The organism is Roseibium sp., from assembly GCF_048261595.1.
GTDB lineage: Bacteria > Pseudomonadota > Alphaproteobacteria > Rhizobiales > Stappiaceae > Roseibium.
Genome location: NZ_JBLXFW010000003.1, coordinates 227,594 through 284,549 on the forward strand (window position 1 = coordinate 227,594; position 56,956 = coordinate 284,549).

Consider the following 56,956-nt stretch of genomic DNA (forward strand, 5'->3'; position numbering starts at 1 on the left):
GGCTTCCCGTGGCGCAAGGAGCGCGCCGGTCCAGCTTCGTCGCGAAATTCGCGCTGCATCTACGCAGCCGGAGATAATGCAATTTACTTCCGTGTTCAAAGTCGGCGCGAAGATAGTTTTTGTCTAGGCGCTCTCGCGAACGACCAAATTGCCGACGAACATCTTGTCGAGATCGGAGGTTTCGGAGCTCTCGAGCACGTCGACCAGATAGTTCGCCATGACGGTGAGCGGTTGGCGATAGGTCGTCAGGCGATAGTTCGGGCTTTCTGCCTGCGGCACGTCATCAAACCCCATCACCGCGATATCATCTGGGACGCGCAGGCCAAGACGGTGCCGGATGCTGTCGATGGTGCCCAGCGCCAGGGCGTCGTTCTCACAGACGACAATGTCCGGCATCTGGCTGCCTTCGCGGCCGGATAGCGTGTTGGTCACAACTTCCGCGGCGAGTACCGGATCGTAGGCATCGACGCTGATCGACGCCGGTATTTTTCCGGTATTTTCCTTCCAGAAAGCCTGGAACGTCTCTTTTCTCAGCAAATGCGCCGAAACGGTTCTTGGCCCCGCAAGATAAAGCGGATTTCTGTATCCCCGATCCATTACATATTGCGCGATCTCCCGCGTCGCGGCGACATCATCAACCGCGATGGATATGGTCTGCGGGTTTTGCGAGGTGCGCGCGAAGATGATCAGCTTCTTGAAGCGCCGCGCCTTGTGGGCGGCCTCCAGCACGTCATCGTCAAACTGGATTCCGATCAGGATAGTCGCGTCAACCCGCCGCTGGCTTGCGTTGAGCATGGCCGAGCCCGCGTCGTCCCGATTGAGCGTGTTGACGAGGAGGGTGTCCCAGCCACGGCTGCGCAAGGCCCGGGTCAGTCGCTCCATCATCACCAGCTTGTGGGGATTGGCGAAGTCGTCCACCAGCAGCGCGACCAGGTTGGACCGGTCGGACGCCAACGACGCAGCTCTGAGGTCGGGAACGTAGCCAAGAGACTGCGCGGCGCTCAGGACCTTTTCGCGAGAGGCTTGAGATATCGACGCGTCTTTTTTGAAGGCACGGTTGACCGTCCAACGGGAAACGCCGGCCGCCGCCGCAACGTCGTCGGCAGTTACATTCTCAGGCAACTCGTTTTTTTTCAAAGCGTCCGCCCCCTGGATCCGATCGCCCGTTTTACGTTGAAGTTGATGAGATTCCCAGTTGTTTCCTCTGAATGCGGCCGAGCGTCTCAGGAGAAGGTTGACACAAAATTGCACGCGCGTGCAAATTTTGCTTGCACGCGCGTGCAGACTTGATAACCCTATGGCCAAGACGACGGCCACACGTCGCAGTTTTGGGAGAAATTGATGCTTAGGGTGGGTTTGCTCGGCGCTGGCCGCATCGGACAGGTGCATGCTGTCAATATAACGGGTAATGCCCGTTCGACGTTGGTGGCCGTATCGGACGTGATCGAAGAGGCTGCGGAAAGTCTTGCGGCGGCGTATGGAGCACAAGCCCGCAGTTCCGCATCGATCCTCGGAGACCCGTCGATCGATGCGGTGCTGATCGCCACCTCAACCGATACTCACTCGGACCTGATCGAAGCTGCGGTCATATCCGGAAAGGCAGTGCTGTGTGAGAAGCCGGTCGACCTGTCTCTTGAGCGGGCGAAGGCCTGTCTCGATAAGGTTGCGAACACGGTGACGCCGGTCATGATTGGCTTCAATCGTCGTTTCGACCCCAGCTTCTCCTCGTTGAAGGCGGCCAGCCAGCGCGGCGAGATCGGGAAGTCCGAACTGCTCTCGATTACCTCCTTCGACCCTGCGCCGCCACCGGTGTCCTATGTGAAGGTGTCGGGTGGCCTGTTCCGCGACATGATGATCCACGATTTCGACATGGCGAACTTCCTAATGGGGACCCGCCCGGTAACGGTTCGGGCCGTAGGGACTTCCATTGTCGATCCGGAAATTGGCCAGGCTGGCGATGTGGACACCGCTGTCGTGACCATGACCTATGATGATGGCCGGATCGCGGTGATCAAGAACAGCAGACGGGCCGTCTATGGCTATGATCAGCGTGTTGAATTGCTTGGCTCCGAAGGCCTCCTGCAGGCGCAGAACATGCTGGAGAACACGGTGGTCAAGTCGACGGCCTCCGGCGTCGTTTCGGCCAAGCCGACCTACTTTTTCCTTGAGCGATATATGCCAGCCTATGCGGCGGAGTGGGAGGCATTCGTCGATGCGGCCCTGAGCGGAGCGCCGATGCCCGTGTCGCTCGAGGATGGTGTCGCCGCGCTTGCAATGGCCGAAGCGGCCACGCAATCGGCAAGGACGGGTCAAGCGGTCGAAGTCGCATATCGAATTCAGGAATTCCCGTCCGCCTGAGGAGGATTTGCCGGATAGGGAAGTGTCCCGGGCGGTTTGCGCCGGGAAATGAGGAGGGCAGCGGGTGCTGCCGTGTTCCAAAATCAGGGAGGATATCCATGAAGAAACTACTTGCGAGCATTGCAACGGCGGCAATGATGACAACTGCTGTTCCGGCGTTTGCAGCGGACATCATTGTCGTGGCGCACGGCCAGGCCAACGACCCCTTCTGGTCAGTGGTCAAGAACGGCGTTGAGAAGGCTGCCGAACACACCGGCGCCAACGTTGAGTACCGTTCGCCGGAAACCTTCGACATGGTTGCCATGTCGCAACTTATCGATGCAGCGGTGAACCAGGAGCCGGATGGTCTGGTTGTCTCCATTCCGGACGCCGATGCTCTCGGGCCGTCGATCGAACGCGCCGTCGAAGCCGGAATTCCGGTCATTTCGATCAATTCCGGTTCTGATGTCTCCAAAGGTCTTGGTGCGCTTTTGCATGTCGGTCAGGACGAATACGACGCCGGCAAGGCTGCGGGTGAGAAACTGGCATCCATGGGCGGAAAGAAGGGCATTTGCGTGAACCAGGAAGTCGGCAATGTCGCGCTGGATCTGCGCTGCGAAGGCTTCACCGCCGGTTTCGGTGGTTCCGTGACCGTCTTGCCGACGTCCAACGACCCGGCCGAAGTTGAAGCGAAGGTGCGGGCTGCGCTCGCTTCTGATGAAGACGTCGATACGGTGATGGCGCTCGGAGCGTCCACCGCGGGCGAACCTTCGGTTGCCGCAGTCAAATCAACGGGCCGTGACATCAACGTCGCAACCTTCGATATGTCCGCTGGCTTCCTGCAGTCAATTGTTGACGGCGACGCTGCTTTTGCGATCGACCAGCAGCAGTTCCTTCAAGGGTATCTTTCGGTCAACTTTCTTGCTCTGCATGCCGACTATGGTCTGATGCCCGGCGGGAATGTTCCCTCGGGCCCGAACCTGATCACGGCCGACAAGGCAGCTCAGGTCGTTGATCTGTCCGCCAAGGGTATCCGCTGATTTACTGTCAGCTTTGATGGACATCCAGGGCGGCACGAAAAGCTGCCCTGGGGACTCATGGGAGGAAAAAGTGACCGACACCCCGACCCTCGTCGTCGACGAGAGGCTCAAGTCAGAGCCTTTAGTTGCCCGCCTGATGAAGAGGCCCGAACTGGGTGCAATTGCAGGCGTGATCCTTGTGTTTCTGTTTTTCCTCCTGACGGCTGACGAAGCCATGTTCACCCTTTCCGGTGTCATGAACTTCATGACGCCAGCAGCTCAGCTCGGCATTCTTGCGATCGGCGCCGCCATGCTGATGATCGGGGGCGAATTCGATCTTTCCATCGGTTCGATGGTTGCGTTTGCAGGGCTTTTCTTCGGGGTTTGCACGGTCACCTGGGGATTGCCCCTGCTCATTTCCATCCCGCTGACTTTCGTCTTTGCCGGAATGGTCGGTGCCATCAATGGAACGATCGTCATGCGGTCCGGACTGCCGTCCTTTATCGTGACGCTCGCCTTTCTGTTCATTCTACGGGGCCTTTCGCTTGTAGGGCTCAAGATGGCGACCGGGGGCTCAACCCAACTCAGGGGAGTCCGTGATGCGATCGAGGGCGATTGGCTCGCCCCGTTCTTCTCCGGGGAAGCCTTTGAGGGGCTGTTCGCGACTTTGGCCGAAATGGGCATGATCGACAGTTTCAAGAGCGGTGCGCCGAAAGTGCCGGGTATTCCTGTCGAGATCCTGTGGTTCCTCGCAATCGCGCTGCTGGCGACCTACGTCCTGCTGCGGACGCCTGTCGGTAACTGGATCTTTGCAGCAGGCGGCGATGCGAACGCCGCTTCCAACTCCGGTGTGCCTGTTTCCCGCGTCAAGATTTCGCTGTTCATGGTCACTGCTTGCTGCGCGGCTCTGGTTGCGATCATTACCGTGATGGATGCCGGTTCGACGGATGCGCGTCGCGGCTTCCAAAAGGAATTCGAGGCCATCATTGCCGCTGTGATTGGCGGATGTCTCCTGACTGGCGGCTATGGCTCCGCCATTGGAGCGTTTTTCGGGGCGATCATCTTCGGCATGGTGGTGATTGGCTTGACCTACACCGGCTTCGACCAGGACTGGTTCCAGGTTTTCCTCGGGGGCATGCTTCTTATCGCCGTTCTCTTCAACAACGCCATTCGCAAGCGTGTGACCGGGGAGCGCTGACATGACTGCCGACAGCAAATTCCATCATGGTGATGCCCCCGAGGCGACACCGATTGTCCAGATGCACAATATCGAGAAGCATTTCGGGAACATCATCGCATTGGCAGGCGTTAGTTTTGACGTCCGGCCAGGGGAATGCCACTGCCTCCTGGGTGACAATGGCGCGGGCAAGTCGACTTTCATCAAGACCATGTCGGGCGTGCACAAACCGACGAAGGGAACGATTTCCTTTGAGGGCGCTCCGCTTTCCTTCCAAACGCCGCGCGATGCGATGGAAGCCGGAATTGCGACGGTTTTCCAAGATCTCGCGATGATCCCGCTGATGAGCGTGACCCGGAACTTCTTCATGGGACGAGAGCCGACCAAGGGCCGGGGGCCGCTCAAGCGGTTCGATGCCAAGACAGCAAACGAGGTCACGATGACCGAGATGCGCAAGATGGGCATCAATCTGCGAGGTCCGGATCAGGCGGTCGGCACGTTGTCCGGCGGCGAACGCCAGACGGTTGCAATCGCGCGGGCCGTCTACTTTGGCGCCAAGGTCCTCATTCTTGATGAGCCGACATCTGCGCTTGGCGTGCGGCAGACGTCAAACGTGCTGGCAACCATAGACCGGGTCCGCAAACAGGGCGTCGGGGTCGTTTTCATATCGCACAACGTCCGTCATGCCCTGGCCGTTGGTGACCGCTTCACGGTGCTCAACCGCGGCAAGACACTGGGGACGGCCAGGCGGGGCGAAATCACGCCGAACGAACTCCAGGACCTGATGGCCGGAGGCCAGGAACTGGCCCAACTTGAAGGTTCTCTCGACGGGACGGTTTGATCAAAATCGGAAAGGTGACTGTTTAAGCTGCCTTTCCAGTCCTGCAGTCTTCTTTTCTGGTTCTCAACATGCGGAAGATGCCTGAAAAATCTCTCGGCGTAGCCTTAATCGGCACCGGCTTCATGGGCAGGTGTCATGCGATGGCCTGGAACAATGTGGCGACGGTCTTTGGCGGTGCGAGGCCACGGCTGGAGATCCTCTGCGATGCGGATGAGGAGGGCGCACGTCAGTTCGCTCGGCAATCGGGTTTTGCGAGAGCGACGACGGACTGGCGGACAGCCTTGGGGGATCCGCAGGTTGACATCGTCTCGATCACCACGCCCAACGGCCTGCACCGGGAAATGGCTGAGGCGGCGCTCGAGGCCGGAAAACATGTCTGGCTGGAAAAGCCGATGGCCCTGACGCTTGCGGACGCACGGTCAATGGCGGCTATCGCTGCCGCCCGCCCGGGCCTGCAGACGATGCTTGGGTACAACTATCTTCGAAGCCCCGCGTTTCAGGCGGCCAGAAACCTGGTTGCCGGAGGAAATATCGGGACGCCGCTCGCGTTCCGGGGTGTTTATGACGAAGACTACTCCGCCGATCCTGACCTCCCGTGGAGTTGGCGGATGACTCACGAGGCAGGCGGCCTTGGCGCGCTTGGCGATCTCGGCTGCCACCTCGTGAGCCAGATGCTGGCACTGATGGGGCCGGTCGCCGAAGTCACCGCGATGACCCAGATTGCCGTAACAGAGCGGCCATCCCCGGAGGGCATGAGGCCCGTCGAGAATGAGGACAGCGCTCTGGCCTTGCTTCGGTTTGCCTCTGGGGCGCAAGGGTCGTTCGCAACCTCGCGGGTTGCGCGAGGGCGCAAGTGCCGCCTGCAGTGGGAGGTGCATGGGACCGAGGGGACGATCGTCTTCGATCAGGAAAACATGAACGAGCTTTGGGTTCACAGGAAAGGCGATGCGGGATTCTCACGGCACTTGACCGGGCCTGAACAGCCGGACTTCGCAGCCTTTTGTCCGGCGCCGGGACATAACTTCGGCTTCAACGAACAAAAAGTGGTGGAAGCGAGGGATCTTTTGATGGCGATCGCGGGCGAGCAGAACACCGGTCCCGACTTTGCCCAGGGGTACGAAATCGAGCGCATCATCCATGCAATGGCCGCCTCAAATGGAAAACCAATGAAGATCGAACCGAGAAATGACGAATAAGACACTCGACGTCATCACCATCGGCCGGGCCGGGGTGGACCTCTACGGAACACAGGTCGGCGGCCGTCTGGAGGATATGGGTTCCTTCGACAAGTATATCGGCGGTTCCCCCACGAACATGGCCTGTGGAACGGCGCGGCTGGGTCTGAAATCCGGTCTGATCAGCCGGGTGGGCGACGAGCATATGGGACGCTTCATCGTCGAAGAACTGGAACGCCACGGTGTCAGCACACGTGGGGTGAAAACCGATCCTGAGCGTCTGACCGCGCTTGTGATCCTGGGCATCCGCGACGAGGAGCAGTTCCCGCTGATCTTCTATCGGGAAAATTGCGCGGACATGGCGCTCTGCGAAGACGATATAGATCCGGATTTCGTCCGGTCCTCGCGCTCGGTCGTGGCAACCGGAACGCATCTGAGCCATCCGCAGACTGAAGCAGCTGTTCTGAAAGCGCTGACGATTGCCCGTGAGGCAGGTCTCAAGACAGCACTCGACATCGACTACCGGCCCAATCTCTGGGGCGTCGCCGGTCACAATGAAGGCGAAAGCAGGTTCGTTGCGTCGGAGAAGGTGACGGCCAAGCTGCAGGAAAGCCTTCATCTTTTCGACCTGATCGTCGGGACTGAAGAGGAATTCCACATCGCGGGAGGTACGATCGACACCGTCGAGGCGCTTAGGTCCGTACGCAAGGTGTCGAATGCGACCCTGGTGTGCAAACGCGGGCCCATGGGCGCCGTCGCCTTTGAGACGGAAATTCCGGACGATCTTGATGCAGGCGTCAGTGGACCAGGCTTTCCGATCGAGGTCTTCAACGTGCTTGGCGCCGGCGATGGCTTCATGTCGGGCCTCTTGAAGGGATGGCTGGATGGCGAGAACTGGCCGACGACGTTGAAATATGCAAACGCCTGTGGGGCCTTCGCTGTTTCGCGTCACGGCTGCACGCCTGCCTACCCGAGCTGGAAGGAGCTGCAGTTCTTTTTCAATCGCGGGATCGTCCGGAGAGACTTGCGCAACGACGCCGAACTCGAACAGGTTCACTGGGCGACCAATCGGCATGGGGATTGGTCGACGCTGCGAACCTTCGCCTTTGATCATCGATTGCAGCTCGAGGAGATGGATGGCTACACCCTGGATAAGGGAGCTGCCTTCAAGGAACTCTGTCTCAAGGCTGCACTTAAGGTTCAAGCGGGCCGGCCGGGGTATGGAATTCTCTGTGACAACCGGATCGGGCGGTCCGCCTTGCACAAGGCTTCGGGAACCGGTCTCTGGATCGGTCGGCCGACGGAGCTTCCCGGATCGCGCCCCATCGAGCTCGAGCCGGAAATTGGCCCGGATTGCGGCCAGCTGGGCGAATGGGCGCGGGAAAACGTCGTCAAGTTGCTGGTTTTCTGCCACCCCGACGACGATGCGGAAATGCGCGTTCGGCATGAAGCGTCGGTCAAGCGGCTCTATGCGGCCGCACGGCGCAATCGCCTGGAATTCCTCCTGGAGATCATCCCTTCAAAGGTCGGGGAGGTTGCCGACGAGACAACAGCGGTTCTGATCCGCCAGTTCTATGCGGCCGGGATTTATCCGGATTGGTGGAAACTGGAACCCATGGCAAATGCCAGGGCATGGGAAAATGCCGTGGCAGCCATTGAAGAGAATGATCCAAATACCCGCGGCATCGTCGTCCTCGGACTCGACGCGCCCGAGCAAGAACTGGCCGCTTCGTTCGAGGTTGCGGCCCAGTTTGACCTGGTGAAAGGGTTTGCCGTGGGCCGTACGATTTTCGGGGATGCGGCACGGGCCTGGCTGAAGGGAGACATGGATGACTGCGAAGCAGTTGATCTGATGGCCGCCCGGTTCGCAAAACTGAGTGAGATCTGGGATACGGCCCGGGCCAAGGCGCATTGGCCGGGGAACGAGGGATAAAGGCAATGATACAGACTGTCCGACTGACGGCCGCACAAGCCATGGTCAAATGGCTTTCTGCCCAGATGACAGAAGATGGCGACCGGTTCATCGATGGCATCTGGGCCATCTTCGGACACGGCAATGTGGCCGGGCTCGGCGAAGCGCTGGAAAAGGCGAAACAGGAATTTCCGACCTGGCGCGGGCAGAATGAACAGACCATGGCGCATACCGCCATTGCCTATGCCAAGGCGAAGAAACGGACCCGCGCCATGGCGGTGACCTCGTCCATCGGCCCGGGAGCGACCAATATGGTGACAGCGGCGGCGCTTGCGTACGTCAACCGGTTGCCGGTTCTGTTCATTCCCGGAGACGTTTTCGCAAACCGGCGTCCGGATCCGGTGCTGCAGCAGGTTGAGGCCTTCGAAGATGGCACTGTCTCGGCCAATGACTGCTTCCGGCCTGTAAGCCGTTATTTCGACCGCATTGCCCGGCCTGAGCACCTTCTGACCTGTCTGCCGCGGGCGCTCGCGACAATGACCGACCCGGCAACCTGCGGCCCTGTGACCCTGTCTTTTTGCCAGGATGTTCAAACCGAGGCATATGACTATCCTGCCGAATTTTTCGAACCAAAGGTCTGGCGCATCCGCCGGCCCCAGGCAGACGAACACGAACTCGGTGAGCTGGTCTCCCTGATCAAGGCGGCGAAGGCGCCGGTGATCGTTGCAGGTGGCGGTGTGATTTACAGCCGGGCTGAAGATGTTCTCGGTGACTTTGCCAAGCGGTACGGCATACCGGTCGTCGAGACGCAGGCCGGCAAGTCGGCTCTGGCCCAAAGCCATCCAATGAATTTCGGCGCTTCCGGGGTTGACGGATCTGCTGCCGCGAACGCCGTTGCCGAGGCTGCCGATCTGGTTATCGGCATTGGAACGCGGTTCCAGGATTTCACCACCGGCTCCTGGGCTCTCTTCAAGAACCCGGATCTGAAACTCGTCTCCATCAACATTGCTGCCTATGACGCGGTCAAACATGGCGCTGTCCCGGTGATGGGCGACGCCAAGGTGGTTCTGGAGGCGGCTACAGAGGCCCTGGAGGGGCACAAGCCGGGGCTTCCTGACGTGTCCGCACGTGCGTCCTGGCTTGAAGCCGTCGATCAGCATTGCCGGGATCGCAAGCGCCCAGAAGGCGAGCGGCTGATGGATTGTGAAGTGATCGGCGCGGTGCAGCGTGCAACCGGAGAGGATGCGATCGCCATGTGTGCCGCCGGTACCATGCCGGGCGCCCTCAAGCTGCTCTGGCAGCCCTCCCAGGGCGGCTATCACATGGAATATGGCTATAGCTGCATGGGTTACGAAATCGCCGGCGCAATGGGTGTCAAACTTGCTTCGCCCGAGCGGGAGGTGATCTGTTTTGTGGGCGACGGGTCCTACATGATGGCCAATTCGGAACTTGCGACCGCGGTCATGCGCAAAGTGGCGTTCACAGTCGTGCTGACGGACAATCGGGGTTACGGCTGCATCAACCGTCTGCAGCAAGGGTGCGGCGGTGAAGAGTTCAACAATCTCTACGCAAGCTCGAATGTCGAGCAGCAGCCGGACATCGACTATGTGGCCCATGCAAGATCCATGGGCGCTCATGCGGTAAAGGCGAAGAGCACCGCTGATCTTGAGGCCCAAATTGCCGAGGCGCGGGGAAGGGATATTCCGACGGTGATCGTGATCGACACCGATCCGGCGGAAGGGCCGGGTTTCGGAGACGCTGGACACTGGTGGGATGTCGCCGTCCCTGAGACCGGGGCAACCGGCAAGCTGAAGGCGGCCTATGCCGACTATCTGAAAAATAAACAACAACAACGCCTTGTGAACTGACGCGTTCACATCTGGAGGCAGCAAGCATGATTCAATTCGGCACCAACCCCATCGCCTGGGCCAATGACGACGACCAAACGCTCGGCGCCGACATCCCGACCCAGCGGATCCTTGAGGAGGCCGGCCGTCTGATCGGATTCGACGGTATCGAAAACGGGCACCGCTGGCCTCAGGACGATCCGGAAGCGCTCCGCCAGTTGCTTGCCGGATATGGGATGAGGTTCATCTCCGGTTGGCACTCGCTCAATCTCCTCACTCATTCGATCGAGGATGAGAAAAAGGCGATCCAGCCGCATCTGGACAAGCTCAAGCACAATGGCTGCAAGGTTTGTATCGTGTGCGAGACCTCCAACTCGGTGCAGGGGCTCGATACGCCGTTGACCAGCCGCCCGGTTCTCGATAGCCAGGAGATGAAGGACTTCGGTGCCCGGGTCGAAGCCATCGCGCAATTCTGCGCAGATCAGGGCATCGACCTTGTCTACCATCATCACATGGGCACCGTGGTCCAGAGCCCGGAGGATATCGACGCCTTCATGGCTGCGAGCGGGCCGGCAACCAAGCTTCTGTTCGATGCAGGACATTGCTACTTCGGTGGCGGCGAACCGGCTTCGGTCCTGGCCAAGCACATTGGCCGCGTGCGGCACTTCCATGCGAAAAATGTCCGGCCAGTGGTGCGTGCCAAGGTGGAGGCAGAGGGCTTGTCGTTCATGGATGGCGTTCGGGCCGGTGTCTTCACCGTACCGGGTGACCAGGACGGGGCAATTGATTTCACACCGCTTCTGAAGCTCCTGGCGGATAATGGCTATGACGGCTGGATCGTCATCGAAGCCGAGCAGGACCCGGCTGACCGCAATCCCTTGCTGTACCAGACGCTCGGTCTGCACACATTGAAGCGGATCGCCCGCGAAACTGGCCTGATTTGAGGAGACGCGCGATGCCGGATCTTTTGAAACGCCCCTTCGGAACCCACGGCAAGGTGCACCAGATTACCCCTGAAAGTGCCGGTTGGCGCTACGTTGGCTTTGAGCTCTACCGCTTGCGGGAAGGGGAAAACGCCTCTGATGTTACCGGAACCACAGAAGTCATTCTTGTGATGGTTGAAGGCAAAGCGCGGTTCACCGCGGCAGGCAAGGACTGGGGCGAGCTCGGTGAGCGCATGAGCGTCTTCGAAAGGACGCCTCCGCATTGCCTTTACGTTCCCAATGGCGAGGACTGGACGGCAAAGGCTGCGACGGATTGCACGATTGCGGTGTGCAAGGCCCCGGGAAAATCCGGCCATGAGGCGCGCCGCATCGGCCCCGAAGGGATTACGCTGACCCAGCGCGGAGAGGGCAGCAATTCCCGCTTCATCAACAACATTGCGATGGAGAACGAGGACTATTGCGACAGCCTTCTTGTCACCGAGGTGTTTACGCCCGCGGGCAACTGGTCATCCTATCCGAGTCACCGGCACGATGAGGATGATTTTCCGAGGATTACCTATCTTGAAGAGACCTATTACCATCGGCTCAACCCTGCTGATGGCTTCGGGATCCAGCGTGTTTATACGGACGACCTGCAGCTCAATGAGACCATGACGGTGCATGATCACGATGTGGTCTGCGTGCCCCGTGGTCACCATCCCTGCGGAGCGCCCCATGGCTTCGATATGTATTACCTCAACGTGATGGCTGGTCCCTTGCGGAAGTGGCGCTTTGTTCCGGCGCCTAACGTCGCTCATCTGATGTAAGACCCGTCACACATTTGCGAGACGAACAATGTCCCAACCCTTTCCGTTGGCGGTATGTGCTGAAATGGTCTGGCTCGACAAGCCGATTGATTGGCGCGTGGCGCGGCTGACCGAACGTGGTCTCGGCGTCGGCCTTTGGAACTATCCCGATCACGACGTCGCCAAGCTCGAGAAGCTGGGCGCCAACTACACGATCATGAACGGGTATCTGGAAGGACGCCTCGCGGATGATGAAGGTGCTGACATGCTTGTGACGTCGGCACGCGAGACAGCGCAGGTTGGCAAACGGCTTGGCGTTGACCGGTTGAACCTTCATGGGACCGGGCTTGGCGAGGGTGGCATTCCCATCTGGCAGCAGGATATCGTCGATGGGTCAATGTGGCTCAAGGCGCGCGACACGCTCAACCGGATCTGCGATATGGCGGAAGAGGAGGATGTGGTCTTCACGCTGGAGAACCTCAACCTGATGGATCACCCCGGCTGTCCCTTCGGCTCGACTGCCGACGTTTTGACACTGGTGTCGTCCGTCAACCGTCCCCAGCTCAGGATCAACCTGGATCTCTATCACACCCAAATAGGCGAGGGAGATCTCGTCCGCTGGTGCGAAAAATGCCTTCCCTGGATCGGTGAGATCCAGGTTGCGGACAATCCGGGGAGGTGTGAGCCTGGGACCGGCGAGATTCACTATGGCGGGATCGCCAGAGCGTTGAAAGACATGGGTTACCGTGGGGCAATCGGGATGGAAGCCTGGGCAAAAGGCGACAGCGATGCGGCTATCGATGCCTTTGTGCGTGCCTTCACGCTTTGACTTCCCCGCCTTGGCTCTGGAAGGGCGATGGCATCTTGGTTGGCCCTATTATAGTTCGGCGACGCGGATATTGTTGGTGCTGCCGGGCTGTCCGAAGGGCGAGCCGGAAACGACGATGATCCGGGAATTCTGACATTCCTGTTCGCGGTGCAGGCGGAGATGACGTGCATAGTCGACGACGTTCTCATGGTCGAGGGCTTCCTCGTTCACCAGGGCCTGGATACCCCATGCAAGGCAAAGACGTCTGGCGACTTCAACAGACGGAGTGATTGCGACCAAGGGGCGGCAGGGACGTTGAGCAGCCAGACAAAGCGCTGTCGCGCCGGATGTTGTGAAGGCAACGATCGCGTCGGCCCCGATTTCCTCTGACAGGAGTGTGCTGGCTCCGGCAACCGCCTTGTTCGCTTCGCCCCTGGGCGGGGCAGAAGCTCGCGAGCCGCGGTCCTGTCGGCCGTGCTGTTCGGTGCGGACAATAATCCGGTTCATCATCGCGACAGCTTCTGCCGGATAGGACCCAGCGGCACTTTCGGCCGAAAGCATTACGGCGTCAGCGCCATCGTAGATTGCCGTTGCAACGTCAGAGGCTTCGGCTCTCGTCGGCGTCGGCGAGGAGATCATCGACTCAAGCATTTGCGTTGCAACGATGACCGGTTTGCCATGTGCGCGGCAAAGACTGATGATTTCCTTCTGGTTCGCAGGGACTTCTTCTGGCGGAATTTCAACGCCGAGATCGCCTCGTGCCACCATCAGCGCGTCTGATTTTTGGATGATGTTTTCCAGGTCCAGCAGAGCGGAAGGTTTCTCGATCTTGGCAACCAGACCGGCTTTGCCCTCTATAAGCGCGCGCAGTTGATCAAGGTCGCTCGCATTTTGAACAAAAGACAGGGCTACCCAGTCGACGCCGTGCTTGAGCCCAAACTCCAGGTCATGCCGGTCCTTTTCCGTCAGCACCGGCAGGTCGAGCACGGTGTCGGGCAGATTGACACCCTTCCGGTCGGTCACGGTTCCGCCGACGATAACTTTGCAGTCAATTATCTCATCGGAGGAACTTGTCACCGTCAGGCGCACTTGACCGTCGTTGATCAGGATCTGGTGACCCGGCTTGATGGCGGCAAAGATCTCAGGGTGCGGAAGGGGAAGACAGCCGACGTCGTCGGAGGTTTCTGCCGGAATAAATTGAACGATCTGGCCATTTGAAAGCTGCGCTTTCCCTTCATGAACCCTGCCGAGACGGATCTTCGGGCCCTGAAGGTCTTGCAGGATGCCGACAGGCCTATCCAGCGCACCTTCCAGCTCGCGTATGGCGCCGATAACGCCTTTGTGGGTTTCATGATCGCCATGACTGAAGTTCAAACGGAAGGTATCGACGCCGGCCTCCGCCAGTCTTCTAAGCATGGATGGGGTATTACTGGCCGGGCCAACAGTCGCAATGACCTTCGCCTTCTTGTTGGGTACCATCGAACTCTCCAAAAAAAGGGGGCGTTCCTAGAGGACCAGAATGCCTCTTAGGTCGTTGACGTTGGTCAGGGTTGGACCGGTGACGATCAGATCTTCCAGCTGACTGAACAGGGAATAGCTGTCATGACTGGCGAGCATCTGGCGCGGATCCAGACCTGCTTCCTCCGCGCGTGCCAGAGTGTCGGGGGTGATGATCGCCCCTGCAGCATCTTCCGTTCCATCGATGCCGTCGGTGTCGCCTGCAAAAGCGAAGATGTTGTCGCGACCTCGCAGGGCGAGTGCAAGTGCGAGGAGAAACTCCGTATTGCGGCCGCCGCGCCCTGGTTGCCGGGATCCAATCGTCACGGTGGTTTCGCCGCCCGAAAGCAGGAGAACCGGAGCCTTGACAGGGTAGCCGTGTAGGGACGCAGATGTCGCGATGCCAGCCATAAGTGTTCCTGCTTCCCGGGCTTCGCCTTCAAGGGCGTCGCCAAGGATGAGCGGTGTGATGCCAGCTTCGCGGGCAGCTGAAGCCGCTGCCTCGAGAGCCATGCGCGGCGTTGCGATCATGCGGTAATCGACGTCAAAGTCCGGCATTGGCACAGGATGCTTGCGTAGCAGATCGCGTGCGGATTCAGGCAGCTTGGGCTCCAATTGGCCGATAACGTGGGATATGTCCTTGTCTGTGTCCGGTGCCGGGACCGTGGGCCCGGAGGCGATGTCGTGGGGCGTGTCCCCGGGAATATCCGAAATCAGAAGAGTGACGACGCGAGCGCCTCTTGCAGCCAAAGCCAGGCGGCCACCTTTCACAGCCGAGAGCCGGCGGCGAATCTGGTTCATTTGCGAAATGTTGAGACCTGACTTCAGCAGCAGCTTGTTGACCGCAATTTTGTCGGCGAGGCTCAGGCGAGGATCGGGCAGGGTGAGGAGTGAGGAGCCTCCGCCGGAAACCAGAGCTAGGACGAGATCGTCCGGCCCCGCACTTTCTGCAAGTGAGATCATCTGCAGAGCCGCATCGACACTGTTCTCATCGGGAACTGGGTGAGACGCTTCAAGAACCCTTATACGCTTCGTTGGGGCGCCGTGCTCATATGGGACAACCACGGCACCCTCTATGGGAACATCGGGCCAGGCACTCTCGACGGCTTGGGCCATCGCGGCCGATGCCTTCCCGGCGCCAATGACGATACAGCGGCCACGCGGCTGTTCAGGGAGGTATGATGCCAGTATCTGGCGTGGATCTGCGCGAGCAACACCGGCCGCGAAGATGTCCCGCAGCAACTGTTTCGTTTGATTGGTGGCCATGGGACTCTAGGCGTTGGAGCCGCGGATGGCCTCTACAACGGCGTCGGTAACCTCGCGGGTGGTGGCCTTCCCTCCCACGTCCGGGGTCAGGATGCCCGCCTCGCAAACCTTCTGGACCGCGGTCATCAGCCGCGAGCTGCATTCCAGTTCACCGAGATGATCCAGCATTTGCGCAGCCGTCCAGAAGGTTGCCACCGGATTGGCAATCCCCTTGCCCGTTATATCGAAGGCCGAGCCGTGGATGGGCTCGAACATTGATGGGAAGCGTTTTTCCGGATCGATGTTCGCGGTCGGGGCAACCCCAAGGCTGCCTGCAAGCGCACCGGCGAGATCTGATAAGATATCCGCATGGAGGTTGGTCGCCACGATCGTGTCCAGACTCTGCGGATGGAGCGTCATACGAACCGTCATCGCATCTACGAGCATCTTGTCCCAAGTCACATCGGGAAATTCCTGCGCGACTTCAGCGGCAATTTCGTCCCACATGACCATGCCGTGGCGCTGAGCGTTGGATTTAGTCACCACGGTGAGCTGCTTGCGCGGCCGGGACTGCGCCAACTTGAAAGCATAGCGCATGATGCGAGTGACGCCGACGCGTGTGAAGATCGCGACTTCGGTGCCGACTTCCTCCGGAAGGCCGCGGTGCGCTCTTCCGCCATGGCCTGAGTATTCGCCTTCGGAGTTTTCGCGCACGATGACCCAGTCGAGATCGCCAACGCCGACGTCGCGCAGGGGCGATGTGATCCCCGGGATGATCTTGGTGGGGCGAACATTGGCATACTGGTCGAAGCCTTGGCAGATCGGCAGGCGAAGGCCCCAGAGTGTAATGTGGTCGGGCACATCGGGCGCACCGACAGCGCCAAAGTAGATGGCATCGAAAGACTTGAGCTGATCGAGCCCATCCTCAGGCATCATGACGCCATGCTTCTTGTAGTAGTCGGAACCCCAATCGAAGAATTTCAATTGGAAGTCGACATCACCGCTGCGTTGTCCAAGGGCTGCCAGTACTTCGGCGCCAGCTTCGATGACCTCCGGCCCAATTCCGTCCGCCGGAATTGCAGCTATCTGATAGTTCCGCATGTCTCGTCCCTAAAAGCATGTTCTGCCAGCGTACTGCAATTTTTTCGCGATGCGCTGGTTTGTCGAGGCAACAATCGCAACTTGACATCGAGACAACAATGCTCAATCGATCATATAAAAAATTGATATAATTGAAGGCTGATATGGAACTACGTCAACTCCGGTGCTTCATTGCCGTGGCCGATACCCTTCATTTCGGTCGCGCCGCGCAGAAAATGGACATGCTGCCCGCGTCCCTTGGCCGGCAAATCAAGCTTCTGGAAGAAAGCCTCGGCTGTAAGCTGTTGTCTCGTACAACAAGGAACGTCTCATTGACCGAGGATGGCAATACGCTCGTTGTTGCTGCGCGAGATATCCTCGAGCGTGTCGACAACGTCGAAGCGGTCTTCAGGGACAATCTTAGGGAAAGGACGTCGATTGTAAGGATCGGCGCAATTGACAGCGCGGCTGCCGGCCTCATTCCGCAGTTATTGCCGCATTTCCGTGAAGCGCATCCGGAGGTGGATATCCAGCTTCTCGAACAGAAGACGATCCGTCTGCTCCCACGTCTCTTGTCAGGCCGCCTGGACGTCGCCTTTGTCCGTCCTCCGGAGCTAAAAGATCCGCGTCTCATCTTTCGGCCGCTGTTTCATGAAACTGCTGTGGTGGCGTTGCCGGAAAGCCATCATTTGGCAGGGCGGTCGGTTATATCCGTGGAAGATATGGCAGATGAGCCGCTCATTGTGCCGGACCGGCGATCCAGACCCCATAGCCATGACCTGACGATGAAGCTCTTTATCGAGGCAGGATTAACGGCGCGTGTGGCTCAGATTGCAGAGGAAAAGCAGACCATAGTTAATCTGGTGAGCACGGGGGTCGGTCTCGCGATCGTACCCAAATGGGCATCAAGATTGGCCGTCGGTGGTGTCGCGTTCGTTCCCTTGAATGTTCCTGCCGGTACGGCCAGGAACAGGCTTGCGCTTTCGGCAGTTTGGCTCCGCGACACCAGGGATCCGGCACGTGATTGGTTCCTCGATGTGCTTGACCAGCACCTTGAAAAACTCGCGGAAACGGCATGATTTTACTATTTCAAATTTTTATATAATTGAATGCTGTTGAGCCGATGATTTTTATCACGGTAGCGTTCCTCGCAACGGGCACGCCGTTCGTGCTTTCTTTGGGAGGAAATCTACATGCTGAATCTATTGAAAATAGCGACATCCGTCGCGGTCGCGGGCCTGATCGCAACTTCCGCATTTGCGGAAGACCGCGAGGGCTGGCCTTCAAACCTTACAATCGGCACCGGTAGTCAGGGCGGAACCTACTTCGGTTATGGCAGCGGATTTGCGACGATGATCGGCGAGGCGCTCGGCATTACCGCCAGCGTCGAAATCACTGGTGGCCCAGTGCAGAACGTGACGCTGGTCGAAACCGGCGAGCACAACATGGGCTTTGTGACCATGGGCCCGGCATATGAGGCGTGGATCGGCAAGAGCAAACTGATGCCTGGCGCAGAGCACAAGAAAATCCGCGCACTGTTCCCGATGTATCAGACCCCTCTTCAAGCTGCCGTGCTTGCAAGTTCCGGCATCAAGTCATTCGCGGATCTTGAAGGAAAACGCGTTGGCGTCGGCCCTGCAGGCGGGACCTCCGGAACCTATTGGCCGCGATACTTCAAGGCCGCGAACATGGACGTCACGATCAGCAACGCCGGTGGAGGCGATACGGCAGGTCAGCTCAAGGACGGTCTGATCGATGCTTTCGTTTATGCCGCGGGTATCCCGACCGGCGCCTATAGCCAGCTGGCAGTGGAGAATGATGTGGTCTTCCTGAGCATGAGCCAGGAGGAAATGGCCCAGTTCATCAAGGCGGAGCCGGCCATGTCTCCGTTCATCATTCCGGCGAATACATACGAAGACCAGCCGCAAGATGTCAGTACCGTTTCGCTGTGGAACTTTGCGATTGCGAGCGACGACATGCCGGAAAGCCTGGCTTATGAGCTGACCAAATTGGCGATGGAAAACAACGAGCGTATGGTTCAAAACCATAAGGCGGCCAAGGAAACTCTCGCAGAGAACGCATCAAACAACTCGTTCATGCCCTTCCATCCGGGCGCTGTGCGGTGGTTTGAAGAAAACGGATTCAAGATCCCGCCGGCGCTTCGCTAGGCGTCACTCAGACCAGCAGTTCAGAACAGTCACAGGCGGGAGAAAATATCCCGCCTGTTTCTTCCGCAATAGCTAAGCTGCCGGGCGCGAACCAAGGTGCAGCTTCCCAAGGCGATTACCGAACATGACGACCAACAACGAACCCGCCTCGGCGATTGAAGCTCAGACCGCCAACGCACACGTTGATGACGAACCTGCCCCAAGCAATCAGCGAGAGTTCAACAAGAACTGGCAATGGTTCATCGCAACTGCCTGCGTCGCTTATACGGTCTTTCATCTCTTGGTCATGAATGTCTGGCCTCTGGAAACCTGGACCTACCGGCTGATCCACGTCGGAGGGGGACTGTTTCTCGGCTTCATGATCTACAGCGCCAAGACAAGCCGTTCAGATGCTGACGCACGCTGGCGCCCGCTTGACCTGCTCCTTCTTCTGATTGCTGCTGGCGGCGTGCTGTTTGGCCTCGCCATGGTCATCGCAATCTGGATCAATGGCTTGATGGGTCAGGATTTTCCGCCGATCTGGGCCCTGAAGTATTTCGGCATTCCGCTCTTCGTCGGGACATGCGCCGCGGTCGTGCATGGGTGGGTGTTCAAGGACCGCCGGAAGGGGCGTACCGCTCCTGGAGATATTCTTCTCGCGCTCTCTTCGGTCGCAGCTATCGCCTATATCGTCTTTTTTGCGCAACAGCTGCAGTTGCGCGCCGGCATGCCCATGGCACTTCCATCCGACATGTGGGCAGCCGTGACTGGCGTGGTCCTGATTGTCGAGCTCACCCGTCGCCTTGCCGGGCTTGCATTGGTGATCATTGCCGGGATCTTTGTCGCTTATGCTTTCCTGGGCCCATGGTTGCCCGGGATCCTTGCCCACAAGGGCTATGATGCAAAGCGGTTCTTCACTTACATCTTCACGGACAACGGCATTCTCGGTGCGCCGATCGCAATTTCCTCCACTTACATCATTCTGTTTGTCGTCTTTGCAGCCTTTCTGCAAACGACGCGTGTTGGTGAGTATTTCGTGAATGTGTCCTTCGCCGCCGCAGGTCATAAGCGCGGTGGACCGGCCAAGGTTGCCGTCTTCGCCTCCGGGCTCATGGGCATGATCAATGGAACGTCGGCCGGCAACGTGGTTGCTACCGGTAGCCTTACGATCCCGATGATGAAAAAAGTCGGATATCGGCCGCAGACTGCAGCTGCGGTGGAGGCTGCAGCGTCCACCGGCGGCCAGATCATGCCGCCAATCATGGGGGCCGGTGCCTTCATCATGGCGGAGATCACCGGTATTCCCTACCTGGATATCGTGTGGGCCGCGATCATTCCCGCGATCATCTACTTCCTGTCCATCTTCTTCATGGTCGATATCGCGGCCCTGAAAAACGGCATGACCGGCTTGCCGCGCTCTGAGTTGCCGCGTCTCGACAAGCTTCTCAAGCAGGTTTACCTGTTCACGCCGATCATTGTGCTGATCTACGCGTTGTTCGCCGGGTATTCGGTTATCCGCTGCGGAACGCTGGCAATGGTCACGGCGGCCGTTGTGTCCTGGCTGACGCCGCACCGGATGGGGCCTCAGCGCCTGTTCCACGCACTGGAAGTGGGCGCGCGCATGGCTCTTCAGCTGGTGGCCGTCTGTGCGGCTGCGGGCATCATCGTCGGCGTGATCGCCCTGACTGGTATCGGTTCGCGGTTCTCCGCTCTGCTGCTCGGCCTTGCCGATCAGAGCCAGCTTCTAGCTCTGATCTTCGCCATGTTCGTTTCCATCGTACTCGGTATGGGTATGCCGACCACGGCAGCCTATGCGGTTGCGGCGAGCGTGATTGCGCCGGGGATCATCAATCTCGGTGTTGATCCTTTGACGGCGCACTTCTTCATCTTCTATTTCGCTGTCATGTCGGCGATCACGCCGCCGGTGGCGCTTGCCGCCTACGCGGGGTCGGCTCTTTCCGGCTCGGATCCGATGAAGACGAGCTTCGAGGCTTTCACCATCGGTCTGGCAGCCTTCATCGTGCCCTACATGTTCTTCTACTCGGACGCCATGCTCATGCAGGGCGAGGTAACCGATGCGATCCATGTCACGATCACCGCGATTGCGGGCGTCTATCTGCTGTCGAGTGCGATCCAGGGCTGGTTCTTTGGAAAAGCCAACCCGGCGGTGCGTATTGCGCTCCTTGTGGCTGCCTTGACGATGATCGAGGGGGGATGGGTCACCGATGCGGTCGGTGTCGGTATCGCGGCTCTCGTCTTCTTCTTGCAAAAACGACTTGTCACACCGGAGGCGATTGCGCACGGCGCGGATTGATCAGCCAAATCTGATGGCGGGGCGTCGCGGGAGGCCCCGCTATTTTTGTGGTGTCAGGGCGAGGGCGATGCCGACGTCACCAGTCTTTCCAATCACTTGGAACTTCGTCCAGCCACTTTCTTTCATCCCGGAGCGTTTGGACGAGTGCGAAGTGGGCGTGCTGCCTGTCTTCAAGGCTTGAAACGTTGATCTGGCGGAGAACGCCGCTCAAAAGCCGGTCCCTGAGTCCTTTGCAGCCAACCGGCAATGTGGATAGGCCGCGAAGCGGCGGGCGGCGAAGACAGCGTAGAGCTTTCCGGCCAGTGCCTTGATCGGCTGGCGGGCGAGCAGGAACGCGAGGACGCGCCAGCCCGTGAACTGTGCCCACAGGACAATAAAGGCATCGACGCCACTTTTCATTTCGCCGCTCTGGTCCTTTACGCGCATGAACATGAGGGCGTCGGCCTGGCTGATGCCGGTGCCATCGAGGCTTTCGGGATGACGTGCAATGTCGTGCCACATGATCGGCTCTCGAGGGTGACGCTTGCGGAAATAGTTGATCTCACGGGAACACATCCCGCATTTGCCATCGTAAAAGACCGAAATCACGCTGCGCTCGCTTCCCTGACACGTATTTGCCTCGCGCCTTTTCTTACGCAGAAAGACAGAAAGAGGATTTCTTCGGCTTCTCTCCCTGATCGCCTGCGCTAGACTTGGCAGCAAGACTAGCCGGACAGGCCGCTGAAACAGGGAGCGAACATGACATTCAAGGCTTTGATCGTTGAGAAGAATGAGGCCGGAGAAACCTCCGCCGCGGTTCAGGAGATCGATGATTCCCGCCTGCCTGACGGCGATGTGACCGTTCGCGTGGACTATTCCACGGTCAACTACAAGGACGGTCTTTGCATCGGGCCCGGCGGCGGCCTCGTCAGAACCTACCCGCATGTGCCGGGTATCGACTTCGCGGGAACCGTCGAGCAATCCGAGGATCCACGCTACAAGGCGGGCGACAAGGTCGTTCTGACAGGATGGCGCGTTGGCGAAGTCTGGTGGGGCGGCTATGCGCAGAAGGCGCGGGTGAAGGCCGACTGGCTGGTTCCGCTGCCGACCGGACTGACGACCCGCGATGCCATGGCCATCGGCACGGCAGGCTTTACCGCGATGCTCGCAATCATGGCGCTGGAAGATCACGGGCTTGCGCCGGACAAGGGGCCGGTCCTGGTGACCGGTGCTGCGGGCGGCGTTGGCTCTGTCGCAACGGCCATACTCGCCCACCTCGGCTATGAGGTTGCCGGTGTGACTGGCCGGCCGGAAACGGAAGACTACCTCAAGTCGCTTGGGGCAAGCCGCATCGTCCCGCGTGAGGAGATCGGCGAAACGGTCAAGCGGCCGCTTGAAAGCGAGACCTGGGCTGGCTGCGTCGATGCGGTCGGAGGAGCCATGCTCGCAAGGGTGCTCGGGCAGATGAAATATGGCGGATCCGTCGCCGCAGTGGGACTTGCCGGCGGCGCCGCCTTGCCGGCAACGGTCGTGCCGTTTCTGCTGCGCGGGGTGAACCTGCTCGGCATCGATAGCGTCATGCGACCTTACGAGGATCGCGTGCGTGCCTGGGAGCGACTGGCAAAAGACCTTCCGCTCGACAAGCTCCATGCCATGATCCAGCCAGCCGCGCTGGCCGATCTGCCGGAGTTGGGAAGGGCCATCCTGAAGGGTCAGGTGAAGGGCCGAGCGGTTGTCGACGTGAACGCCTGATGCTGTCAGGCCATTTAGAGATCGAGGCAAATGGCGTCGAACAGGCGCTCATATATCGCCTCGACTCGTCCTGCCTCGGTTGGTCCCTGCCGGTGGAGTTCGGCAAAGCCGGGGGCTGCATTGACCTCGAGGATCGTGGCATCTGTGGCCGTATCGTCTGCTGATGCCGGGACGATCATGTCGACCGCGTAGTAGCGCAGGCCCAGGGCGGGGCCGCACATAATGGCGATGTCCGCCAGGTGTGGAGCGAGGGAACCCGCCACAAAGTGGCCGGTGCCGCCTGAAGACAGATTTGCAGTTGGCAGCAGCATGACAGCGGCGCCCTTTGGCGGAACGTCGTCCGGGGCAAGGTTCTGATAAGCCAATGTCGCAAGGACGCGTGGGTCGTCGGGAGTGAACCTCTCAGTGGCCCGGATCAGTGCCCCGATGGTCTGATGACCGTCGGCGACAATTTGTGGCGGCACGCGCTCGATCGCACAAAGGACTTCGCCATCCAGGACAACGATCCGCAGATCCTTGCCGGTGAGCGCCTCTTGCACGAGAACCCGATCGTGACGGGTGAAGAGATCGTCCAACAGGCCGATCAGTTCGATCTCTGAACCAACCTTGGAGACGTCCTTGCCCTCTTGCCCGTCGTTGGGTTTGACGAAAACCGGATAACCGGTGTCAGCCGCAAACCGGATCGCTTCCCGCGAACCGGGCAAGGCACTGGCGTAGGTCGGGCGTTTTGCCCGAATGCCTTCAACGAGCGCCGGAGAGGAGATGAGCAATGTCTCAGGCGTGGGAAGGCCTGACCGGCGCAAAAACTCCAGGCAATAGCCCTTGTCACGCGCCATCTCGGCAGATCCCTGCGGATTAAGCGAAAACCGGGTGCCGACGAAAAATGACCGTCGTCCGGCAGCGCTCTCAATGTAGCCGGCATGGCCGAGACCGTGGTCGAGCACGAGCGTTAGGTCATGGCGCTTGCAATAGCGTGACAGTAGCCGTCGGACCAACGGCCCATTCGCGCTGGCCAGGTTTGGCCTGACGGCTGACGTGTCCGACATTTCGGCCGGTTACTGGTTCTGACGCGTGTTGGCCAAGTAGTCGATCTGAAACAGCTTCGGATTTGTCGGGCCGTTGGAGGTAACGTTGTAAATCGCGACCGAGGTGTCGTACCCCTGCGCATCCGTCACGGTCCATTGCTTCAGCTCGTAATCCTTGGCGTCGAAGATGAGCGTCAAGGTGCCCGAATTGAAAGTTGTCTCGTCGCTCAGGACGATGGTGATGAGGTCCGGCTCGGCCAGAACTTCGGTGACCTCGGCGTCCGCCTGCAGGTTGATGTTTTCAGCCAGAAGGAAGCGCAGGGGGGTCTGGCTCAGGGGCCAGATATCCTGGGTCGCAAGCTTGCGGTCCTTGACCGACACCGACTTGCCGTCGGCAATGATGTCGAGCTTTGCGGGCGGATTGTAGTAGAAACGCACCTTCCCCGGGCGGGCGAGGTAGAACTTGCCTTCGGTCTGTTCACCGGTCGGTCCGAACTGGATGAAGTCGCCGTGCATGGTCTTCACCGAGTTGAAATAGGCGTTCACATCGGAAAGGGTTTTCTGCTGGTCGGGCGTCAGGGCGAATGCGACGGTACCGGTCACGAGCAGGACGCCGCAAGCGGCGAGGGACTTCAGGAAAAAGGATGCGGACTTGAGCAGCATGTTCGGTCCCTTTGATTCGAAAATGGGCGCTCCTGATTGCTAGAGCGCCCATGTGGCAAAGCTTTGACGAGGTTCATTCCGACCTAAATATCGTCTTCGACCCCGTTCTGTACAAGGATCTCGCGTTTTCCGGCGTGATTGGCCGAACTGATCAGGCCTTCCTGCTCCATCCGCTCGATGAGAGAGGCAGCGCGGTTGTATCCGATCGAAAGACGACGCTGGACGTAGGAGGTGGAGGCCTTCTTGTCGCGCAGGACAATAGCAACGGCACGGTCGTAAAGATCGTTGCCTTCATCGCCTGAGCCACCGCCACCTGGATCATATGGGCTGTCGGCAGCCTCGTCCTCTTCCGTGACCGCTTCGAGATACTGCGGCGTGCCCTGGACTTTGAGATGGGAGACGATGTCTTCCACTTCGCTGTCCGAGACAAACGGACCGTGGACACGCTGAATGCGGCCGCCACCGGCCATGAACAGCATGTCGCCCATGCCGAGCAGCTGCTCCGCGCCCATCTCGCCAAGGATCGTGCGGCTGTCGATCTTCGACGTCACCTGGAAGGAGATACGGGTCGGGAAGTTCGCCTTGATCGTACCGGTGATGACGTCGACGGACGGACGCTGGGTTGCCATGATCAGGTGGATGCCGGCGGCACGGGCCATCTGTGCCAGACGCTGGATGGCGCCTTCGATGTCCTTGCCTGCAACCATCATCAGGTCGGCCATTTCGTCGACCACGACGACGATATACGGCATCTTTTCCAGCGGCAGCTGTTCTTCCTCGTAGATCGGCTGACCTGTCTCGCGGTCGAAGCCGGTCTGGACCGTTCGAGTGAAGCTTTCGCCCTTTTCGAGAGCCTGCTTGATGCGGGTGTTGTAGCCATCGATGTTGCGGACGCCCATCTTGGACATCTTCTTGTAGCGGTCCTCCATCTCGCGGACGGTCCACTTCAAGGCAACGACGGCCTTTTTCGGGTCGGTCACCACCGGCGTCAGCAGATGCGGAATGCCGTCGTAGATCGACAGTTCCAGCATCTTCGGATCGATCATGATCATCTTGCAGTCATCCGGGGTGAGCCGGTAGAGCAGCGACAGGATCATGGTATTGATCGCGACGGACTTGCCCGAACCGGTGGTACCGGCAACGAGCAGGTGCGGCATGCGCGCCAGATCGGCGACCACGCTTTCGCCATTGATCGTCTTGCCGAGGCCGAGTGCGAGCTTGGACTTGGACTTCTCGAAGTCCTGGGACGCCAGCAGTTCGCGCAGGTACACGGTTTCACGGCGCGCGTTTGGCAGTTCGATACCGATGGCATTCTTGCCGGGGATCACGGCCACGCGCGCGGAGATTGCGCTCATGGAGCGGGCGATATCATCGGCCAGACCGATCACGCGGGACGACTTGATGCCCGGAGCGGGTTCCAGTTCGTAGAGCGTGACGACAGGGCCGGGACGAACCTCGATTATTTCCCCGCGCACGCCGAAGTCTTCGAGAACGCCTTCCAGAATGCGGGCATTCTGCTCCAGGGCGTCGGCGGAGAGGCCCGGAATCTTTCCGGTTGCCTTGGGCTCCTCGAGCAAGCGAAGAGGCGGCAGTTCGTAGTCCTCCGGAAGGCCCAGAAGGGACGGCTGCTGCTCGGCGACGGCGCGCTTGCCCTGTTTCGGGCGCGGTGCCGGCGGAATGACGCGGCCCTGCGCGGTTTCCGGTGCGGCGGGAGACGCAATTCCGACGGGCGTTCCCAGCGGCGCCTTGGAAATCAGGAGGTCGTCAGGCTCAAACGTTTCGCCATCGTCGCCGTAGTAGTCTTCCTCGTCCTCATCGTCATGGTCGGGTTCGTACCCGCTGCCCGACGCCTTCTTTCCGTAAAATTCCGACAAACCGTCGTCGTCGTTCGGCATGAGCTTGTCGGCAAGGGCTCGGCGGAACGCCCGAAGGGCGCCGCCATGGCGCTCGTCCTCCGGTTCGTAGACTTCGTCGTCTTCGTCCCATTCCTCTTCGACCTGACGACCGCGACCGAGGCCGGTGACCTTGCGCGTAAGAGCAAGTCCGAGAAGGGACCAGTGGCCAATCATGCCGATCGCGGCGCTGACCATGAGGGAGAGACGCGATTCCGCTTCGTCGTCGTCAAGGTCGAGCTCATCATCGCTGTAGTGGCCATGACCGCTGGCGACCATGTCGTCATCCGAGCGGTTTGTGGCGCCGAACCAACCCGCTGAAGAGATCAGTAGAAAAACCGCGGGGATGCCGAGACCGAGCGTGCCAATGATCATGGCGGCGCCTTCGGTGAAATTGTCCGTCAGCATGGCGGGAAGGGAATGGATCCTGTCGCCAAGGAACCCGCCGAGACCGGTGGGAAGTGGCCAGCTGTCGGGTACCGGCAATGCGGCAAGTGCACCGGCAGAAAGCGTTGAGCCGAAGACCCAGAAGGCGAGGCGCTTGCGGCCAATGCGCATCTCATGGCCGGCAAGCAACCTCCAGCCCCACAGTACCACAGGCACAAGGAAGACGGCGGTGGCCAGGCCGATGGTCTGCATCAGAATGTCGGCGACAATGGCGCCGGGTGCCCCGAGGGCGTTCCGTGCCGGCTCGGAGGTGGCGTGATTGAGGCTTGGATCTTGAACCGACCAGGTCGCCAGGCTGGCAGCCAGTGCTGCGGCGAACGCTATGACGCACAGTCCGCCCAGGCCGACGAGGTTGCGCTTCACGAAGCGCTTGATCGGACTTTGCGTGTCCATCAGGTCGATCGAGGCGCGGCGCCCATTTCCGCGAACGGCGGTTGCCCGTCTCATGCCTTGTCTCCCAGCCAGGTTGCGAGGCGCTGAAGCGCGGTTTCAGTGGTCTCGAGCGGGGCGCAAAGGCCGACGCGAATGTAATTTCGTCCCGGGTTGCTTCCGTCGGGCTGGTCCGATGCCAGATAGGCTCCCGGCAGGACCTTTACGCCTGTTTGCGCCCAAAGATCGCGTGTGACGGAGATGGAATCTCCCCAACGGCTTATATCGAGCCAGAGGAAGAAACCTGCCTCGGGCGTAACATTGCCCAGCAAGGGAGACAGTAGCCTTTCGGCGACAGCGAATTTCTCGTTGTAGAGCCTGCGGTTCTCGATCACATGCTCCTCGTCGCCATAGGCAGCGACGGCAACGGCCTGGTTCGGCAGCGGCACCTGGGGCGCAGCGAGCCCGCGGAACTTCACCCAGCGGGACAGGAACTGCGGATCGCCGGCTGCGAAGCCGCAGCGTAGCCCCGCAAGGTTGGAACGCTTGGACAGAGAGTTCAGGACGATGATCTTGTCGAAGACACTTGATGCGTCCCCACCCAGGGCTTTCGCGGCCTCAAGGATGCCGGGGGGCGGCGTCTCGCGATAGATTTCCGAATAGCACTCGTCGGCGAATATGTAGAACCGGTGCTTGCGGGAAAGCTCGATCAGCTTCGTCCAATAGGGGAGATCGGCAACATAGCCTTCCGGGTTCGTCGGCGACGCGACGTAAAACGCAACGGTACGGTCGAGCGTCTCGGCATCCAGGCTGTCCAGATCGGGAAGGAAGTGGTGGTCCGCGGTGGCATCCAGCAGAAGTGCCTCTGCATCCGCAATATGAGCGGCGGCAGCGTAGGTCTGGTAGAACGGATTGGGCAGGACGACGACTGGATGCTCGTCATTCTTGGCCAGCTGGTCGCGAGCGGCGATGGCGCCGAAAGACAGCCCTTCGCGGGAACCGTTCAAGGGCAGGACGCCGTTCTCGCGGTCGATCAGGCGGTCCAGGTTGTAGCGGCGGTCCAGCCAGTCGGCGACCGCAGAACGGAACTCGGGCGTACCGTTGATCGGCGGATAGCGGCGGAAATCCGCCATGTTCTCGATCAGGACCGATGCAGTGAATTCCGGCTTGGCGTGCTGCGGCTCTCCAATCGTCATGACGATTGGATCCATGCCGGGAGCAATGCCGTCAATAAGGGCGGCAAGTCGCTGAAAGGGATTTGAACTCGGCAGGGCCGCGCCGCGCCGATACTGAGAACTACGAGGGGTCATGAATTCCCGGACATCCGATACACATGAGTACGGCGGCAAGGGTACAGGGGTCTTGGTAAAGCGGTGATTAACCAACCACCATCGCGCAAAGGCGAGACGATGTTTTTTCGCCCTTGCGCCCATTGGCGGTCAGGTTAGTCTGTCCCCGGTTACATCAGCGAAGACATTGAAATCATGACCACAAACGGCGAACCCTTATCCGTTGTCTGCTTTGGAGATTCCCTGACCTGGGGATTTCGACCCGGTGTGCGTACCCGGTATGGTTTTTCAACGCGCTGGACGAGGGTTCTGCAACAGGAGTTGGGAGATGGCTTCCATGTCATCGAGGAAGGGCTGAACGGACGGACGACCGTGTTCGAGGATCCCGTTCGCGGCGACAAGAACGGCCTTGCCCATCTTGCCACCGTGCGCAAGGCTCACATGCCGATCGATATTCTGGTCATCATGCTCGGCACCAATGACCTCCAATCGCGCTTCAACATGACTGCCGGAACTATCGGCTCGGCCATGAGCAGACTGATCGAGGCCGCCCGAACCGAGAACTTGGCGGATCCGGACAGCCGGGCGCCGAAGGTCCTGCTCATGTCACCGCCGTCGCTGGGCGATTTTACCAACTCACCGCTTGAAGCCATGTATGGCGAGCAAAGCATCGCGGAGTCGAAGAAGCTGAAGGATGTCTATGCGGTCTTGGCCGAACAATATGGCGCCGCCTTTTTCGATGCCGGCTCGGTCGTTCGCGTCAGCAAGATCGATGCCGTCCACTGGGACGAGGACATGCAGGCCCCCTTCGGCAAGGCCGTGGCGGGCGAGGTCCGGAAGCTGATTGGTCAATCCTGACAGATAGGTCCGGCGCAGAATTCAGGTGGCTGCGCCGGATAGATTTTGGCAGGACCGCCCTAGGCTGCCCGGACCTGTGTGAGGAAGGCGTCGATGCCCTCTGCCAGCTCGCGGGCGGAGCGAGCCATCTCCGAAGAGGCCTCGGAGGCCGTGTTGGCCGACGTCTTGGTCTCGTCGGCCGCCGCCTGCACATGGGTCATGTTCTCGACCACCATGCGTGAGCCGCGTGCGATTTCGTTGATGCTCTCGTTGATGTCGCGCGCCTTGCTATTCTGTGTTTCGAGCGACGTGATAACCTGTTCGGTACACGTTTTCACCCGCGACGTCGTCTCCAGAATTTCATTGACCGTCTTGAGCGAATCTGCAGAAGCCGTCTGGATCGTGGAGATCTGAGCGGTCACCTCGATTGCGGCTTTACTGGTCTGGTTGGCCAGCTCCTTGACCTCCGCTGCAACGACTGAAAACCCTTTCCCGTGCTCGCCAGCCCGGGCTGCCTCGATTGTGGCGTTAAGCGCAAGAAGGTTGGTCTGGTCCGCGATGTCCTGGATCAGATTCAGAATGTCACCGATCTTTTGGGTCGCCTCAGTCAGGCCGGAGAACTGGCTGATTGCCGTGGACGCCTTCTTGTCAGCCTCATCGACGAGCGTACCTGCTTCGGAAATGCGGCTCTCGATCTCGACGACTGCACCGGTCAGTTGTTCGGACGCGGACGATGCGACGTTTATGCTGGAAAGGGACTGTTCCATTGCCGCAGAAGTCGAACTCGACTAACGGGTGGTGTTTTCCGCCATGCCGATCAGGCGCTCGGAAATCTCCGATACGTTGGCGGTCGATGCCTCCAGCGGACTGATCAGGTTCGATACCTGCTGGCGGAAGGTGGCGATCAGCTCGCGCAGGTGCCTCTGATGAACCTTTTCCTCTTCGACCTGACGAGCCCGCTCGCTCTCCATTGTCAGCTTGCGTTGGTCGTTCTCCCGGAAAACGGCGACGGCCTTGGCCATGCCGCCGATTTCGTCTGATCGGCCGAGCCCTGGAATTTCTGTTTCCGTGTTGCCATCCGCAAGATGAAGCATGGCATTGGACAGGGAGGTCAGCGGCCCGAGCATTCGCGTCAGCACCAGGGTCAAGACCAGCCCAAGCACCAGGAAGGTACCCACAACGGTCGCATAGGAAATGTTGCGTACCAGGGTTTTCGTCTGCTCGATGCGGTCGGTGTCATAGGCGATCAGGATACGCCCCTTGAGAAAGCGCTTGCCATATTCCTGGTACATCAGAGGGTATTCACCGATCAGCAACCCGTCGCGCTCAATCAGGTTCAGCTTTTCCTCAGAATCGAGCGTGTAGCTGTACTCGGGAGCCATCGCCACGAGATCTTCTGCGGGCTGTTCGGCCTGGCTCATGTGCTCAAAGACGGAGCGGTTTGATTTCTCGATGACCACCCAGGCAAGGTCTGGATTCTGTTTCAGGGCAGAAAATACTGCCTGCGCCAGCAGCTCGTCGGCCTGGTAGACCGCTTCCCCGAGCGGGAGGCTGATGATCTGGACGCTCCGGGCAATTTCCTGACGGAAGTTCTCCTCCAGAGTACCAACCTTGTCCTTTGAGACGACATAGGCTCCGGCGATGAAAAAAGCACACGTGATGATGGTCACGATGCCGGTTATCTTGAATCGTATGCTCTTCCAAATCTGCACTGTAAAATCCCCGCTCATGGTGCCCTTGCGCGAGGAATATTGTCAGTATTACTGAAGGAATTATTACTGAGATTGGCCTGGATGACCAAATTTACGGAATGAGATAAAATATTTCAGAAGTATCGTCTTGGGTATTGCTGATACTTATATGGGATATACATTATAATTATATCCGTATTGGGATGAATTGGTCAGAAGTCGACCGTCAAGCCCTTGATTTCCCAGTCGTCGTAGCGCGTGGGTTCCAGGCCGCCGCGGCCGTTGATTTCTGCCGGCATGGCGTTTTGTTTGTCATCGATCTCGGCGCGTCTGGCCTCGGCTTCCTTCAATGCGCGCTGGGCGGCAGGCGGCAAGTCCTCGAAGCGGCGCTTGGGAGCCTCCTCGATTTCGACCGCAAGCGACGGCGCATCTGCCGCGATCTTGTAGCCGGGCTGGTCGTTGGTCTGTGTCGGAGCCGGGGTGTTGTCCTGATCCGCCATGGCGAGGCATCCTCAAATTCACGCTGGGTCATCGGGTCCTGCTTGCGAAGAGCGCTAGAGGACACCATTTCTATGTCGACATGAGGCTATATAGAGCCTCGCAGTGATTTGCAAAAAGGCCGGAGATCCGGCCGGGATGACGACTTGCGATGAACTATCTTCGTACTGCGATGCTGCTGGCGGCCATGACGGCTCTCTTCATGGGTATCGGCTACATGATTGGCGGACAGAGCGGCATGATGATCGCGCTGATGATTGCGGCCGCCATGAACGTCTTCAGCTATTGGAACTCCGACAAGATGGTCCTGCGCATGCATCACGCGCAGGAGGTGGACGAGCGAAGCGCTCCGGAGCTGTTCCGCATGATCCGGCAGCTTTCGGCCAACGCGGATCTGCCGATGCCGAAAGTCTACATCATCAACAATCCGCAGCCGAACGCCTTTGCGACAGGCCGGAATCCGGAAAATGCTGCCGTTGCCGCAACGACCGGGCTGCTCGACATGCTGACGATGGAAGAAGTCGCGGGCGTGATGGCCCATGAGCTGGCACACATCAAGAACCACGACACGTTGATCATGACGATCACGGCGACGCTGGCTGGTGCGATCTCGATGCTTGGCAACTTTGCCTTCTTCTTTGGCGGGAACCGGGACAACAACAATCCGTTTGGTTTCGTCGGCGTCCTCGTTGCCATGATCGTCGCCCCGATGGCGGCAATGCTGGTTCAGATGGCGATTTCGCGGACTCGCGAATACGCGGCGGACCGGATGGGCGCCGAAATCTGCGGTCAGCCGATGTGGCTTGCCTCTGCCCTCAACAAGATCGCGGGCGGAGTGGAACGCATTCACAACCCGGACGCCGAGCATAATCCGGCGACTGCGCACATGTTCATCATCAACCCGTTGTCGGGCGAGCGCATGGACAACCTGTTCTCGACACACCCGAATACGGCGAACCGGATTGCGGAACTGCAGAAAATGTCGGCCAGCGGAATGGGTAGTGGTACGGGCGGAGGAATGGCAGGCGTAGGGCGGTCTCAGCCGCAGGCAACTGGTCCCTGGGGCCAGACCCGCCAGCCGCAACGTCCCAAGGGTCCCTGGGGGTAAGGACGGGCATGACGCCACGGCAAAAGCAGAAAGCGCTTTGCCGGTGTTCCTCCACGCCTTAGACTGCAATGCATGCGCCGCAGCGTGATCGCTGGCGGCGCTTGCTTTTTTGAAAGACAGACGGATCTCACCCTTGGCCAAGCCGACCCGCCCGCAGCGCGCTCGCAAGAGCGACGACAAGAAGCCTTCGACACATGACAAGCCGGGCTTTGCCGCGCGAAAGGTTGCCGCCGATATTCTTGGCAATGTCACCTACAAGAGGCGCCCGCTCGATCAGGAGCTGGATCTTGTCTCTGGACATGCCGGGTTCAAGGCGCTGGCCGCGAATGACCGCGCGCTGGTGCGAGCTATCCTAGGTGCCTGTCTGCGCCACCGCGGCGAAATTACCGAAATCCTGAACCGTTTGCTGGACCGGAAGATCCCGGAAAAGACCGGACGTGTCCTCGATATCCTGCATGTTGCGATTGGCCAGATGCTCTATCTCGATATTCCGGACCGTGCCGCGGTATCTCTCGCGGTCGATCACGCTGGCGTCGATCGCCGGGCCAAGCCCTACAAGGGGCTGGTCAACGGGGTGCTGCGGCGACTCGGCCGCGAGCGCGACGAAGTCACCGCTGATCTTGACGGCGAACGGCTGAATACGCCCGAGTGGCTTTTCGATAGCTGGAGCGCGGCCTACGGGGAAAATGCTGCGCGCGAGATCGCTAAGGCCCACGCTCAGGAAGCGGCTCTCGACCTCACTGTCAAATCCGACCCGGCGGCCTGGGCCGGAAAGCTTGAAGGTGAAGTCGTTGGCGCCGGCACCGTGCGGCTTTCCCGCAAGGGCGCCATCGAAACCCTTGACGGCTTTCAGGACGGGGAGTGGTGGGTCCAGGACGCCGCCGCTTCCTTGCCTGCGCGCCTTTTGGGTGACCTTTCCGGCAAACGTGTTGCCGATCTTTGTGCCGCGCCCGGTGGCAAGACAGCGCAGCTCGCTGCGGCGGGAGGTGAGGTCACCGCGGTTGACATCTCCAAAGGGCGCCTGAAGCGCGTTGATGAGAACCTGAAGCGCCTTGGCCTGACAGCCGACGTTGTTGCCGCCGATATTCGCGAATGGGAGCCGAAAGATACTTTCGACGCGATCCTCCTGGATGCACCATGTTCGGCAACGGGCACGATCCGGCGTCATCCCGATGTTCCCTGGCTGAAACAGCTCTACGATGTCGAGACGCTGTCGAAGATCCAGGCTGAACTTCTGCGCCGCACCTTTGACTGGCTGAAGCCCGGCGGCATTCTGGTCTACTGCACCTGTTCGCTCGAGCGTGCCGAGGGCGAAGCCCAGATCGAGGCTTTCCTGAAGGAGACCCAGCGGGCGGAGCTGGTTCCGGTCACGGCCGAGGAAATCGGAGGGCTGTCAAGGTCCGTCACGGGTGAGGGATACCTGCGCACGCTGCCATGCCATCCAGCCAATGCCGAGGGAACTGCCTCTGGCCTCGACGGCTTTTTCGCTGCGCGGTTGCGACGAATTTAACGACGCATAAACCGTTATTCGACGATTGTAGCAAGGAAATACTAACCTTAACGGTATCTTGCCGTTCGACCGAAAGGACATCGTCATCCCTGTCGCTGCCGACATAACAGGCGGATTGGAACCGTGAGCATGGGTCTTGCGTCCGAAAGAGGGCGTATCTGGCGTCTTGTCGCATCCCATGTCTGGTACAAGACCCTGAAGTGGTTACACGGTGGACCGCTGTTCCGGCTGCGTCCGCAGCCGGGTGCGCCTGCGCGCCTGCTGATCGCGCCGCAGGACCTGCGCACGGCAGACGAAACGAATGCGGCAGACATCTACGGCGGACGGTTCCTTTTCTCCGGTCATCTTGTCGAGACACGCGGCGAGTCGCCTTTCGAGCTTGAGGGTCAAAACCCGGACTGGCTGAGAGAACTGCATGGTTTCGGCTGGCTGAGAGACCTGCGGGCATCGGACAGCCACCTGTCGCGGCAGAATGCTCGTGCGCTTGTCGACGACTGGATCAAGCATTGCGGCCGTTGGCATCCGGTTGGCTGGGAAGCATCCGTGATCACGCGCCGGGTCATGTCCTGGCTGGCACACTCTCCGTTCATTCTCGAAGACGGGGATCACGATTTCTACAATCGGGTACTGAGGTCCCTCTCCCGGCAGGTGAGGTACCTCCGGCGCACGATCAACGAGACCCACGACGGTGTCGAACGCTTGCAAGCGGCGCTGGCGATTGCAGCGGCATGCGTTTCCATGTCGGGGCAGGGGCGTTTTGCGCGGCAGAGCATCCGGCGACTGGACCAGGAACTGACTCGCCAGATCCTGACCGATGGCGGCCATGTATCGCGCAATCCGCGTGCCATCATCGAAATCCTGTCCGATCTCTTGCCCGTTCGTCAGGCGTTCATTTCCCAGGGACTGGAACTGCCTCAGGCGATGCAGCAGTCGGTGGACCGCATGATGCCTATGATGCGCTTCTTCCGTCATGGCGACGGGGCGTTCGCGCACTTCAACGGCATGGGGTCGACACCCAACGACCTGGTAGCGACCATTCTTGCCTACGACGATGCGCGCGGAGCACCGCCGACCAATGTGCCCCACACCGGCTACCAACGCCTTGTCGGTGGAAGTTCCGTCCTGATCATGGATACCGGAGCGCCTCCGCCGCTCGCACTCAGCGAAGATGCCCATGCCGGCTGCCTCTCCTTCGAGTTTTCCTCGGCGCTTAATCGTATCGTCGTCAATTGTGGCGTGTCGGGCCGGTCCAACGAGATGTGGCGGAAGGTCAGCCGCTCGACCGCTGCTCATTCGACGGCAACGCTGGAAGACACGTCTTCCTGCCGCTTCCTAGCCGACAAGCCATTCGGCAAGTGGCTCGGTTCGCCGGTCATTTCCGGACCCAAGGCAGTACCGGTCGAGCGTGACGACGATGCGACCGGCACGCGTGTGACGGCGTCCCACGACGGTTACAAGGCTCAATTCGGTATCGTTCATACACGCGATGTCAGACTGTCCGGTGACGGAACGGTCCTCGATGGCATCGATACCTTCGTGCAGGAAGCGCGAGGCTCGGAGCATGGCGATCTCTACACCATCCGCTTCCATCTGCACCCGTCGGTCAAGCCGTCCCTATTGCGTGGCGGCACTGCGATCCTGCTGGTCTGCCGCGACGGCGAGGCCTGGGAGTTCGACGCTCCAGGTTCGGAACTGGCGCTTGAGGAATCCATCTATCTTTCGGATGTTTATGGTCACCGCAAGACCATGCAGATCACCCTTTACGGCCGTGTTGCCGACAGTCAGACCGCATCCTGGCAGTTTCGCAGGGCTGCATTGGCGAAGCTGAGCCGACGCGGTACCAGCGAGTTTGACGAGTTGCCTCATGCACTGGAGCTCCCGCTCGAACCGACGGGGGAACCCTCTGAAACTCCGGTTGAACAGGAATTGCCCGGGAATCCGCCCGAAGCGGCGCCAGTCCAGACTGCAGAACAGTCGGGCGAGATGGATTCGGTAGAAGGTTTCGAGGACCCGGAAACCAAGTCATAAACCTTCCTCGGTTCTTTGCCGTCGTGGCTTTCGATTTTCCCGCATTCGTGCTAGGGCGACGCCGATCTCCCCGGACCCTCCCAATTGCGAGGAAATTCAGATGGCCATCGTGTCCAAGAGCGTACCCGTACCCCCGCTCGTTCCCGTCAAGCGCGCCCTTCTCTCCGTATTCGACAAGACTGGTCTTGTCGACTTTGCCAAGGCGCTATCCGAGCGCGGTGTCGAGCTTGTCTCGACCGGCGGTTCCTACAAGGCTCTGAAGGATGCTGGCCTGAGCGTTCTCGACATTTCCGAAGTCACGAACTTCCCGGAAATCATGGATGGACGCGTGAAGACGCTGCATCCGAGCGTTCACGGTGGTCTCCTGTCGATCCGCGATGATGCGGACCACCAGTCAGCGATGGCCGAACACGGCATCACCGGCATCGACCTGTTCTGCGGCAATCTCTATCCGTTCGAGGATGTGGTCGCCAAGGGTGCCGACTATGCGACCGGTATCGAGAACATCGACATCGGCGGTCCGGCAATGACCCGCGCGGCGGCCAAGAACCACGCCTATGTTACGGTCGTCACCGATCCTGCCGATTATGCGGATGTCATCGCGGCGCTCGATGCCAACGGTGGTCAGTCGCCTATCGATCTGCGCAAGAAGCTGGCGCTGAAAGCCTTTGCCCGCACAGCAGCCTATGACGCCGCCGTCTCCAACTGGATGGCAGATCAGCTTGATGAAGCGACCCCGGCACACCGCGCCGTCGGCGGCGCTTTGGCCGAAGTCATGCGCTACGGCGAGAACCCGCATCAGACCGCGGGCTTCTACAAGACCGGCGAAAACCGTCCGGGCGTCGCAACGGCGCGACAGGTTCAGGGCAAGACCCTGTCCTACAACAACATCAACGATACGGACGCAGCGTTCGAACTGGTCAGCGAGTTCGATCCCGCCCGTACGTCTGCGGTTGCGATCATCAAGCACGCCAATCCTTGCGGCGTCGCCGAGGGCAAGAGCCTCAAGGAGGCCTATGAGTTGGCGCTACGCTGCGATCCGGTCTCTGCATTCGGTGGAATTGTCGCGCTGAACCAGAAACTTGATGCGGCTGCCGCGGAAGAGATCGTGAAGATCTTCACCGAGGTGATCATCGCCCCGGATGCCGACGAGGCAGCCATGGAAATCATCGCGGCGAAGAAGAACCTGCGCCTGCTCCTGACCGGCGGTCTTGCCGATGCACGCGCCAAGGGTCTCTTCGTGAAGTCGGTTGCCGGTGGTCTTCTGGTCCAGTCCCGCGACAACGGTGTTGTCGACGATCTCGATCTGAAGGTCGTGACGAAGCGGGCTCCGAGCGAACAGGAACTCAATGACCTCAAGTTCGCCTTCCGCGTTGCCAAGCACGTCAAGTCGAACGCGATCGTATACGCAAAGGATGGTGCGACCGTTGGCGTTGGCGCCGGCCAGATGAGCCGTGTCGACAGTGCGCGCATTGCCGCCCGCAAGGCACTTGATGCAACGGAAGCGGCCGGTCTTGCCGAGGCGCTGACCAAGGGCTGCGTTGTTGCCTCCGACGCCTTCTTCCCGTTCGCGGACGGCCTTCTGTCTGCCGCCGAAGCCGGCGCGACGGCTGTCATCCAGCCAGGCGGTTCCATGCGTGATGACGAGGTGATTGCCGCTGCTGACGAAGCGGGCCTTGCCATGGTCATGACCGGCATGCGTCACTTCCGTCACTAAACGGATCACAATCTGAAACCAAAGGCCGCCGCAGGCATCTGCGGCGGCCTTTTTTATCGGACTCGCGTAAGCAGCAACCCGCCGACCCCAAAGAAGACGAGGATCGCCGACATGCCTGCAGCCTGGCTTCCGGTCGCGAGCGTGACGAGGCTGACAGTCAAGGGGGCCAGGAAGCTCGTGACTTTTCCTGACAAGGCCAGCAGCCCGAAGAACTGGGACATCTGCTCGCGCGGGGCCAGCTGGATCAGCATGCTCCGGCTCGCGGCTTGAAGCGGGCCCGCTGCGACACCGATCAGGCCGCCCAGGACGAGGAAGACCCGTTCGGGCAGGGATGTGAACAGCCCTGCACCGTCCGAAGGCGGTGTGTTGACCACGAAAAAGACCGTATCCCGGTCGATGGAAATCAGGCCTATGCCGCAGATCATGAGCAGGCCGAGTGCGCCGAGAAGCACTGCCTTCGGTCCGAAACGATCATCGAGGCGGCCACCTATGACGGCGCCAAGCGTGCCGGTGATGGTCAACAGGATGCCGAAGGAGCCGATCTGGATCGACCCCCAGCCAAGCTGGCCTGCTGCGTAGATGCCGCCAAATGCAAACAGCGCTACCAGACCATCCTTGTAGGTCATGTTGGCGAGCAGAAAGATCAACAGTTGCCTGTGCTTGCGGGCATTGCGCAGGCTTTCGGCGAGATTTTTAAGGCCTTGCCGGATTGCTGGTGCGAGGTTCGATCGCTTGGGGCTATCCGGAGTGAACAGGAACAGCGGCAGGACAAAGACCAGATACCAGATGGCCGAGAAGGGACCCGATGCCCTGTCACCCTCGCGGGTGCCGGCATCGAGGCCGAAGATCGGCTCGGTTCCGAGCAGCGTCCGGCCGGTTTCCGGGTTCGCGGCCATGAAGCCAAGGATCAGAACGAGGCTGACAAGACCACCGGCATACCCGGCGGCCCAGCCAGTTCCGCTGAGGCGCCCGATCCGGTTCGGTGGCACAAGGTCCGGCATCATGGCGTTGTTGAAGACCGTCGCGAATTCGATCCCAAGCGTCGCGATGGCGAAGGCGGTGAGTGCCAGGGGTATCGCCGCTGACGATCCCGGTTCAGCGTACCAGAGTACCCAGCAGGCGATCAGGAAGGGAACTGAAAAGGCGAGGATCCAGGGCTTGCGGTGGCCCGTTGCATCCGCCACTGCGCCCAGCACCGGGGCGAGAAACGCGATCATCAGGCCTGCGGCGGCCGTCGCGTAACCCCAAAGCGTCTGCCCCTCCGCCGGAGTGTCCGCGAGTGCCGAGGCGAAATAGGGAGCGAAGACGAAGGTGGTTATCAGCGTGAAGAAGGGCTGGGCAGCCCAATCGAAAAGCGCCCAAGAGGCGATGGCAAGGCGGGAGGCAGGCGGCTGCAAGGAGAACCCTCTCGGAGCTGGCCCCGGGGCATCTGGGGCAATGCCGACACTACAGCCTGAAAGCAGCGCCCGGGACAAGCCCGGGCGCCGTAAATCCAGATCGGAAATGCTCTAGCGAGCAACTTCCGCCAAGAGGCTTGCGGCCACCGAGAACTTGGAGACCGACAGGTCACCTTCCAGGATCTCGTTGACGGTCCGTGTTGTGCGCGAAACGGCCTGCTCATGGGTCGACAGCCAGTCCGCAAAGGATCCGGCGGCAATCGCCTGGGCGGTCAGACTGCGGTGAGCCGCTGCGAGGATCGAACGGGCGCGGTCGAGGGCCAGGCCATCGTAGTAGTCCGCAATCGACAGGTCGCGAGCCAGAGCATCCATAGCACCAATGCGGAAGTGGGCAGCGACCTCGAAGAAAGCCTTGGCCGTGTCATCGAGTTTCGCGCCGCTTTCCTCGGCGACCATGACGATGTCTGGAATCGTTGCCTCGACCGGGAGCCAGCCGATTCGCTCTGCCAGTTCCTCCGGAACCTTGTTGTCCGCATAGTAGCGGGTCTGTCGATCCAGTTCCTCTGCCTGTGCTTCGCTGACGAGCGACTTCATCTGCCTGCGTAGATCCTTGATCCCGGTTCCAAAGCGCTCGACAACGTCGGAAATGCCCTTGGCAAAAGAGACATTGCGCTTGAACCAGATCACCTGCTCGATCAAGAGATCCTGAACGATGGTGTAAAGTTCGAGCTGGACCTTGCCGTCGATTACGTTGTCGAGCCGGTCGATCTCGGTGTTGAGATCGGTCATGTCGAAGCTGTTGCGGACAGCCACGAAGCTCTGGGCGATCTCGGCCGGTGTTGCGCCGGTCTGGTCGATCAGGCGCGTCAGGAATGTCGAGCCGCCGCGATTGACCATGGAGTTCGCCAGCATCGTGGCGATGATTTCACGCCGCAGCCGGTGAGACGTGATCTCTTCGGCATAGTCGCTGGCCATTTTCTCAGGGAAATACCGGAACAATTCACGGGCGAGATAGGTGTCGTCCGGAACCGTGCTTGCCAGCAGGTCGTCGAACAGCGTGATCTTCGCATAGGCAAGGAGAACGCCGAGTTCGGCACGGGTCAGGCACTGTCCGGCCTTGGCCATCTCCGCCAGCATTGCTTCATCCGGCAAATGCTCGACAACGCGGTCCAGAAGTCCGGCCTGTTCCAACTGGCGCATCATGCGGACCTGGTAGCCGAAGTCCTCGGCACCCTTTCGCTCGGTCATCGAGATGGCGAGTGTCTGCAGATAGTTGTTGCGCAGAACCAGTTCAGCGACTTCATCGGTCATTTCGGCGAGCAGTTCATTGCGTGATGCAATGTCGAGCTTGCCCGATTTCACCGCGGCTCCGAGGGCGATCTTGATGTTCACCTCCATGTCGGAGGAATTCACGCCGGCGGAGTTGTCGATGGCGTCGGAGTTGCAGCGCCCACCGCTCTTGTGGAACTCGATGCGCGCCCTCTGCGTCAGGCCGAGGTTTGCCCCTTCGCCGACCACCTTTGCACCGACTTCAGGCGCGGTGATGCGGATCGGGTCGTTCGCACGGTCGCCGGCATCCGCGTCGGTTTCCGTGGTCGCGCGGATATAGGTGCCGATGCCGCCGAACCAGAGCAGGTCGACATTCATGCGCAAGATGGCCGTCATGACCTCCTGCGGTGTGGCCTGTTTGCGCGGAAGATTCAGCATGGACTGGATTTCCGGCGTCAGGGTGATGGATTTCGCGGAGCGAGGGAAGATTCCGCCGCCCTTGGAAATCAGGGACGCGTCATAATCCTTCCACGACGAACGGCCCATGTCGAACAGCCGCTTGCGCTCCGTCCATGTCGTTGCCGGGTCCGGATCGGGATCAATGAAGATATCGCGGTGGTCGAATGCGGCGAGCAGCTTCGTGGTCTTGGACAGAAGCATGCCATTGCCGAAGACATCGCCTGACATGTCGCCCACACCGGCAGCGGTGAAGGTCTCTGTCTGGATGTCCTTGTTCATTTCGCGGAAGTGGCGCTTGACCGCTTCCCACGCACCGCGGGCAGTGATGCCCATCTTCTTGTGGTCGTAACCGGCCGAGCCGCCCGAGGCGAAGGCATCGCCCAGCCAGAAGCCGCGTCCTTCGGAAATGCCATTGGCGGTATCTGAGAAGGTTGCCGTGCCCTTGTCGGCGGCAACCACAAGATAAGGATCATCCTTGTCGTAGCGCTGAACGTTCTGCGGTGGCCGTACTTCGTCGTCGACAAGATTGTCGGTGACATCGAGCAGGGCGTTGATGAACACCTTGTAGCTCTCCGTGCCTTCCTGCAGCCAGGCCTCGCGGTCGCTCATGTCCGGCAGTTGCTTGGGAACGAAACCGCCCTTTGCGCCCACCGGAACGATCACGGCGTTCTTGACCTGCTGTGCCTTCACGAGGCCGAGGACTTCGGTTCGGAAGTCCTGAGGCCTGTCCGACCAGCGCAAGCCGCCGCGGGCAACCATGCCGAAACGCAGGTGCACGCCCTCAACGCGGGGGCTGTAGACGAAGATTTCACGGAATGGCCGGGGCCGGGGCAGGTCTTCGATCTTCCCGGAATCGATCTTGAAGGCAAAGGTCTGCTTCGGCTGACCATTGCTGTCCATCTGGAAGAAGTTGGTCCGCAGAACGGAGTCGATGGCATTCTGGAACCGGCGCAGGATGCGGTCATCATCGAGACTGGTCACAGTGTCGAGCATGGCCGTCAGTTCGCTCTCGACGCGCGCAGTTCCGAGTGTCCGGTCCGAGTTGAGAGCAGCGGGCAAGAAGCGCAGGTGGAACAGGTTCACCAACTTTTGGGTGATTTCCGGATAATTGTTGAGCGTTCCCCACATGTAGTCTTCGGAGAAGCGGATACCGGCCTGGCGCAAGTACTTCGACAGCGCACGCACGACCGCGATGTCGCGCCATGCGAGGCCTGCCGAAAGGACGAGGGCATTATAGCCGTCGTTCTCGGCACGGCCTGTCCAGATCGCCATGAAAATGCTTTCCAGACGGTCGCGCAGGTCTCCGTCGATGTCGATCTCGCCGCCCTTGCTGGCTTCGAGTGTCATCTCGTGAAGATAGGAAATCGGCGCGTCTGTCGGCGTCAGTCGATACGTCCGCTCGTTGATGACCTTGAAGCCCATGTTTTCAAGCAGAGGAACGCGGGCCGACAGGGGGATCGGGTCGTCTCGATGGAATACCTTCAGCGCAATGCGGCTATTGTCGTTTCCGGTGCCGCGGAAGAACGAGATCGCCGTCTGACGCTGGTCCGACAGTGTTTCGATCTTCATGACGTCGGTCAGGGCGGTCTCTGCGTTGTAGACCTCCTTGTATCCGCCGTGGAAGGCGAGCGCATACCGATCGGCCAATTGGCGGGCTTTCACCGGGTCGAACTTTGCCCGCAGGGCGTCCCGGAGGCTGTCGGGCCAGTTGCGCACCATGGTGGTGACCGCCTGCTCGAGTTCCTCGCGGTCCACACGCGGTGTTTCGCCCTTGTCGCGGCCGACAATGAAGTGGACACGCGCAAGCGGGCCTTCCGGATAGGTTACGTACCAGGCCGACAGGCGGCCTTCGAACACCGTCGCGAAATAGGTGCCGATGTTCAGGCGGACCTCCGTGGTGTAGCGGTCACGCGGAACGAAGCACAGGATCGAGACATACCGGTCGAACTTGTCGGCTCGTGCCAGCACGCGAATTCGCGGCCGTTCATCGAGCTGCAGGATGGTCATCGCAAAATCGAAGAGTGTGGCGCGGTCGATCTGGAACAATTCGTCCCGAGGGAAACTCTCCATGACGTTGATCAGGGCGCGACCTGAGTGGCTGTCGGGATCATACCCGGCCTTGGCCAGAACGCTGCCGACCTTGCGGCGCAGGAACGGGATCGTGCTGGTCGGCTCGGTGTAGGCGGTCGAGGTGAACAGGCCGACGATGCGCAGCTCGCCGCTCAGATTGCCATCGTCGTCGAAGAGCTTCGCGCCGATGTATTCCATGTGAACCCGCCGGTGGACGCGGCTCTTCACGTTGGCCTTTGAAATGATCAAGGGATCGGGCTTGGACAGGAAATCCCGGATTTCATCGGTAACCTGGATGTATTCCGAGCCGCGGCGGAAAACGCGGGCCTCAGGGTCCGTCAGGAGGCCAAGACCGGTTCCCGGTGCGGGGGACAGCGACGCCGTCTGCGGGTCACCATTGAAGGTGTACTCGCACATTCCCAGGAAGATGAAATTCTCGTTCGCCATCCATTCAAGGAAGTGAATGGCCTCCCAAAGGTCATCTCCGCCGGCAGTTTGCTGGGCGGTCTTGTAGGTATTGATGGCACCGACCAGCCGTTTGTGCATCGGCTTCCAGTCGTGTACGGCCGAGCGAACATCGCCGAGTACCGCATCCAGCCGGCTCTCGAGCTCGGCACGGGCTTCCGGCGTATCGATCCGGCTGACGTGGATATGGATGAGGCTTTCCTGATCGTCTTCCCGCGGGGCTCCCTTCTTCTTGCCGCTGGCGGAAATCAGTTTGCCGTTGGAATCGCGTTCGACGTTGAAGATCGGGTGAAGGACGAGGTGGACCTCCAGGCGACTGTCCTGAAGCTCGGCCATGACCGAGTCTACCAGGAACGGCATGTTGTCGTTGACGACCTCGACCACCGTCAGTTCGGAGACCTTGCCGCCACTGGCCTCGAACTCGGGGTTCGCGACCGAGACCCTGTGCGTTCCCTTCGGGTGTAGCTTGAAATCGGAATAGGCATAGCGGGCAAAGCCGATCAGTTCATCTTCCGTGTATGTCACCAGGTCTTCTGCTGCACCGCGCAGATAGAATTCCCGTGTGAAATCCGCGAATGCCTGATCGTCACCTTTCAGCTTTTCGAAAAGTGCCTCGATGAGTCCTGCTTTTGCAACGTCTCTGCTATCTGGCATTTCCAACCCTTTCGAACCCGTGTTCCACGGTTTTCGGGCATGCTACCCTGAGATCGTGAAGGGAAAGCTTACGTTATAGAGTGGATGGGAAAATAAATGACGCAAGGTGAAATCACAGCATTGAAGCTCGATGCGGCCGAGACCATCAGTGCCGATACGCAGAGATATTTCGATATTTGCCAGGAAAAGCTCGGGCTGGTGCCGAATGTACTGAAGGCCTACGCTTTCGACGACAAGAAGCTGCGCGCGTTTACGGATATGTACAACGACCTGATGTTGGCCGAGAGTACGCTCAGCAAACTCGACCGGGAGATGATCGCGGTTGCTGTTTCGTCCGTAAATCACTGTTTTTATTGCCTGACTGCTCATGGGGCCGCTGTTCGCGACTTGTCAGGGGATCCGGTGCTCGGTGAGATGATGGTCATGAACTACAGGGTTGCAGATCTCACCGCCCAGCAACGTGCCATGCTCGACTTCGCTGTCAAATTGACAGAAAAGCCCGCCGAAATCGTCGAAGGGGACCGTCAAGCCTTGCGGGATGCGGGTTTTTCCGACCGGGACATCTGGGACATCGCGTCCGTTGCCGCGTTCTTCAACATGACGAACCGGGTTGCGGCGGCAACCGACATGCGGCCCAATCATGAGTATCACTCAATGGCCCGTTGAGTTTGCAACGCTTGTAAGTGAGTGACTTTTTCGACATTTGGGTGTAGGAAGCTCGGGTTTTCCATGAGCTTGACGGAGAGGAGCGGGGACGATGGTCGCGCGCGTATTTATTGATGGCGAAGCAGGTACGACGGGTTTGCAGATCCGCGAGCGCCTCGTCACGCGCCGTGATGTCGAGCTCCTGTCCATTGCAGACCATCTGCGCAAGGATCCGGCCGCCAAGGCGGACGTGCTGAATTCTGCCGATGCCGTCATCCTTTGCCTGCCGGACGATGCGGCGCGCGAGAGTGTTTCACTGATTTCCAACGCGAGCACGCGGGTGATCGACGCCTCTACAGCTCATCGCGTCAGCGAGGGCTGGGAATACGGTTTTGCCGAAATGGACAAGGACCAGGCGGAGAAGATCTCTGCGGCGACGCGCGTTGCCAATCCCGGTTGCTGGCCGCAAGGTGTAATCGCAGTGCTGCGCCCTCTCGTGACTGCTGGTCTTTTGCCTGCAGATTTTGGTGTGACAGTGAACGGCGTCTCCGGTTATTCCGGCGGCGGCAAGTCGATGATCGAGGCTTACGAGGCCGAGGGCGACAAGGCGAATGTCTTCAAGCCCTATGGTTTGAATTTTGACCACAAGCACCTGCCGGAAATGAAGCGTTATTCGAAGCTTGCCTCCGAACCGCTTTTCGTACCGGCCGTCGGCAGCTTCTACCAGGGTATGCTGACAGCCGTGCCTCTGGCTTTGTCCGGGTTGAACAAGGTTCCGACCGGGGCCGAGCTTCATGCCGCCATTGCGGACCATTTCGCAGGCACCTCCGGCGGTTTCGTCGAAGTTGCGCCGCTTGATGATCTTGCGAACGCCGGAAAGATCAACCCGCAGTCCTTCAATGGTACGAACAGCATGCGCCTGCATGTCTTTGCCAATGACGCTCGGGCCCAGGCGGTTCTGATCGCGACCTATGACAATCTGGGCAAGGGTGCCTCTGGCGCCGCCGTCCAGAACCTCAATCTGATGCTTGGCGTCGACCAGACGACCAGCCTTGCGGCCTGAGCCGCCAGAACAACGATAAGACAGAGAACTCTGGAGTAATCGCCTTGGACAAGTTCGAAACGCTCACCGGTGTCGCCGCTCCGCTGCCGATCATCAACATCGACACGGACATGATCATTCCGAAGCAGTACCTGAAGACGATCAAGCGCACCGGTCTTGGCACCGCCCTCTTCTCCGAGATGCGTTACAACGAAGACGGCAGCGACAATCCGGATTTCGTTCTGAACCAGCCGGCTTACAAGGGCGCCACGATCCTCGTCGCGGGCGACAATTTCGGTTGCGGTTCGTCCCGTGAACACGCTCCGTGGGCCCTGCTCGATTTCGGCATCCGCTGCGTGATTTCCACGTCCTTTGCCGACATCTTCTACAACAACTGCTTCAAGAATGGCATTCTGCCGATCCAGGTATCCGAAGAGAACCTGGAAAAGCTGATGGACGATGCCTCGCGCGGCTCCAATTCGACCCTGACCGTCGATCTCGTCTCCCAGACGATCAAAGGCCCGGACGGAGGCGAGATCTCCTTCGAAATCGACCCGTTCCGCAAGCATTGCCTGCTGAACGGCCTGGACGATATCGGCCTGACCATGGAAAAGGCGCCGAAGATCGATACCTACGAGACAAAGACCGCCGCAAGCCGTCCCTGGGCCTGAGCGGTTCACCAGTATCTGTGTTTTTGAAAGGCCGGGCACGTCGCCCGGCCTTTTCATTTTGCTGTCCGGCATTGAGCGGACAAAACTTCGTCACAAACGCTTGATGAAAGTTTGGCTGAATTTGCCATCACTTGTGCTTAAGTGCAGGTCATGGCCAATGCATCCGAAATTCTAGCGCTATACGCGCCCTGGACAGACCGCCGCGGCGTGCTGTCGATCCCGCGTCTGTTGGTTTTCCTTGCACTGCTTGCACCGTCTGTCGCGCTCGTATGGGATCTGGCGTTCGGCCCGATCCGCCCAGAGCCCTTCGAGCAGGCGCTGCATGAAAGCGGCGAATGGGCCGTGCGGTTCCTGTTGGTGTCACTGGCGATAACACCGCTGCGAAACATCTTCCGTTTGAACCGTTTAGTCGGCTACCGCCGGATGATCGGGGTCAGCGTGCTCGGCTACGGTCTTTTCCACCTTGGCCTTTACATGGCGCAGGAAAATTGGGACCCGGCCAAGATCGTTTCGGAAATCGCCTTGAGGTTCTATTTGACCATCGGGTTTGTAGGCTTGATCGGATTGGTGATTCTCGGTGCGACGTCTTTCGACAGTGCGATCCGCAAGCTCGGCCCGAACTGGAACCGGCTGCACGCGCTTGTCTATCCGATCGCCGTGCTCGCGCTCTGGCACCATTTTCTGCAGTCGAAGTCAGACGTCACCTTGCCGACGTTGATGGCGGGGTTGTTCGCTCTCTTGATGATCTACCGGATTGCGAAGCGTTTCCGTCTCGACCTGGCTAGTCCCTTGTTGCTTATCGCTTGCGCCATCCTCGGGGCGGCAGCAACCGCCGGGGTAGAATACGCCTGGTACTCGCTGGCCACCGGGATACCGGCTGAGCTTGTCTTCAAGGCCAACTTCGATGTGGCGACAAGCCTTCGCCCGACTGTCTGGGTGGGAATTGCGGGGCTCGGCGTGGCCCTGTTGTCCGCTGCACAACATGGCTATTCACGGGTGGTTGGCCGGGCCGCGCGTGCCTGACCGCTTAAGCTTCAGGAACCCGCCGGTCCGCGCAGGCTACTCGCAACCGCCAGTCGTTCCAGTTCCTCCAGGCGATCTCCGATAGGAGCCAGTGCGCTGACCGTCAGCTTGTAACGGTTGGCATGAGCCTCGAATAGGCGCTGGGCGAGTTCCGGATATTCCTGGATCATGCGCTTGAAGAGGGCGCGGCGGATACGGATGACCCTCACAGCTCCGACGGCGACGGCCCTGCAAGGACGTGTCGTATCGACAAGCATCGACATTTCACCGAGAAGGGTGCCGGTCGGCACTACGTCAAGTTCCTCAAAGCCATCTTCACCGCGGCGCTGCAAGCTGACCTTGCCCTCGGCAATGACCATACCGCCGTCGGCCCGCTCTCCTTCATCGAACAGGGTCATACCGCTTCGGTAATCCATGCTCTCGGCGCTGAAGGCAAGCAGGCGCAACTGATCGTCGGCGAAATCGGTCAGCATCGGGATCTGCTGCAGAATCGCTATGTCTTGGGCAAGGCTCATGCCTCTGATTTAGGCCCAACTAGCCTCAGGGCACAAGCTTGTATCCACCGGCTTCTGTAACGAGCAGCTCTGCGTTGGACGGATCTCGCTCGATTTTCTGCCGCAGGCGATAAATGTGGGTTTCAAGCGTATGGGTGGTGACGCCGGAATTGTAGCCCCACACTTCATGAAGAAGGATGTCTCGGGTAACGGGTTTTTCGCCGGCGCGATACAGGAACTTCAGGATAGAGGTTTCCTTCTCGGTCAGGCGCACCTTGCCGCCGTTATCGTCCTGCATGACCTTTGCGGCCGGACGGAATGAATAGCGGCCGATGGAGAACGTTGCGTCTTCGCTCTGTTCATGCTGGCGCAGATGCGCACGGATACGGGCAAGCAGCACGGCAAACTTGAACGGCTTGGTGACGTAATCATTCGCGCCAGCTTCGAGGCCAAGGATCGTGTCGCTGTCGCCGTCGTGGCCAGTGAGCATGATGATCGGTGCCTTGAAGCCGTTCTTGCGCAGAAGCTTCACCGCCTCGCGGCCATCGATATCCGGCAAGCCGACATCCATGAGAAGCAGGTCGATGCGATCGTCCTTGGCAAGGGCGATGCCATTGGCCGCCGAGTCTGCCTGGATCGTCTCGAATTCGTCGTATAGCGCCAATTGTTCCACAAGCGCTTCGCGCAATTCGGTGTCGTCATCGACAATCAGGATGGTGCGGGCGGTCATCTGTTGCTCCTCGCTTGGCTCCCGGCCTTAGCTCTGATCTCTTCAACCTGCGCCTTGCAGGATGACGTCTACATGGGGGTGTCGTCACATTTGTGCGAGCGAAATATTGGCCAAACAAGCGGTTTCGCGTCAATTGTTGTTCACGCGGGGTTTATGGGCGGTTTATCAAGGCCTTGGAATTTCTGTCAGTGTTGGAGATGACGTTGCCGGGGCAAACAGGAAAATCAGCGAAATACCTTGAAGTTCGGCGCTCTGTTGTCGACAGGACAAAGGGATACCTGACTTTCGGTGCAATCACGGTTCCGTGTGCATTGGGCCGATCCGGCATCACGGCTCGCAAGCGAGAAGGTGACGGCGCGACGCCTTCGGGTACGTATGAACTCCTGAATGTCTACTATCGTGCCGATCGCGGCCTACGGCCCAGGGTCGATTTGCCGGTCGAGGCCTTGGTTCCGAGCGACGGCTGGTGCGACGATCCTGGTCACAGGCGCTATAATCGGCCGGTCGACCTGCCGTTCTGCGCAAGCCATGAAAAGATGTGGCGCGAGGACAAGCTCTACGACATCGTCGTAGTCCTTGACTGCAACATGCATCCACCCGTTCGAGGCAAGGGCAGTGCCATCTTCTTCCACATTGCCCGGGAAGGCTATTCGCCGACAGAAGGGTGCGTGGCCGTCGCGCCGGAGCATATGCGGCTTATCTTGTCGCGGGTTCGGCCAGGGGTGCGGATGCGAATTCACCGGTCTTGAGGCAGCGGCGCATCATATTTTTCCCGCGACAGGGCACCAACCTGCTATCGAGAGCGTTGGGTATGAATATCGGTAATTCGGGTTAGGGAAAGACCATGCGCTGGAAGGGACGTCAGGGAAGCAGCAATGTGGACGACCGCCGCTCGCGGCAGGTCTCGGGACGCTCCATGCGGCTGCCTGTCGGGCGCAAAACCCGCGCAGGTGGCGGGCTTGGCCTGGTCGGCGTCGTCGTTGTGCTTGGCATCTCGTGGCTTACGGGCATAAATCCGATGGCGCTGCTCGGCGCGCTGGAAGGCGGTGCCGGTGGACCTGTCTACGAGACGTCGGCCCCGGTCCGAACATCCGCAAAGGATGATGAGCTTGCGCAGTTCGTCTCCGTCATCCTTGCAGATACCGAGAACACCTGGACGCAGCTGCTACGCGATTACTCGTTCGACTATCCGGAGCCGACGCTCGTCCTGTTCTCGAATTCCGTGCCGTCTGCCTGTGGTCATGCAAGCTCGGCTACGGGACCGTTCTATTGCGGTGCCGACAGCAAGATCTACATCGACCTCTCGTTCTATCGTCAGTTGGCGAGCCAGATGAATGCGCCCGGCGACTTCGCTCAGGCCTATGTTCTGGCCCATGAAGTCGGGCATCACCTGCAAAATGTTCTCGGCGTCCTGCCGGAGTTCCAAAAGGTTCGCCGGGGCATGAGCAAGGCGGACGCAAATGCTCTTTCGGTCAGGGTCGAGCTGCAGGCCGACTGCTACGCCGGGATCTGGGCGCATTTTGCCGCCCGCCAACGCGGTTTCGTGGAAGATGGTGACATCGAAGAGGCGCTGAACGCGGCCAGCCGCATCGGTGACGACACCCTGCAGATGGAAGCTCAGGGCTATGTCGTTCCCGAGAGCTTCAACCACGGAACATCAGCGCAGCGGGCTCGTTGGTTCCGCGCCGGTTTCAAGAGCGGCGACCTTCGAACCTGCGATACGTTCAATGCGGCACAGCTTTAACGCTGAGGCCATCTGATGTCGTTGAAATACTGGTAATTCGTCAAGGTTTCCGCCATATAGAGGCAGAAGCGCGCCTTGTTGCGGGCGCGCACGGCTTTTCAACCCCATTCAACTGAAGCGAACACCGGTATGGCGCAGGCGCGCAGGCCCTTTTTGAAGATGAACGGTCTTGGCAACGATTTCGTGGTCTGGGACGCGCGGGACGAACCGCTGCGCCTGACCCCGGATGTGATTGCCAAACTGGGCGATCGCGAGACTGGTATCGGCTTCGACCAGATGATTACGGTTGAGCGCTCCCCGGCCGGGGTCGACGCATTCATGCGCATCCACAATTGCGATGGTTCGCAGGTGGATGCCTGTGGCAATGCCACGCGCTGCATCGGACGGCTTCTGATCGAGGAAAAGGCCAAGGACTTCGTTTCCATCGAGACCAATGCCGGCCTGCTGCATGCCTTTGCATCCGACGAACCGCGCACGGTGACCGTCGACATGGGCAAGCCGCGCCTCAACTGGGACGAGATCCCGCTGGCTGAGGAATTCGCGGACACACGCGCTATCGAGCTCCAGATCGGGCCGATCGACGATCCGATCCTGCACACGCCGGCGGCTGTCTCCATGGGAAACCCGCACGCCATTTTCTGGGTCGATGATATCGAGGCCTATGATCTGACCCGCGTCGGGCCGCTGCTGGAGCATCATCCGGTGTTTCCGGAAGGGGCCAATATCTCGCTCGCCCATGTCTTCGCGCCAAACGAGATCCGGGTGAAGGTCTGGGAGCGCGGCGTAGGTCTGACCGCGGCTTGCGGTACGGCGGCCTGTGCCGTTGCCGTTGCTGCGGCGCGCGATGGCAAGGCCGGGCGCAAGTCGACCATCCATTTGCCGGGCGGTCCGATCCAGATTGAATGGCGCGAGAGCGACGACCATGTCCTGATGACCGGCCTGACCGAGGTCGAGTTCGAAGGCGAGGTCGATCTTGAGACGTTGGCCTGGGAGAGGGTTGCGCCAGGTGACGAAAATGCAGCGGCCGGAGCCGCCGAATGAGCATTGACGTTGTAACCTTCGGCTGCCGGCTCAATTCCTACGAGTCCGAGGTGATGAAGCGCGAGGCGGAAGCCGCGGGCCTGAAGGATGCCATCCTGATCAATACCTGCGCCGTGACCAACGAAGCCGTGCGGCAGGCCCGTCAGGCCGTGCGCAAGGCGCGCCGGGACAATCCGAACGCCAAGATCATCGTGACGGGCTGTGCCGCCCAGACTGAAAGCGCGACCTTTTCCGAGATGGGCGAGGTCGACCTTGTCCTCGGCAACACCGAGAAGCTCGAACGCAAGTCCTACCAGCAGGTGGCGGCCTTCGGTATCGACGAGAGCGAAAAGGTTCGCGTCAACGACATCATGAGTGTCGAGGAGACCGCAGGTCACCTGATCGACGGACTTGAGGGCCGGGCGCGCGCATTTGTCCAGGTTCAGAACGGCTGCGACCATCGCTGTACCTTCTGCATCATTCCCTACGGCCGCGGCAATTCCCGCTCGGTTCCGATGGGCGTGGTCATCGACCAGATCCGGCGGCTCGTCGAAAACGGCTACAACGAAATCGTCCTGACCGGCGTCGACATCACGTCCTATGGAGCCGATCTTCCAGGTATGCCGAAGCTCGGAACGCTTACGGCGAAGATCCTCAAGATGGTGCCGGACCTGAAGCGTCTGCGCCTGTCGTCAATCGACAGCATCGAGGCCGATGATGACCTGATGCGCGTCATCGCCGAGGACGAACGACTGATGCCGCATTTCCATCTCTCGCTGCAGGCCGGTGATGACATGATTTTGAAGCGGATGAAGCGCCGTCATTTGCGCGCCGATACGATTGCCTTCTGCGAGGAAGTCCGCCGCATGCGCCCGGACGTCGTCTTCGGTGCCGATATCATCGCCGGGTTCCCCACCGAAACCGAAGAGATGTTCCAGAATTCCCTGCGCATCGTAGACGAATGCGGACTCACCCATCTGCACGTGTTTCCGTTCTCGCCACGCCCCGGCACGCCGGCCGCGCGCATGCCGCAGCTGCCCCGGCAGATCGTCAAGGAACGCGGTGCGCGTTTGCGCGCCAAGGGCGAGGAAGTGCTCGTGGCGCATCTGGCTTCGGAAATCGGCAAGATCCGTCCGGTGCTGATCGAGAAAGAAGGCCTCGGGCGCACGGAGCAATTCACTCAGGTCGAGATTGCAGGCGGCGTTGCGGGAGAAATCCTTGCCGTGAAAATCGCCGCACACACTGGGCGGCATCTTCTGGGCGATGTGGTTTCCAAGGCGGCGTAAGATCGAGCCGTCACTTCGGATATAGAATTTCAAGGCAGGTTCATGAGCGAGAAAAAGCGCGGGTTTCTGGGACGGTTGTTCGGCGGCAAGGATCAGGCGCCCGAGACCCCCGAAGAGGCGGTGAGCCCTGCTGTCGCTAATGAAGCCGCATCCGAGACCGTCGAAAGCGCGCCAGCCGCGGAGGTGACCCCGGAACCGGTTGCCCCGGAACCGGAAGAACCCGCTCCGATCGCCGAACCGGCCACTCCCATCGTCGAGGCGGACGAACGAACCTTCGAGGCGACCGAGACAGTGGTTCACCCGGTCGCGGACATGAGCCCGGAACCTCTCCCTCTGGATGCAGGAGCGGTACCGGATCTTGCGCCGCAAATCGTGGCCCATGATCCCGCACCAGCCCGCGTTTCGACCGACACGGCGTCCGAAGAGCCGAAGGTCTCCTGGTTCCAGAAGCTGAAGAAGGGCCTGTCGCGCTCATCCTCTGCGCTGACCGACGGCATTTCATCGATCTTCACCAAGCGCAAGCTCGACGCCTCCATGCTGGAAGAGCTGGAGGATATCCTGATCCAGGCGGATCTCGGCGTCGACACGGCCATGTCGATCACGGACCGTTTGTCGGAAGGACGTTATGACAAGGAGATCGCGCCGGAAGAAGTGCGCGCCATCCTGTCGGAGGAGGTCGAGAAGGTTCTGGGGCCGGTCGCAAGGCCGCTTGATCTCAATCGCGGCAAGAAGCCCCACGTCGTTCTGATGGTCGGCGTCAATGGCACCGGCAAGACGACCACCATAGGCAAGCTGTCACAGAAACTCAGTCAGGAAGGCAAGACGGTGATGCTGGCTGCAGGCGATACCTTCCGCGCTGCTGCCGTCGAACAGCTGAAGATCTGGGGCGCACGCACGGGTGCCGAAGTCGTAGCGCGCGATACCGGTGCAGATGCTGCCGGCCTTGCCTTCGATGCCATGAAGGAAGCCAAGGACAAGCAGGTCGATGTTCTCCTGATCGATACGGCTGGCCGCCTTCAGAACAAGACCGAGCTGATGGATGAGCTGGAAAAGGTCATCCGCGTGATAAAGAAGCACGATCCGGAAGCGCCGCACGACGTCATCCTGACGCTCGATGCAACGACCGGACAGAACGCCCTCAGCCAGGTGGAGATCTTCGGCAAGGTGGCAGGTGTCACCGGCCTCGTCATGACCAAGCTGGACGGAACGGCCCGTGGCGGTATTCTCGTTGCCATTGCCTCCAAGTACCAGCTGCCGGTGCATTTCATCGGCGTCGGTGAAGGCGTCGACGACTTGGAGCCGTTCTCGGCCAGGGACTTCGCCAGCGCGATTGCCGGTCTGGCCTAGCTTTCTTTGCATTCCCCCGAAGATTTGCCCAGCAGGGAATAATCGTGTTTGCTGTTTGGCATTCTTGCCGACGCACAACACGGAGCGGGGGAACTGTTTTGAAGATTTTCTTATCAGGTTGCTTGCTGCTGGCCACGCTCGCATCGACCGCGATTGCCGGTCCGTGTGAGGACCGTTTCATCGAATTGTTCACCCAGCAGGACCAGGGAATGCCAACGAAGGCGTTCAATACGACCGAGTTCAAGGGCGCACCGCCCATGACCAACGAGTTCTACTATCTGTCCCAAAGCCACAACATGTCCGTTCCCGTCAGTCCGCCCCAGGCGCGGGTGCTGACACACGGTACGGTCATGTACCAGTCGTCCGACGAAGGCAAAACCTGGGTGAAGGTCCGGGACCTTGAACCGCCGGTTTCCGCGGAAGAGGCGGCAGCACTCAAGCTCAAGGACGCTGAAACCCTGCGCGACGCGTTGTGTGACGACGATGAGATCGACGGCGTTGCCTATGAGCGGATCGCTGGTGCCATCACCCTGACCCAGGGCATGACGACCGAAAACCGCTACACTTACTGGGTGCGCAAGGACAACGGCATCATCGCCCGTGCGGTCTATGACACCAAGGCGCCGAATTTCGAGATGAAGATCACACAGGACATCGAGCCTGCTCCGGATCTGGTTTTGCCGGTGCCGGAGTAGGGTTCGGAACGGCGAGTGATCAATACCGCACTTCGCAGATGTACTTCGAATAGACCCAGCCGCGCGGGCCGGAATAGCTCTGGTCCTGAAGCGAGCGCAGGACGATCACTTCGCGCCAGCCTTTCACGGCGTAAGGTTCAAGTGACACCATGAATGTGCCGGGCCCGAGCTTGTGCGTCATCCGGCATTTGGATGAGCCGCAGGTGCGAAGCGCCAGGAAATTGTCGCCCCTGGGGTTCAGATTGCAGGTGACGAAATACTCGCCGGAATAGGCGTTGGCGGTGCTTGCCCAGCCAAGGGCGGTCATGACGATGGCAGCCGCCGCGAGGATACGGTTCATGATCGGATCTCCTGACGTGTCGGGACGATCCTAACGGCAGGGCAGTCTGCGACCTTGAGACGGATCAAGGCTGGATCGGGTCACCCGGCTCCCAGCCGTCCGGGGCCATCCTGAAACCCTCGAACCGGAAGCCCGGCGCGACGGTGCAGCCGACCAGAGTCCATTTGCCCAGAGACCGGGCCTGCTGCCAGCCATGGCGTGGAACAATGCCTTGAGGGCGCTCGCCTGCGGCCAGATCGTTGCCGAGGGGGATCCGTTCAACGCTCATGCCGTCTGGACTGATCGAGAGTTCCAGAGCACTGCCGGCATACCAGTGCCAGGTCTCGACCGCGTCGACGGTGTGCCAGCGGGAGGTAATGCCTTCGGGAAGCAGGAAGTAGATCAGCGTGGAGGCCGGACGGCCGCTGTCGTCGCAGACATCGTCGCGAAACGTTTCTGCATAGAAGCCGCCTTCCGGATGCGGCTGCATCTTGAGAAGATCGACGATTTCGGAGGCGGACAGGGACGGGGAAAAGGTCATTCGCGCAGGTCTTGATCGGGACAAATCACTGGAGCTCGATGAAGACTAGCGTGGCGGGGCCGGCCGGGAAAGGGTTCGCCCTCCGTCGACCGGCCCATGCCAAGGTTTTCGTGCTAACCGGTTGCGGGGGAGCCGAGGACCATATCGTCGATAGTCTCGCGCAAGGCGCCGAGGACCTCGGTGTAGAGGGTCACGGCGTCCAGCTTGTGTCCGCCGCCCTGTTGAGCCGGGATGGCTTCCGCCTGCAGCAGGATACGGTGAACGACCGCCTGTGCCCGCTGTTCGGCCGTCCGTCTTTCCCGGCCGCTTTCTGCGTCTTCCGTCATCATGAATTGCCCCTTTCTGATGGCGAGGCTTTTCATATGGGAATGAAACTGCCGCAGCGAAAGGCGCTGCCCGAATTTTGAGCGGCTACGCCTTGTCCTTGCGGGTAATTCCGGGTGCGGTCACAGGTTCATCCCTGATATAAGAGAGGCAATATGAAGTCACGGATCGACTGTACGATATAAAGAATTCCACCTTTGGATGAATACTTCTTATTTAGATACAGAAGTGTTCCGAATGAGAAAGCGATATATGTTATGAAAAGCAAAGATGAAGCAGCAAGCGATATTGATTTGTTTTGCCAGAAATATTTGTCTCCGAAGCCTTTGTAGTCGATCTTTCTCGAGGGGCCGACGCCGTGAATTACACTGAGGAAGTTTGCATTCTCCACCAGCGTTTTTGCCTGATCCTCATTCCTGTAATCGCCAATCGAGACATCGGCAAACAGCGGAGCGGGTGGCGGAAAACTTCCATGCAGTTGCATTGTGTTTTCCCGGTTTCGAAAATAGAAGCAGACCTTGTAGGAATTAGAGTTTCGATAACTCGTTTGTTCGATCAAAGCTGTTCCAAGATCGAACCAAGTATAATGCCATGTTTTCCAGAAACCCCTGACGGTGACACCGTCTGGCCCTACTAATCCAATGCCAGGTCGGTGAATAAGCACCCAGATTGTTAAAAATGGGGCGATGTATATAAATGGCAAGAAAGCAAAAAATATTGAAATTGCCTTATGGTCTTGTCTTGTGAATATGCTTATATCTTTAAATAATACGATGTAGGTCAAATCGTATGAGATATATAAAACTAGCAATAGGGAAAGTATTATTG

49 protein-coding genes are annotated in these 56,956 nt (G+C 59.7%); 29 read left to right on the forward strand and 20 right to left on the reverse strand.

Translation table 11 applies throughout. The features are described 5' to 3' along the window. Positions 1 to 123: 123 nt before the first annotated feature. Positions 124 to 1,389: a LacI family DNA-binding transcriptional regulator gene (locus tag ACN0SY_RS12190; protein ID WP_417687407.1), complete on the reverse strand. Its 1,266-nt coding sequence runs from the start codon at positions 1,387 to 1,389 to the stop codon at positions 124 to 126. On the opposite strand from ACN0SY_RS12190, the gene iolG reads away from it, so the two are divergent. The 10 genes from iolG (at position 1,342) to ACN0SY_RS12240 (ending at position 12,866) form a co-directional block, all read left to right on the forward strand. Next, positions 1,342 to 2,358: an inositol 2-dehydrogenase gene (gene iolG / locus ACN0SY_RS12195; RefSeq protein WP_417687408.1), complete on the forward strand. Its 1,017-nt coding sequence runs from the start codon at positions 1,342 to 1,344 to the stop codon at positions 2,356 to 2,358. The genes ACN0SY_RS12190 and iolG overlap by 48 nt on opposite strands. A gap of 98 nt (positions 2,359 to 2,456) precedes the next feature. Continuing rightward, positions 2,457 to 3,377, forward strand: coding sequence for a sugar ABC transporter substrate-binding protein (locus ACN0SY_RS12200; RefSeq protein WP_417687409.1), 921 nt, complete (start codon positions 2,457 to 2,459; stop codon positions 3,375 to 3,377). 70 nt (positions 3,378 to 3,447) lie between these two features. Beyond that, positions 3,448 to 4,554: an ABC transporter permease gene (locus ACN0SY_RS12205; RefSeq protein ID WP_417687410.1), complete on the forward strand. Its 1,107-nt coding sequence runs from the start codon at positions 3,448 to 3,450 to the stop codon at positions 4,552 to 4,554. A gap of 61 nt (positions 4,555 to 4,615) precedes the next feature. After that, complete coding sequence (locus tag ACN0SY_RS12210; RefSeq protein ID WP_417687925.1) at positions 4,616 to 5,374, forward strand: ATP-binding cassette domain-containing protein; 759 nt, start codon at positions 4,616 to 4,618, stop codon at positions 5,372 to 5,374. Positions 5,375 to 5,451: 77 nt separating this feature from the next. After that, complete coding sequence (locus ACN0SY_RS12215; RefSeq protein WP_417687927.1) at positions 5,452 to 6,570, forward strand: Gfo/Idh/MocA family protein; 1,119 nt, start codon at positions 5,452 to 5,454, stop codon at positions 6,568 to 6,570. Beyond that, on the forward strand, positions 6,560 to 8,482 hold the full coding sequence (locus ACN0SY_RS12220; protein ID WP_417687411.1) for a bifunctional 5-dehydro-2-deoxygluconokinase/5-dehydro-2-deoxyphosphogluconate aldolase: 1,923 nt from the start codon (positions 6,560 to 6,562) through the stop codon (positions 8,480 to 8,482). Before ACN0SY_RS12215 ends, ACN0SY_RS12220 begins: the two co-directional genes overlap by 11 nt. A 5-nt stretch (positions 8,483 to 8,487) precedes the next feature. Continuing rightward, positions 8,488 to 10,329: a 3D-(3,5/4)-trihydroxycyclohexane-1,2-dione acylhydrolase (decyclizing) gene (gene iolD, locus ACN0SY_RS12225; RefSeq protein WP_417687412.1), complete on the forward strand. Its 1,842-nt coding sequence runs from the start codon at positions 8,488 to 8,490 to the stop codon at positions 10,327 to 10,329. 26 nt (positions 10,330 to 10,355) lie between these two features. Continuing rightward, positions 10,356 to 11,252 carry a myo-inosose-2 dehydratase gene (iolE, locus tag ACN0SY_RS12230; protein WP_417687413.1) on the forward strand — a complete coding sequence of 299 codons (897 nt, stop codon included), beginning with the start codon at positions 10,356 to 10,358 and terminating at the stop codon, positions 11,250 to 11,252. Between the two features lie 11 nt (positions 11,253 to 11,263). Next, entirely contained in the window at positions 11,264 to 12,058 is a 795-nt protein-coding gene (gene iolB / locus ACN0SY_RS12235; protein ID WP_417687414.1) for a 5-deoxy-glucuronate isomerase, read from the forward strand. 28 nt (positions 12,059 to 12,086) lie between these two features. Next, positions 12,087 to 12,866 (forward strand): TIM barrel protein, encoded by a 780-nt coding sequence (locus ACN0SY_RS12240; protein WP_417687415.1) that lies wholly within the window; start codon positions 12,087 to 12,089, stop codon positions 12,864 to 12,866. A gap of 48 nt (positions 12,867 to 12,914) precedes the next feature. On the opposite strand, the gene pyk is transcribed toward ACN0SY_RS12240, so the two are convergent. From pyk to ACN0SY_RS12255, 3 genes are read right to left on the reverse strand one after another with little or no spacing between them, the layout of a single operon-like run. Beyond that, entirely contained in the window at positions 12,915 to 14,324 is a 1,410-nt protein-coding gene (gene pyk / locus ACN0SY_RS12245) for a pyruvate kinase (protein WP_417687416.1), read from the reverse strand. A gap of 27 nt (positions 14,325 to 14,351) precedes the next feature. Further along, positions 14,352 to 15,608, reverse strand: coding sequence for a glycerate kinase type-2 family protein (locus ACN0SY_RS12250; protein WP_417687417.1), 1,257 nt, complete (start codon positions 15,606 to 15,608; stop codon positions 14,352 to 14,354). Between the two features lie 6 nt (positions 15,609 to 15,614). After that, positions 15,615 to 16,688, reverse strand: a complete 1,074-nt coding sequence (locus ACN0SY_RS12255; protein WP_417687418.1) for a tartrate dehydrogenase — start codon at positions 16,686 to 16,688, stop codon at positions 15,615 to 15,617. A gap of 143 nt (positions 16,689 to 16,831) precedes the next feature. Between ACN0SY_RS12255 and ACN0SY_RS12260 the strand changes: the two genes are divergently transcribed. The 3 genes from ACN0SY_RS12260 to ACN0SY_RS12270 all read left to right on the forward strand — a co-directional run bounded on the left by ACN0SY_RS12260 (position 16,832) and on the right by ACN0SY_RS12270 (position 21,128). Then, positions 16,832 to 17,746: a LysR family transcriptional regulator gene (locus tag ACN0SY_RS12260; protein ID WP_417687419.1), complete on the forward strand. Its 915-nt coding sequence runs from the start codon at positions 16,832 to 16,834 to the stop codon at positions 17,744 to 17,746. 114 nt (positions 17,747 to 17,860) lie between these two features. Beyond that, entirely contained in the window at positions 17,861 to 18,835 is a 975-nt protein-coding gene (locus tag ACN0SY_RS12265) for a TAXI family TRAP transporter solute-binding subunit (protein WP_417687420.1), read from the forward strand. A 124-nt stretch (positions 18,836 to 18,959) separates the two neighbouring features. Next, positions 18,960 to 21,128, forward strand: coding sequence for a TRAP transporter permease (locus tag ACN0SY_RS12270; protein ID WP_417687421.1), 2,169 nt, complete (start codon positions 18,960 to 18,962; stop codon positions 21,126 to 21,128). Between the two features lie 207 nt (positions 21,129 to 21,335). Here ACN0SY_RS12270 and ACN0SY_RS12275 read toward each other — a convergent pair whose 3' ends face one another. Then, positions 21,336 to 21,716, reverse strand: coding sequence for a thiol-disulfide oxidoreductase DCC family protein (locus tag ACN0SY_RS12275; RefSeq protein ID WP_417687422.1), 381 nt, complete (start codon positions 21,714 to 21,716; stop codon positions 21,336 to 21,338). A gap of 150 nt (positions 21,717 to 21,866) precedes the next feature. Here ACN0SY_RS12275 and acuI point away from each other — a divergent pair, with 150 nt between their 5' ends. Further along, positions 21,867 to 22,859, forward strand: coding sequence for an acryloyl-CoA reductase (gene acuI, locus ACN0SY_RS12280; protein WP_417687423.1), 993 nt, complete (start codon positions 21,867 to 21,869; stop codon positions 22,857 to 22,859). A 14-nt stretch (positions 22,860 to 22,873) separates the two neighbouring features. On the opposite strand, the gene ACN0SY_RS12285 is transcribed toward acuI, so the two are convergent. From ACN0SY_RS12285 to ACN0SY_RS12300, 4 genes are all read right to left on the reverse strand, one after another. Continuing rightward, positions 22,874 to 23,854 carry an ATP-dependent carboxylate-amine ligase gene (locus tag ACN0SY_RS12285; protein WP_417687424.1) on the reverse strand — a complete coding sequence of 327 codons (981 nt, stop codon included), beginning with the start codon at positions 23,852 to 23,854 and terminating at the stop codon, positions 22,874 to 22,876. A 60-nt stretch (positions 23,855 to 23,914) separates the two neighbouring features. Next, entirely contained in the window at positions 23,915 to 24,547 is a 633-nt protein-coding gene (locus ACN0SY_RS12290) for an outer-membrane lipoprotein carrier protein LolA (protein WP_417687425.1), read from the reverse strand. Positions 24,548 to 24,630: 83 nt separating this feature from the next. Then, the gene (locus tag ACN0SY_RS12295) at positions 24,631 to 27,333 is read right to left on the reverse strand and encodes a DNA translocase FtsK 4TM domain-containing protein (protein ID WP_417687426.1); all 2,703 of its coding nucleotides are present in this window, start codon (positions 27,331 to 27,333) and stop codon (positions 24,631 to 24,633) included. Continuing rightward, entirely contained in the window at positions 27,330 to 28,565 is a 1,236-nt protein-coding gene (locus tag ACN0SY_RS12300) for an aminotransferase class I/II-fold pyridoxal phosphate-dependent enzyme (RefSeq protein ID WP_417687427.1), read from the reverse strand. The genes ACN0SY_RS12295 and ACN0SY_RS12300 overlap by 4 nt, the downstream gene beginning before the upstream one ends. Before the next feature lie 174 nt (positions 28,566 to 28,739). Between ACN0SY_RS12300 and ACN0SY_RS12305 the strand changes: the two genes are divergently transcribed. Beyond that, the gene (locus ACN0SY_RS12305; protein WP_417687428.1) at positions 28,740 to 29,402 is read left to right on the forward strand and encodes an SGNH/GDSL hydrolase family protein; all 663 of its coding nucleotides are present in this window, start codon (positions 28,740 to 28,742) and stop codon (positions 29,400 to 29,402) included. Between the two features lie 59 nt (positions 29,403 to 29,461). Here ACN0SY_RS12305 and ACN0SY_RS12310 read toward each other — a convergent pair whose 3' ends face one another. From ACN0SY_RS12310 to ACN0SY_RS12320, 3 genes are all read right to left on the reverse strand, one after another. Further along, the gene (locus tag ACN0SY_RS12310) at positions 29,462 to 30,148 is read right to left on the reverse strand and encodes a methyl-accepting chemotaxis protein (RefSeq protein WP_417687429.1); all 687 of its coding nucleotides are present in this window, start codon (positions 30,146 to 30,148) and stop codon (positions 29,462 to 29,464) included. Positions 30,149 to 30,169: 21 nt separating this feature from the next. Beyond that, complete coding sequence (locus ACN0SY_RS12315) at positions 30,170 to 31,051, reverse strand: HAMP domain-containing protein (protein WP_417687430.1); 882 nt, start codon at positions 31,049 to 31,051, stop codon at positions 30,170 to 30,172. Between the two features lie 233 nt (positions 31,052 to 31,284). Next, entirely contained in the window at positions 31,285 to 31,572 is a 288-nt protein-coding gene (locus ACN0SY_RS12320; RefSeq protein ID WP_417687431.1) for a DUF1674 domain-containing protein, read from the reverse strand. Positions 31,573 to 31,721: 149 nt separating this feature from the next. On the opposite strand from ACN0SY_RS12320, the gene htpX reads away from it, so the two are divergent. From htpX to purH, 4 genes are all read left to right on the forward strand, one after another. Then, the gene (gene htpX / locus ACN0SY_RS12325; protein WP_417687432.1) at positions 31,722 to 32,678 is read left to right on the forward strand and encodes a zinc metalloprotease HtpX; all 957 of its coding nucleotides are present in this window, start codon (positions 31,722 to 31,724) and stop codon (positions 32,676 to 32,678) included. A gap of 133 nt (positions 32,679 to 32,811) precedes the next feature. Next, positions 32,812 to 34,188, forward strand: a complete 1,377-nt coding sequence (rsmB, locus tag ACN0SY_RS12330; protein WP_417687433.1) for a 16S rRNA (cytosine(967)-C(5))-methyltransferase RsmB — start codon at positions 32,812 to 32,814, stop codon at positions 34,186 to 34,188. A gap of 129 nt (positions 34,189 to 34,317) precedes the next feature. Then, positions 34,318 to 36,216, forward strand: a complete 1,899-nt coding sequence (locus tag ACN0SY_RS12335) for a heparinase II/III family protein (RefSeq protein WP_417687434.1) — start codon at positions 34,318 to 34,320, stop codon at positions 36,214 to 36,216. Positions 36,217 to 36,316: 100 nt separating this feature from the next. Further along, positions 36,317 to 37,933 (forward strand): bifunctional phosphoribosylaminoimidazolecarboxamide formyltransferase/IMP cyclohydrolase, encoded by a 1,617-nt coding sequence (purH, locus tag ACN0SY_RS12340; RefSeq protein ID WP_417687435.1) that lies wholly within the window; start codon positions 36,317 to 36,319, stop codon positions 37,931 to 37,933. Between the two features lie 53 nt (positions 37,934 to 37,986). Here the strand turns inward: purH and ACN0SY_RS12345 are convergent, their stop codons facing one another. Continuing rightward, positions 37,987 to 39,330 carry an MFS transporter gene (locus ACN0SY_RS12345; RefSeq protein ID WP_417687437.1) on the reverse strand — a complete coding sequence of 448 codons (1,344 nt, stop codon included), beginning with the start codon at positions 39,328 to 39,330 and terminating at the stop codon, positions 37,987 to 37,989. A 111-nt stretch (positions 39,331 to 39,441) separates the two neighbouring features. Further along, positions 39,442 to 44,247 (reverse strand): NAD-glutamate dehydrogenase, encoded by a 4,806-nt coding sequence (locus ACN0SY_RS12350; protein ID WP_417687439.1) that lies wholly within the window; start codon positions 44,245 to 44,247, stop codon positions 39,442 to 39,444. A gap of 96 nt (positions 44,248 to 44,343) precedes the next feature. Between ACN0SY_RS12350 and ACN0SY_RS12355 the strand changes: the two genes are divergently transcribed. From ACN0SY_RS12355 to ACN0SY_RS12370, 4 genes are all read left to right on the forward strand, one after another. Continuing rightward, positions 44,344 to 44,913: a peroxidase-related enzyme gene (locus tag ACN0SY_RS12355; protein WP_417687441.1), complete on the forward strand. Its 570-nt coding sequence runs from the start codon at positions 44,344 to 44,346 to the stop codon at positions 44,911 to 44,913. 91 nt (positions 44,914 to 45,004) lie between these two features. Beyond that, positions 45,005 to 45,955, forward strand: coding sequence for an N-acetyl-gamma-glutamyl-phosphate reductase (argC, locus tag ACN0SY_RS12360; RefSeq protein ID WP_417687443.1), 951 nt, complete (start codon positions 45,005 to 45,007; stop codon positions 45,953 to 45,955). 44 nt (positions 45,956 to 45,999) lie between these two features. Beyond that, complete coding sequence (leuD, locus tag ACN0SY_RS12365; RefSeq protein ID WP_417687445.1) at positions 46,000 to 46,605, forward strand: 3-isopropylmalate dehydratase small subunit; 606 nt, start codon at positions 46,000 to 46,002, stop codon at positions 46,603 to 46,605. A 150-nt stretch (positions 46,606 to 46,755) separates the two neighbouring features. After that, on the forward strand, positions 46,756 to 47,628 hold the full coding sequence (locus tag ACN0SY_RS12370; protein ID WP_417687447.1) for a sulfite oxidase heme-binding subunit YedZ: 873 nt from the start codon (positions 46,756 to 46,758) through the stop codon (positions 47,626 to 47,628). An 11-nt stretch (positions 47,629 to 47,639) separates the two neighbouring features. Here the strand turns inward: ACN0SY_RS12370 and ACN0SY_RS12375 are convergent, their stop codons facing one another. Beyond that, positions 47,640 to 48,143, reverse strand: a complete 504-nt coding sequence (locus ACN0SY_RS12375) for a Crp/Fnr family transcriptional regulator (protein ID WP_417687449.1) — start codon at positions 48,141 to 48,143, stop codon at positions 47,640 to 47,642. A gap of 25 nt (positions 48,144 to 48,168) precedes the next feature. After that, positions 48,169 to 48,852 carry a response regulator transcription factor gene (locus ACN0SY_RS12380; protein WP_417687451.1) on the reverse strand — a complete coding sequence of 228 codons (684 nt, stop codon included), beginning with the start codon at positions 48,850 to 48,852 and terminating at the stop codon, positions 48,169 to 48,171. A 197-nt stretch (positions 48,853 to 49,049) separates the two neighbouring features. Here ACN0SY_RS12380 and ACN0SY_RS12385 point away from each other — a divergent pair, with 197 nt between their 5' ends. The 6 genes from ACN0SY_RS12385 to ACN0SY_RS12410 all read left to right on the forward strand — a co-directional run bounded on the left by ACN0SY_RS12385 (position 49,050) and on the right by ACN0SY_RS12410 (position 54,944). Continuing rightward, positions 49,050 to 49,601, forward strand: coding sequence for a L,D-transpeptidase family protein (locus ACN0SY_RS12385; protein WP_417687929.1), 552 nt, complete (start codon positions 49,050 to 49,052; stop codon positions 49,599 to 49,601). 95 nt (positions 49,602 to 49,696) lie between these two features. Next, positions 49,697 to 50,596 carry a neutral zinc metallopeptidase gene (locus ACN0SY_RS12390; RefSeq protein ID WP_417687453.1) on the forward strand — a complete coding sequence of 300 codons (900 nt, stop codon included), beginning with the start codon at positions 49,697 to 49,699 and terminating at the stop codon, positions 50,594 to 50,596. A 129-nt stretch (positions 50,597 to 50,725) separates the two neighbouring features. Further along, complete coding sequence (gene dapF, locus ACN0SY_RS12395) at positions 50,726 to 51,637, forward strand: diaminopimelate epimerase (protein WP_417687455.1); 912 nt, start codon at positions 50,726 to 50,728, stop codon at positions 51,635 to 51,637. Continuing rightward, on the forward strand, positions 51,634 to 52,902 hold the full coding sequence (mtaB, locus tag ACN0SY_RS12400; protein WP_417687457.1) for a tRNA (N(6)-L-threonylcarbamoyladenosine(37)-C(2))-methylthiotransferase MtaB: 1,269 nt from the start codon (positions 51,634 to 51,636) through the stop codon (positions 52,900 to 52,902). The genes dapF and mtaB overlap by 4 nt, the downstream gene beginning before the upstream one ends. Before the next feature lie 42 nt (positions 52,903 to 52,944). After that, on the forward strand, positions 52,945 to 54,249 hold the full coding sequence (ftsY, locus tag ACN0SY_RS12405) for a signal recognition particle-docking protein FtsY (protein WP_417687459.1): 1,305 nt from the start codon (positions 52,945 to 52,947) through the stop codon (positions 54,247 to 54,249). Between the two features lie 98 nt (positions 54,250 to 54,347). Next, positions 54,348 to 54,944 carry a hypothetical protein gene (locus tag ACN0SY_RS12410; protein ID WP_417687461.1) on the forward strand — a complete coding sequence of 199 codons (597 nt, stop codon included), beginning with the start codon at positions 54,348 to 54,350 and terminating at the stop codon, positions 54,942 to 54,944. A 19-nt stretch (positions 54,945 to 54,963) separates the two neighbouring features. On the opposite strand, the gene ACN0SY_RS12415 is transcribed toward ACN0SY_RS12410, so the two are convergent. The 4 genes from ACN0SY_RS12415 to ACN0SY_RS12430 all read right to left on the reverse strand — a co-directional run bounded on the left by ACN0SY_RS12415 (position 54,964) and on the right by ACN0SY_RS12430 (position 56,612). Next, positions 54,964 to 55,284 carry a hypothetical protein gene (locus ACN0SY_RS12415; RefSeq protein WP_417687463.1) on the reverse strand — a complete coding sequence of 107 codons (321 nt, stop codon included), beginning with the start codon at positions 55,282 to 55,284 and terminating at the stop codon, positions 54,964 to 54,966. Positions 55,285 to 55,348: 64 nt separating this feature from the next. Continuing rightward, positions 55,349 to 55,804: a cupin domain-containing protein gene (locus ACN0SY_RS12420; RefSeq protein ID WP_417672423.1), complete on the reverse strand. Its 456-nt coding sequence runs from the start codon at positions 55,802 to 55,804 to the stop codon at positions 55,349 to 55,351. A gap of 113 nt (positions 55,805 to 55,917) precedes the next feature. Beyond that, positions 55,918 to 56,133: a hypothetical protein gene (locus ACN0SY_RS12425; RefSeq protein WP_417672421.1), complete on the reverse strand. Its 216-nt coding sequence runs from the start codon at positions 56,131 to 56,133 to the stop codon at positions 55,918 to 55,920. Positions 56,134 to 56,258: 125 nt separating this feature from the next. Then, positions 56,259 to 56,612: a hypothetical protein gene (locus ACN0SY_RS12430; protein WP_417687465.1), complete on the reverse strand. Its 354-nt coding sequence runs from the start codon at positions 56,610 to 56,612 to the stop codon at positions 56,259 to 56,261. Positions 56,613 to 56,956: the final 344 nt, after the last annotated feature.

What these genes read in the sequence shown, in the direction of transcription:
- iolG (WP_417687408.1), top strand. Translation starts at nt 1,342, where the DNA reads ATGCTTAGGGTGGGTTTGCTCGGCGCTGGCCGCATCGGACAGGTGCAT.
- ACN0SY_RS12190 (WP_417687407.1), bottom strand. Translation starts at nt 1,389, where the DNA reads ATGCACCTGTCCGATGCGGCCAGCGCCGAGCAAACCCACCCTAAGCAT.
- ACN0SY_RS12200 (WP_417687409.1), top strand. Translation starts at nt 2,457, where the DNA reads ATGAAGAAACTACTTGCGAGCATTGCAACGGCGGCAATGATGACAACT.
- ACN0SY_RS12210 (WP_417687925.1), top strand. Translation starts at nt 4,616, where the DNA reads ATGCACAATATCGAGAAGCATTTCGGGAACATCATCGCATTGGCAGGC.
- ACN0SY_RS12215 (WP_417687927.1), top strand. Translation starts at nt 5,452, where the DNA reads ATGCCTGAAAAATCTCTCGGCGTAGCCTTAATCGGCACCGGCTTCATG.
- ACN0SY_RS12220 (WP_417687411.1), top strand. Translation starts at nt 6,560, where the DNA reads ATGACGAATAAGACACTCGACGTCATCACCATCGGCCGGGCCGGGGTG.
- iolD (WP_417687412.1), top strand. Translation starts at nt 8,488, where the DNA reads ATGATACAGACTGTCCGACTGACGGCCGCACAAGCCATGGTCAAATGG.
- iolE (WP_417687413.1), top strand. Translation starts at nt 10,356, where the DNA reads ATGATTCAATTCGGCACCAACCCCATCGCCTGGGCCAATGACGACGAC.
- iolB (WP_417687414.1), top strand. Translation starts at nt 11,264, where the DNA reads ATGCCGGATCTTTTGAAACGCCCCTTCGGAACCCACGGCAAGGTGCAC.
- ACN0SY_RS12240 (WP_417687415.1), top strand. Translation starts at nt 12,087, where the DNA reads ATGTCCCAACCCTTTCCGTTGGCGGTATGTGCTGAAATGGTCTGGCTC.
- pyk (WP_417687416.1), bottom strand. Translation starts at nt 14,324, where the DNA reads ATGGTACCCAACAAGAAGGCGAAGGTCATTGCGACTGTTGGCCCGGCC.
- ACN0SY_RS12250 (WP_417687417.1), bottom strand. Translation starts at nt 15,608, where the DNA reads ATGGCCACCAATCAAACGAAACAGTTGCTGCGGGACATCTTCGCGGCC.
- ACN0SY_RS12255 (WP_417687418.1), bottom strand. Translation starts at nt 16,688, where the DNA reads ATGCGGAACTATCAGATAGCTGCAATTCCGGCGGACGGAATTGGGCCG.
- ACN0SY_RS12260 (WP_417687419.1), top strand. Translation starts at nt 16,832, where the DNA reads ATGGAACTACGTCAACTCCGGTGCTTCATTGCCGTGGCCGATACCCTT.
- ACN0SY_RS12265 (WP_417687420.1), top strand. Translation starts at nt 17,861, where the DNA reads ATGCTGAATCTATTGAAAATAGCGACATCCGTCGCGGTCGCGGGCCTG.
- ACN0SY_RS12270 (WP_417687421.1), top strand. Translation starts at nt 18,960, where the DNA reads ATGACGACCAACAACGAACCCGCCTCGGCGATTGAAGCTCAGACCGCC.
- acuI (WP_417687423.1), top strand. Translation starts at nt 21,867, where the DNA reads ATGACATTCAAGGCTTTGATCGTTGAGAAGAATGAGGCCGGAGAAACC.
- ACN0SY_RS12290 (WP_417687425.1), bottom strand. Translation starts at nt 24,547, where the DNA reads ATGCTGCTCAAGTCCGCATCCTTTTTCCTGAAGTCCCTCGCCGCTTGC.
- ACN0SY_RS12295 (WP_417687426.1), bottom strand. Translation starts at nt 27,333, where the DNA reads ATGAGACGGGCAACCGCCGTTCGCGGAAATGGGCGCCGCGCCTCGATC.
- ACN0SY_RS12300 (WP_417687427.1), bottom strand. Translation starts at nt 28,565, where the DNA reads ATGACCCCTCGTAGTTCTCAGTATCGGCGCGGCGCGGCCCTGCCGAGT.
- ACN0SY_RS12305 (WP_417687428.1), top strand. Translation starts at nt 28,740, where the DNA reads ATGACCACAAACGGCGAACCCTTATCCGTTGTCTGCTTTGGAGATTCC.
- ACN0SY_RS12310 (WP_417687429.1), bottom strand. Translation starts at nt 30,148, where the DNA reads ATGGAACAGTCCCTTTCCAGCATAAACGTCGCATCGTCCGCGTCCGAA.
- ACN0SY_RS12320 (WP_417687431.1), bottom strand. Translation starts at nt 31,572, where the DNA reads ATGGCGGATCAGGACAACACCCCGGCTCCGACACAGACCAACGACCAG.
- htpX (WP_417687432.1), top strand. Translation starts at nt 31,722, where the DNA reads ATGAACTATCTTCGTACTGCGATGCTGCTGGCGGCCATGACGGCTCTC.
- ACN0SY_RS12335 (WP_417687434.1), top strand. Translation starts at nt 34,318, where the DNA reads ATGGGTCTTGCGTCCGAAAGAGGGCGTATCTGGCGTCTTGTCGCATCC.
- purH (WP_417687435.1), top strand. Translation starts at nt 36,317, where the DNA reads ATGGCCATCGTGTCCAAGAGCGTACCCGTACCCCCGCTCGTTCCCGTC.
- ACN0SY_RS12350 (WP_417687439.1), bottom strand. Translation starts at nt 44,247, where the DNA reads ATGCCAGATAGCAGAGACGTTGCAAAAGCAGGACTCATCGAGGCACTT.
- ACN0SY_RS12355 (WP_417687441.1), top strand. Translation starts at nt 44,344, where the DNA reads ATGACGCAAGGTGAAATCACAGCATTGAAGCTCGATGCGGCCGAGACC.
- argC (WP_417687443.1), top strand. Translation starts at nt 45,005, where the DNA reads ATGGTCGCGCGCGTATTTATTGATGGCGAAGCAGGTACGACGGGTTTG.
- ACN0SY_RS12370 (WP_417687447.1), top strand. Translation starts at nt 46,756, where the DNA reads ATGGCCAATGCATCCGAAATTCTAGCGCTATACGCGCCCTGGACAGAC.
- ACN0SY_RS12375 (WP_417687449.1), bottom strand. Translation starts at nt 48,143, where the DNA reads ATGAGCCTTGCCCAAGACATAGCGATTCTGCAGCAGATCCCGATGCTG.
- ACN0SY_RS12380 (WP_417687451.1), bottom strand. Translation starts at nt 48,852, where the DNA reads ATGACCGCCCGCACCATCCTGATTGTCGATGACGACACCGAATTGCGC.
- ACN0SY_RS12385 (WP_417687929.1), top strand. Translation starts at nt 49,050, where the DNA reads ATGACGTTGCCGGGGCAAACAGGAAAATCAGCGAAATACCTTGAAGTT.
- ACN0SY_RS12390 (WP_417687453.1), top strand. Translation starts at nt 49,697, where the DNA reads ATGCGCTGGAAGGGACGTCAGGGAAGCAGCAATGTGGACGACCGCCGC.
- dapF (WP_417687455.1), top strand. Translation starts at nt 50,726, where the DNA reads ATGGCGCAGGCGCGCAGGCCCTTTTTGAAGATGAACGGTCTTGGCAAC.
- mtaB (WP_417687457.1), top strand. Translation starts at nt 51,634, where the DNA reads ATGAGCATTGACGTTGTAACCTTCGGCTGCCGGCTCAATTCCTACGAG.
- ftsY (WP_417687459.1), top strand. Translation starts at nt 52,945, where the DNA reads ATGAGCGAGAAAAAGCGCGGGTTTCTGGGACGGTTGTTCGGCGGCAAG.
- ACN0SY_RS12415 (WP_417687463.1), bottom strand. Translation starts at nt 55,284, where the DNA reads ATGAACCGTATCCTCGCGGCGGCTGCCATCGTCATGACCGCCCTTGGC.
- ACN0SY_RS12420 (WP_417672423.1), bottom strand. Translation starts at nt 55,804, where the DNA reads ATGACCTTTTCCCCGTCCCTGTCCGCCTCCGAAATCGTCGATCTTCTC.
- ACN0SY_RS12425 (WP_417672421.1), bottom strand. Translation starts at nt 56,133, where the DNA reads ATGATGACGGAAGACGCAGAAAGCGGCCGGGAAAGACGGACGGCCGAA.
- ACN0SY_RS12430 (WP_417687465.1), bottom strand. Translation starts at nt 56,612, where the DNA reads ATGCAACTGCATGGAAGTTTTCCGCCACCCGCTCCGCTGTTTGCCGAT.